Raw genomic sequence first — 55,221 nt, forward strand, 5'->3', positions numbered from 1 at the left:
CGCGCTGCGCTGCCTCGCCTTTACCGCCTATACAGAGGCCGGCAACCAGGGCACGCGCGGCATGGCGGCGGTGGTCTGGGTGGTGATGAACCGCATCGCCGTGGCCAATGATTTCGGCGACACGCCCTGCGAGGTGCTGGCCGACCCCGGCCAGTTCGAGCCGCTGTCGCGTCCGCGCTTCCGCGCCTTCGCCAAGGCCGTGCGCGCCGGCGCCATGCCGCAGTTCCCGCAGCCGCTCAGCGCCCAGGACGAGATCCTGCAGCGCACCGCGCGCCTGGTGGTCTGGCAGATGCTGGACGGCTATTTCGCCGACGACCCGACCGACGGCGCCCAGTATTTCTTCGCCCCGGCGGCGATGCGGGCGCTGGGCCGCGGCATGCCGGCCTGGGTCAACCGCTTCCGCCGCACCGCCTCGATCGGCGACCACGTCTTCTACCGGCCGAAGCGCGGCGGCTGATCGGCACCGCCCGGGGCGGCGGGGGGCTGGTCCGCCCGCCCGTCCGATCCATCTTATCTGCAGGCCGGGCCGATCGCGCCGGCCTGCCCTGAAATGGTCACGAATCTTCGCTGGTCCCGGCCCTTCGGCCGACCTAGAACGGACCTGATGGCCGCCACCGATTCCGCCTCTCCGCCGCCCTCCCTCGGCTCGGTCCTCCTGGCCGTGGCGCCGCTGCTGTTCAGCGCCGCCATCATGATCATGGGCAACGGGCTGTTCGGCACGCTGGTCGCGGTGCGTATGGACCTCGACGGCATCGATGTCGGCACTATCGGGCTGGTGCTGGCCTTCTATTCCGGCGGCTTCGCCCTCGGCACCCTGATCTGCCCGCGGATCGTGCTGCTGGTCGGCCATATCCGCACCTTCGCCGCCTTCGCCGCGATCGCCTCGGTCGTGGCGCTGCTGCACGCGCTGTGGCTCGATCCGATCGTCTGGGCGGCGCTGCGCTTCGTCACCGGCATCAGCATGGCGGTGCTGTTCACCATCATCGAGAGCTGGCTGAACGCCCGCGCGGTGAACGCCGTGCGCGGCCGGGTGATGTCCTCCTACATGGCGGTGAACTACACCGCCTTCGGCCTGTCGCAGCCCTGGCTGACGATCATGGACCCGGCCAGCTTCGCCCTGTTCTCGGTGGTGGCGATGCTGATCTCGCTGTCGCTGGTGCCGCTGTCGCTGACCCCGGTCGAGACGCCTCCGGTGATCAAGGTCAAGCGCTTCGGCCTGCGCGCCTTGATCGCGATCTCGCCGCTCGGCGTCGCCGGCTGCGTCTCGGTCGGGCTGATCAGCGCCGCCTTCTCCGGCATGGGGCCGGTCTATGCCCGCACCATCGACCCGTCGCCGGACTGGATCGCCAGCTTCATGATGACGGCGATCTTCGCCGGGTTCCTGCTGCAATACCCGGTGGGCCGGCTGTCCGACCGCTTCGACCGGCGCCAGGTGTTCCTCGGCATCACCATCGCGCTGGCCCTGATCAGCGCCGCGCTGGCGCTGTTCGGCGGCACCTCGATGACGCTGCTGCTGGTGCTGCTCGCCGCCTTCGGCGGGCTGTCCTACACCATCTATCCGCTCAGCCTCAGCCACGCGAACGACTTCATGACGCCGGAGCAGCTGGTGCCGGCCGCCGCCGGCCTGCTGCTGTGCTACGGCACCGGCGCGGTGGTCGGGCCGATCGCGGCGTCGCGGGTGATGCAGCTCCTGGGCCCCGACGGGCTGTTCGTCTGGACCGGCTCGGTCGCGGCGCTGCTGGCGCTGTTCACCGTCTACCGCATGACCCGCCGCGCGGCGAAGCCGAACCAGGAGCAGGGCAGCTTCGTCTCGGTGGCGCCGATGACGACGCCGGTGGCGGCCGAGCTCGACCCGCGCGCGCCGGACGAGACGCCGCCCACCCTGCGCGACGCCGCCTGAGGGGAACCGCCATGCCGCTCACCCGCCGCTGCCTGCTGACCATGCTTCCCGCCGTCGGCCTGGCCGCCGCTGGGATCGGCGGCGCGCGACGAGCGCAGGCGCAGGACCCGGTGTTCTTCCGGATTGGCACCGGCACCACCGGCGGCACCTATTTCCCGATCGGCGGCATCATCGCCGGTGCCATCTCCGGTCCCCCGGGCCTGCCGCCCTGCGGCAGCGCCGGCGGCAGCTGCGGCGTCTCCGGCCTGATCGCGGTGGCCCAGGCCAGCGCCGGCTCGATCGACAACATCCGGCGGATCCAGAATGGCGAGTTCGATTCCGGCCTGGCCCAGTCCGACGTCGCCTTCGCCGCTTATGCCGGCGAGGGACCGTTCGCCGGCGAGCCGCCGGTGACCAGCCTGCGCGCCATCGCCCATCTGTTCTCCGAATTCGTCCATGTCGTGGTGCCGGCGGACAGCCCGGTGCAGTCGGTGGCGGATCTCAAGGGCAGGCGCGTCTCGGTCGGCGCCGAAGGCTCCGGCACGATCTACGACATCCGCCTGATCCTGGCCGCCTACGGCCTGAAGCAGACGGATGTGACCGAGGTGTATGAGCGGCCGGAGCCCTCCGCCGACCTGCTGGCCGAAGGCGGGCTCGACGCCATGGTGATGACCGGCGGGCCGCCGCTCGGGGTGATCGCCGACCTGGCGCGGCGGCGGCCGATCCGGCTGCTGCCGATCGCGGGGCCGGAGGCCGAGGCGCTGATCGCCAAGGTACCGTTCTTCGCCCAGGAAGCGATCCCCGCCGGCCTCTATGACGGTGTCGCCGCAGAGGTGCCGGCCCTGTCGGTCGGGGCGATCTGGCTGGTGGCGGAGCGGATCGCCGAGCCCACGGTCTACGAGATCACCCGCGCCCTGTGGCAGAAATCGACCCTGGACCTGCTGGCGGCGGGCCATCCGCGCGGCAAGGAGGTCTCGATCGACGGCGCCGCGCGCGGCCTGGGCGTGCCGCTGCATCCCGGCGCCGCCCGCTATTACGCCGAGCACGCGGTGCTGAGCCTGCCGACCCAGGCGAAGCCCTGAGCCGAAGCGCGGCGGACCGGACGTCGCCGCGCATTCATCCAGTTGAAATATGCCCAGTTGAAATGGGCGGGCGGACCCCGTAGAACTTGCGGCACATCAGGAGTTGGGCACTGCCCGACGCCAACCTGCTTCCCGAGCAAGGTGGCGCCCCCGCGAGGGGGGATGTGGTCGAACCGACAACCAAACGGGTCCATCCACAATTCGGTCCTGCTCACGACACGCGGAACAGAACCGAATGCCGATCAAGATTCCGAACGACCTGCCCGCCCGGTCCGTGCTCGAAGCGGAAGGGGTCATGGTCATGCTCGAGGCGCAGGCGGTGCGGCAGGACATCCGGCCGATGCGGATCGGCCTGCTGAACCTGATGCCGAACAAGGTCAAGACCGAGACCCAGTTCGCCCGGCTGCTCGGCGCCTCGCCGCTGCAGGTCGAGCTGACGCTGGTCAAGATGACCAACCACGTCCCGCGCAACACGCCCAGCGACCACATCCTGTCCTTCTACCGCGACTGGGAGGACGTCCGGACCGAGAAGTTCGACGGCTTCATCGTCACCGGCGCGCCGGTCGAGACCATGCCGTTCGAGCAGGTGACCTACTGGGACGAGCTGCGCCGAATCTTCGACTGGACGCAGACCAACGCCCATGGCTGCTTCAACATCTGCTGGGGCGCCCAGGCGGCCGTGCATCATTTCCACGGCGTCCCGAAATATGCGCTGCCGCGAAAGATGTTCGGCGTGTACCGCCACCGCATCATCGAGCCGGCCTCGCCCTATCTGCGCGGCTTCTCGGACGATTTCACCATTCCCGTGTCGCGCTGGACCGAGACGCGGCGCGAGGACATCCCGCCCGAAAGCGGGATGAAGGTGCTGATGGAGTCGGACCAGGCCGGGCTGTGCCTGCTGGACGACCCGGCCCGCCGGTCGCTGCACATGTTCAACCATGTCGAGTACGACACCGACACGCTGGGCGACGAATATGCCCGCGACGTCGCCGCCGGCAAATCCATCGCCGTCCCGCATGACTATTTCCCGCAGAACGACCCGCGCCTGCGGCCCCAGAATCGGTGGCGCAGCCACGCCCATCTGCTGTTCGGCAACTGGATCAACCAGATCTACCAGACCACGCCCTACGAGGTCGGCGACATCGGCCGGGGCTAGCCGGGGGTTGGAGCCGGATGATTTTGGGCCGGATCAATCAGCCTATCGAACGAAGGAGCTGATTTTTTGCCTCTCCCGTTTACGGGAGAGGTCGGAGACGCGAAGCGGCTCCGGGTGAGGGGATTTTGTCGAGGCCGGGACCGGCCCTCACCCGGTCTCGCTGCGCGAGCCCGACCTCTCCCGCCAGGCGGAAGAGGCAACGCGTGAGGACGTTCGGCATCCTGTCTGACCGTGCCCGAATGCGCGGGCGTACCATCCCGCTCTAAAAGGTGAGCACCCAAGGCTCGGCCATCCCCGCCTCGACCCAGCGCCGCATCGCCGGCAGGGCCAGGACCGCGTCGGCATAGGCGCGGCAGGTGGGGTCGAGCGGCACCCGGTAGCGGTCGAATCGCAGCACGACCGGCGCGTACATGCAGTCGGCCGCGCCGAAGGCGCCGAACAGGAACGGGCCTTCGGTGCCGGCCGCCTCGCGGCACTGCCGCCAGATCGCGGCGACGCGGGCGATGTCGGCCTCGGCCGCGTCGCTGCGGGCCTGGCCTGGGTCGACCGGCGCCAGGTCCATCGGCAGCTCGTTGCGCAGGCCTGAGAAGCCGCTGTGCATCTCCGCCGCGATCGACCGCGCCAGCGCCCGCCGTGCCGGCTCGCTCGGCCACAGCGCCAGCTCCGGGAACCGCTCGGCCAGATATTCGAGGATCGCCAGGCTGTCCCAGACCGTGGTTCCGCCGTCGATCAGGGTCGGCACCTTGCCGCTCGGCGAATGGTGCAGGATCGCTTCCTTCGACCCGTCGCGGTAGAGCGGGATCAGGATCTCCTCGAAGGCGATGCCGTGATGTGCCAGGGCCAGCCACGGCCGCAGCGACCAGGAGGAGTAGCGCTTGTTGCCGATGACGAGGCGCATGGCGGTCCGATCCGGCTGAGGGGTTGGCAAGGGAAACGGGCTGGAGCATGGTGTGCCGCCCCGAGTTTCCGAACGCAAGAAGGCCTGCGCCGTGCTGCCGAATCTGGTCGATGCCGCCGAGGGAGAGACCGTCTCTCTGATCCCGCTCAGCAAGGCCGCGCTGGAGGGCTGGCGCGCCGCCGCGACGCCGGCGCAGCGGGCCTGGGCCGAGGCCAACGGCTTCGCCGCGGAATCGGGCCGCACCCTGGCGCTGCCGGGAGAGGGCGGGCGGGTCGATGCGATCCTGGTGGGAATCGATTCCGCGGCCGACCCTTGGGCCTTCGCCGGCCTGCCGACCGGGCTGCCGGTCGGCACCTACGCGCTGGATGATTCGGCCGAGCCGGCGACCGCCACCGCCGCCGCCCTCGGCTGGGCGCACGGCGGCTATCATTACGGCCGCTACAAGGGGCCGGAGCGGGTGTCGGCCAGGCTGGTCTGGCCGCGGGCCGCCGACCGCGCCGCGGTCGAGCGCACGGCCAGCGCCACCGCGCTGGTGCGCGACCTGGTCAACACCCCGGCCAACGACCTCGGCCCGGCCGAGCTGGCCGCGGCGGCCGAAGCGCTGGCCAAGGAGTTCGGCGCCCGCTTCAGCGTCATCACCGGCGACGAGCTGCTGTCCCGCAACTATCCGATGATCCACGCCGTCGGCCGCGCCTCCAGCCGGGCGCCGCGGCTGATCGACATCACCTGGGGCGACCCGTCGGCACCGAAGGTGACGCTGGTCGGCAAGGGCGTCGTCTTCGATTCGGGCGGCCTCGACCTCAAGGATGCCGGCAACATGCTGCTGATGAAGAAGGACATGGGCGGCGCCGCCCATGCCCTCGGCGTCGCCCGCATGGTGATGATGGCGCAGCTGCCGGTGCGGCTGCGCGTGCTGGTGCCGGCGGTCGAGAATGCGGTGTCCGGCGACGCCTTCCGGCCGATGGACGTCTATCGCAGCCGCAAGGGGCTGACGGTCGAGATCGGCAACACCGACGCCGAGGGGCGGCTGGTGCTGTGCGACGCGCTGGAGGAGGCGTCGTCGGAGACGCCCGAGATCATCGTCGACTTCGCCACCCTGACCGGCGCCGCCCGGGTCGCGCTCGGTACCGACGTGCCGGCGATGTTCTCGAATCACGACGCCACCGCCGACGCGTTGGCCGCGGCGTCGCGCCGGGTCGAGGACCCGCTGTGGCGCCTGCCGCTGTGGCAGCCCTACAACCGGCTGCTGAAATCCGGCATCGCCGACATCAACAACGCCCCCGACACGCGTTTCGGCGGGGCCATCACCGCGGCCCTGTTCCTCGAGCGCTTCGTGGCCCCGGGCGTGCCGTGGGTGCATATCGACCTCTACGCCTGGAACGGCGCCGACCGTCCGGGCCGGCCGAAGGGCGGCGAGGCGATGACGATGCGGGCCGTCTACGCCCTGCTGGAGGAGCGGTTTGGAGGCCGGCGCTGATTCGATCGACCGTATCGCCGTCGCCGGGGACGAAAGCGGCATGACCGTCGCGCTGACCTCGCTTCAGGCGTTGGAGCTGTGGCGCCACGCCCTGACCGCGGCGGTCCGGCGCGAGGCGCCGGACCTGTCGTCGCGGCAGATCGCGCTCTTGCTCACCATCTACCTGACCCCGGCGCCGCACACGGTGCGCGGCCTGTCCTCGACCCTGCAGATCTCCAAGCCGGCGGTGACCCGCGCGCTCGACCGGCTGGGCGAGCTCAGCCTGACCCGCCGCACCGTCGACCCGGCCGACCGGCGCAACGTGCTGATCGAGCGGACCGAGGCCGGCCAGGCCTATCTCGACGGCTTCGCCGATCTGGTGCGCCAGGCCGCCAGCATGATCGGCGCGGCGGCGTGAGCGAGATCGACCGCAACCTGGTGCCCTGGCGGCCGGACCTGGCGGCCGAGAGCCTGCGCGGCGTCCATCCGGCGGAGCGCTATGCCGCCGGCACGCTGCACCAGGCGGTCCGCGGCATCGTGCCGATGCGCGCGGCGCCCGACGCGGCGCGCGGCCAGGCGACCGAGATGCTGCATGGCGAGACCATCACGGTCTACGAGGTCAGGGACGGCTGGGCCTGGGGCCAGCTCGCGACCGACGGCTATGTCGGCTATGTCGAGGCGGCGGCCCTGTCCGACCGGATCGCGGCGCCGACCCACCGGGTCCGGGCCTTCCGCGCCTTCCTCTATCCGGGGCCGGACTTCAAGCGTCCGCCGGTCCGCGCGCTGAGCTTCCGCAGCCCGGTCGAGGTGGTGGAGACCGAGAAGGGCTATGCCCGGATCCGCGAGGCCGGTGAGCCGGGCGGCTGGCTGCCGGAGGTGGCGCTCGGGCCGCTCGACGCGGTCGAGCCCGACGCGGTGGCGACGGCGCAGCGCTTCCTCGGCGTGCCCTATCTCTGGGGCGGCCGCTCCAGCCTCGGCATCGACTGCTCCGGCCTGGTCCAGCTCGCCTGCGCCGCGGCCGGCCATGTCATCGAGCGCGACACCTACCGCCAGGTGCAGACCGCGGCGACGCTGGTCGGGACGGATGAGGGCGCCGGGCTGCGGCGCGGCGACCTGGTCTATTTCCCCGGCCATGTCGGTCTGATGGTCGACGGCGAGACCCTGATCCACGCCAATGTCCGGGCCGCCTGCGTCTCGCTCGACCCGGTGCGCGAGGTCGCGGCCCGCGTCACGACGGAGGAGGGCAGGGGGATCGTCGCGGTGCGGCGGTTCGAGCGGTAAGTCCCCGTCTGCGGCTCTCAAAGCCAAAACCCTGTTTCGTCATCCCCGCGAAGGCGGGGATCTCCTCGGTGTCGACTCGGGATGAGATTCCCGCTTTCGCGGGAATGACGACGAAAGGGAGGGGCGGCGATACGCGGTCCGCAGCCCTTGACCCTTATCCCTCTCGCTTGCCGGCACACTTCACCTGCGCGGCGCGTTCCCGGCGCCACCTCGCCGAGACATCCTCCTGCGGGATGCGCTTTTTGCTGGGATCGTCGGCCTCGCGCATACCCTGCTCGACCTCGGCGTGAAACCAAGCGTCGTGCTCTCGCATGGAGCGCAGTTGCGCTTCTGATAGGGGGCGATCCTTCACGGTCCTATTCTAATACCCCCGCGACCGGTCGACCACATCCTCCATCGGCTCGCCGCGCTCGAAGCGGGCGATCTGTTCGGCCAGGCGCAGCGTCGCATACTTGGCGTTGTTGTTGGCGGCGACGTGCGGGGTCAGCACGACCTTCGGATGGATCCAGAACGGGTGGTCGTCCGGTAGCGGCTCGGTCCGGAACACGTCCAGCACCGCGCCGGCGAGATGGCCGGAATCGAGCGCCGCGATCAGGTCGGCATCGACCAGGTGATGGCCGCGCCCGGCATTGATCACCCAGGCGCCGCGCGGCAGGGCGGCGAACAGCCGGCGGTCGAGGATGTTCTCGGTCTCCGCCGTCAGCGGGAGCAGGCAGACCAGGGTCTCGGATTGCGCCAGGAAGGCGTCGAGCTGCGCCGCGCCGGCGAAGCCCTCCACCCCCTCGGCCGCCTTGGGCGTGCGGCTCCAGCCCGCCACCTGGAAGTTCAGCGCCTTCAGTGCCCGCGCCACGGCACCGCCCAGCGTGCCGAGGCCAAGGATGCCGACGGTGACGTCGCGCGCCAGTCGCTGGTCGTGCTGCGCCCACACCCCGGCGGCCTGCTGGGCGCGGTAGGTCCGGGCCTGGCGGTGGATCGCCAGCACCTGCTCGGCCACGAACTCGACCATGCCCTCGGTCAGGCTGAGATCGACCATGCGCACCAGTGGCACGTCGGCCGGCAGGGTCGGGTCGCGCAGCATGGCGTCGATGCCGGCGCCGAGCGAATAGATCACCTTGAGGTTGGGCAGCCCCGCCAGCATTCCGGCCGGCGGCTTCCAGACGATGGCGTAGTCGATCTCGGCCGGGTCGCCGATCTCGGGCCAGACCCGCACCTCCAGCGCCGGCATCGCCGCGCGCAGCGCCGGAAGCCACTGGGCGGGGTCGTCGGTGGCCGAGGCGAAGACGGCGACGGGCATTTGGCAATTCTCCGGGTCAGCGTTCGAGGCGACCCTACGAGATACCGACCCGCCATTGCGAGCCCCGAACGGAGATCGGAGCCTTGTGATACCGAAAATATTTTGTTGAAATAAAATATAATCACATAATTTTCGTAATACCAAAGAATTTATCTCCGCTGATGACAAGCCGCGAGGGAAGTCTTATCTCATTTCAGTGGTCATTTTTGCCGGGCGCTGCTCCCCGCCGCCCGGCCCGGCAAAGGGGAAGAGGCTCATGCCCGACACCGCCCTGGCGCGGAAGGCCGACGCGATCGCGTTCGACAGGAACGCCGAGGTGTTCGCGTTGATGCGCGACTCCGCCGCCGTCCTGGCGCGGCAGGAGCCGATCCTGGCGCCGGTCGTCGAACGCATCGTGCTCGGCGCCGCCGATTTCAGCGATGCGCTCGCCCGCCTGCTGGCCACCAAGCTGGAATGCGACACCGCCTGCCACGACCGGCTGCTGGCGCTGGCGACCGAGGCGATGCGGGCCGACCCGGCGATCGCGGCCCACGCCGTGCTCGACCTCGACGCCATCAAGGACCGCGACCCGGCGGCGCGCAACCACCTGACACCGTTCCTGTTCTTCAAGGGCTTCCACGCGCTGCAATGGCACCGGGTCGGCCACTGGCTGCTCGGCCAGGGGCGCCATGCGCTCGCCAGCTTCCTGCAGAGCCGGGTGTCCGAGAGCCTCGCGGTCGACATCCACCCGGCCGCCCGGATCGGCTGGGGGCTGCTGATCGACCACGGCACCGGCGTCGTCATCGGCGAGACTGCGGTGGTCGGGAACGACGTCTCGATCCTGCACGGCGTCACCCTCGGCGGCACCGGCAAGGAAAGCGGCGACCGCCATCCCAAGGTGCGCGACGGCGTGCTGATCGGCGCCGGCGCCAAGATCCTCGGCAACATCGAGATCGGCGAGGGCGCCAAGATCGGCGCCGGCAGCGTGGTGCTGACCGCCGTGCCGCCGCACCGGACCGCGGTGGGCAACCCCGCCCGCATCGTCGGCTCGTGTTCGGAGCCGCTGCCCGCCCTCACCATGGACCACTCGATCCCGGTCCCGCCCGGCATCGACTTCGTCATCTGACGACATCGGGTTAGGCTCTCCTCCCTCCGCGCCGCGGAGAGGGGGAGGGCCGCCATGACCGACAGCTTCGATCTCGACGCCTATCTGCGCCGCATCGGCCATGACGGGCCGGTGGCGCCGGACCTCGCGACGCTGCAGGCGCTGGTCTTCCGCCACGCCTGCACCATCCCGTTCGAGAATCTCGACCCGGTCCTGGACCGCCCGCCGCTGCTCGACCCCGCCGCGCTGCAACGCAAGCTGGTGCAGGGCGGCCGCGGCGGCTACTGCTTCGAGCAGAACCTGCTGCTGCGCCAGGCGCTGCTCGCCCTCGGCTTCCGGGTGATCGCCCACACGGCGAGGGTGCTGTGGGGCCAGGCGGAGGACCATGTCAGCCCGCGCAGCCACATGCTGCTGCAGGTCGTGCTCGACGACGGGCCGCGCATCGTCGATGTCGGCTTCGGCGGCCAGACCCTGACCGGCGTGCTGCGCCTCGAGCCCGGGATCGAGCAGCCGACGCCGCACGAGCCCTTCCGGCTGGTTCCGGTCGACCGCGACCTCAAGCTGCAGGCGAAGACGGGGGAGGAGTGGCGGTCGCTGTACCGCTTCGACCTGCAGGAGCAGTGGCCGGTCGATTACGAGGCGGCCAACTGGTACCTCGCCACCCATCCGGGCTCGCATTTCGTCACCGGCCTGATCGCCGCCTGGGCACAGCCGGGGGCCCGCCACGCCCTGCGCAACGCCGACTACGCCGTGCACCGGCTGGACGGCGGCACCGAACGCCGGACCCTCGCGGATGCCGCCGAGGTGAAGTCCGTGCTGGCCGAGGTGTTCGGCCTGGCGCTGCCGGACGGCCTCGACCAGGTCTTGGCGCGGCTGCTTACGCCCCGGTGACCCAGTCGAACAGCAGCTTGACGTTCAGCACGATGATCACCGCCGAGACCAGCCAGGCCGTCCATTTCAGCCAGGCCGGGTTGGCGAAGCCGCCCATCTTGGCCCGGTCGCTGGTGAAGGCGACCAGCGGCACCACGGCGAAGGGCAACTGCAGGCTCAGCACCACCTGGCTCAGCACCAGCAACTGGGCGGTGCCGCTCTCGCCGTAAAGGGCGGTGACGATCACCGTCGGCACGATGGCGATGCCGCGGGTGATCAGCCGCCGCAGCCAAGGCTTCAGCCGGATCGAGAGGAAGCCCTCCATCACGATCTGCCCGGCCAGGGTGGCGGTGATGGTCGAGTTCTGGCCGGAGGCGAGCAGCGCCACCGCGAACAGCGTGCTGGCGATGCCGACGCCCAGCATCGGCGTCAGCAGCTGGTAGGCGTCCTGGATCTCGGCCACGTCGGTGCGGCCGGCGGTGTGGAAGGTGGCGGCGGCCAGGATCAGGATCGCGGCGTTGATGAACAGCGCGACCATCAGCGCCACGGTCGAATCGATGGTGGCGAAGCGGATCGCCTCGCGCTTGCCGGTCTCGGTCCGGTCATAGGCCCGGGTCTGCACGATCGAGGAGTGCAGATAGAGGTTATGCGGCATCACCGTCGCCCCGATGATGCCGATGGCGATGTACAGCATCTCCGGGTTGGTGACGATCTCGGGCGAGGGGATGAAGCCGCGGGCGATCTCGGCGATCGCCGGCTGGGCCAGGATCAGCTCGACCGCGAAGCAGAGGCCGATCACCAGCATCAGGCCGATGATGAAGGCCTCGAGATGCCGGAAGCCGCGGTTCTGCAGGTACAGCACCACCATGACGTCGAGCGCGGTCAGCACCACGCCCCACAGCAGCGGGATGCCGAACAGCAGCTGCAGCGCGATCGCGGTGCCGATCACCTCGGCCAGGTCGCAGGCGACGATCGCGACCTCGCACAGGAACCACAGGGCCATGGCGACGGGCTTGGGATAATGGTCGCGGCAGGCCTGGGCCAGGTCGCGCCCGGTGACGATGCCCAGCTTGGCCGACAGCGCCTGCAGCAGGATCGCCATCACGTTCGACAGCAGGATGACCGACAACAGCGTGTAGCCGAAGGCCGAGCCGCCGGCCAGGTCGGTCGCCCAGTTGCCCGGATCCATGTAGCCGACGGCGACGAGATAGCCGGGGCCCACGAAGGCGAACAGCTTGCGCAGCCAGCCTACGCCGACCGGCACCGCGATGCTGCGGTGCGCCTCGGGCAGGCTGGGGGCCGTGGGATTCGTGCGCCAGCCGGAACCGGCGGCGCTGCCTTGCTGGGCAATGTCCTGGGCCGCGATGTCGCTTCTCATCATCCGCGCTCGTTTCTCTCCGCTGCCGCGCAGCGGCCGAAGGTCGTTTGCCGATTCGATCTCCCCGTCCTGTATAATGTAGCCACGGCTACATTCTTGGCAAGCGTCATCACCTTGTCATTTTCCGGCCTGCCGGTATGATGCGCCGCAACCGCGCCGGCCTTGAGGGACCGCAGCACCGCGACCCCGATTCAGCAATGGAGCCGGAAGGCATTCGGCTCCGAAGGACAGACGAGAGATGACGGAACAGGATCGTCCTTCCGACACCGGGCTGCAGGCCGCGGGGTTCAGCCGGGTGCGCCAGGCCCGGCAGACCGAGACGGCCGAAGACTATGTCGAGATGATCGCCGAGCTGATCGACAGCCAGGGCGAGGCGCGGATCGTCGAGCTGGCGGAGCGGTTCGGCGTGGCCCATGCCACGGTGAACAAGACCATCGCCCGGCTGCAGCGCGAGGGGCTGGTCAGCGCCCGGCCCTACCGTTCGATCTTCCTGACCGATGCCGGGCGCGAGATGGCCGATTCGTGCCGCCGGCGCCACCGTATCGTGGTCGAATTCCTGAAGTCGATCGGGGTCAGCGACGAGGCGGCGGAGATCGACGCCGAGGGCATCGAGCACCATGTCAGCGCCGAGACCCTGGCCGCCTTCGAGCGCGTGGTGACGATGAAGGCCTGAGGCTGGGCCGATCAGGATTCCGGTGCGGTCGCCGACGGCGCTGTTCCGGCGGCCGCGGCCTTCACCGCATCGATGAAGGCGCGCAGGGCGGGGGCCATCTGGCGCTGCTGCGGATAGCACAGGAACAGCCCGGGAAAGGTCGCGGACCAGCGTTCCAGCATCGGCACCAGCCGGCCCGCGGCAATGTCGCCGGCCACGGTCTGCTCGACCGGGAAGGCGATGCCGATGCCCTGCAGGGCCGCGCGCCGCGCCATCTCCTTGTCGTTGACGATCAGGGGGCCGTCGACCGCGACTGAGAACCAGCCGCCATCCTCGAAGAACTCCCAGGCATAGGGCGTGGCGCGCCCCGGCCAGCGCCAGCGGATGCAGCGGTGTTGCACCAGGTCGCGCGGATGCTCCGGCCGGCCCTGGGCGGCCAGATAGCCGGGGGATGCCACCGCGACCTGGCGCATCGCCGGGCCCAGACGGAGCGCGACCATGTCCCGCTCGATCACCTCGCCGATGCGGATCGCGGCATCGAAGCCGCCGGCGACGATGTCGGTCACCTCGTCGTCGAGGGTGATGTCGAGCACGACGTCCGGGCAGGACCGGGCGAAGTCGGCCAGGATCGGCTGGATGAAGGATTCGGCGGCCGAACGGAAGGCGTGGATCCGCACCGTGCCGGCCGGGCGCTCGCGATAGCGCCGCACCTGGCCGATCGCCTGGCTCAGCTCCGATACCACGGGCCGCACCCGGTGCAGCAGGTTCTCGCCGGCATCGGTCAGCGCCACGCTGCGCGTGGTCCGGTTCAGCAGCCGCACCCCGACGCGCTCCTCGAAGCCGCGCACCATCTGGCTGAGGGCCGAGGGCGAGACGCCGAGCATCTCCGCCGCCCGGCTGAAACTGAGCAGGTCGCCGACGGCGACGAAAGCCCGCAGTTGGTTGTAGTCGCTGCCCGACAACAGGGAATCCATGGCCCAATGAACCGCTTTTAAGCCCAGCTTACAAGCGCTGTCAGGATGCCGTGCATTCTGAAGACCGGTGGCTGGGCCTATCTCGGGGGTCGCACAAGGAGACCTTTCATGAAGACCTGGTTCATCACCGGCATTTCGCGCGGCCTCGGGCTCGCGCTGGCCAGGGCGGCGCTGGCGGGCGGGGACACCGTCATCGGCACCGTCAGAAGCGGCGTGTCAGACCTGCCGGCCGGGGCGGGGACGCTTCACACCCTGACCGTCGACCTCGCCGACGGTGCCGCGGCGGAGGCGGCCGTCGAACGGGCCTTCGCCCTGGCGGGCCGCGTCGACGTGATCGTCAACAATGCGGGCTACGGCCTGCTCGGCGCCGTCGAGAAGGCCGGCGACGCCGACGTGGCCCGGCTGTTCGCCGTCGATGTGTTCGCGCCGTTCCGCATCATCCGCGCGGCCCTGCCCCATCTGCGGGCCCAGGGCTCGGGCCACATCGTCAACATCACCTCGATCGCGGGCCGGGCACCCGGCCCCGGCTCCGGCCTGTATGCGGCGGCGAAGCATGCGCTGGAAGGGCTGAGCGTGGGCCTGGCGCAGGAGGTCGCGCCCCTCGGCATCAACGTGACCGCGGTGGCGCCGGGCGCCTTCCGGACCGATTTCCTCTCCACGCATTCGATCCGCAAGAGCGAGGCGGAGGACGCGGCCTACGCGGGCAGCGTCGGACGCAGCGCGGCCGCGTTCGACTCCATGGCAGGGAAGCAGCTCGGCGATCCCGATCGGGCCGCCCGGGCCATTCTCGCGGCCGTCCGCGCGGACAATCCGCCGCTGCACCTGCTGCTGGGAAGCGATGCCCTGCAGCGCGCCCAGACCAAGCTCGACGCGCTGACTGAGGAGATGAAGCGCTGGGAAGACGTAACCCGCAGCACTGATTTCCCGGCCAAGCCGGCCTGAGATCCGCGGATGCGAGGGTGGTGGCCGTCAGGCCGCCTTCCTCGCCTCGACATATTCGGCCGACTGCATCTCCATCAGCCGGCTCTCGGTGCGGGCGAATTCCAGCGCCTGGCTGTCGCCGGCATAGAGTTGGGTGACCGGCACCTCGGCCGCGATCACCACCCGGCGGCGGGCCTCGTACAGGCTGTCGATCAGCACGATGAAGCGCTTCATCTCATGGCGCTTGGCCTCGGTGAAGCGCGGCACGCCCTCGATGATCACGGTGTGGAAGGCGTCGGCCAGGGTCAGGTAGTCGGCGGCGCCCAGCGGCCGGGCGCACAGCGCGTCGAAGTCGCACCAGGCCATGCCCTTGGCGGCGCGCGGCACCTCCAGCGTGCGGGCGCCGGGGACGGGCAGGATGACGGAGGTGCCCTCGGCGCCGTCGGTCAGGTCGGCGAACAGGTCGGCCAGCGCACGGTGCGCCATGGCGCCGAGCGGCGAGTGGTAGACCGGCCGGCCGCGCAGCCGGTCCAGCCGATAGTCCCGGCCGCCGTCCAGCTGCACCACCTCCAGCTTCTTCTTGATCATGGCGATGAAGGGCAGGAAGCGGTCGCGCTGCAGCCCGTCCTTGTACAGGTCGTCCGGCGGCCAGTTCGAGGTCGCGACCACGATGACGCCGAGCCCGAACAGCGCCTGGAACAGCCGGCCCAGGATCATGGCGTCGGCGATGTCGACGACGTGGAACTCGTCGAAGCACAGCAGCCAGGCCTCGGCGGCGATGCGGCGGGCCAGCGGCGGGATCGGGTCGGCGCTGTCGCCTTCGGCAGCGGCGCCCGACTGGCGCCATTCATGGATGCGCTGGTGCACCTCGAGCATGAAGGCGTTGAAATGCACCCGGCGCTTCCGCGGCACCGGCGTGGTCTCGAAGAACAGGTCCATCAGCATGGACTTGCCGCGCCCGACGCCGCCCCAGAAGTACAGCCCGCGCGGCGGGTCGATCGCCGGCTTCTTCTTGCCGAAGCCGAGGCGGGACAAGAGGCCGTTGCTCTCCGGCTCGGGCGGGGTGTAGCTGCGCAGCTGTCGGTGCAGCCGCTGCAGCCTTTCGACCGCCGTGGCCTGGGCGGGGTCGGCCCGCAGCACGCCCTCGGCGATCCGGCGGCGGTAGCGGGCAAGCGGCTCGTCATCTTGCGCTGCAACATCGGGCATGGCGAGCGTGCTTAACCCAAGCCCCGGCGAAATGCCAGACAAGGCGGCGCATCCCTGGGCTGTAGCGATAGCGCGTCAGGCCGCGCGCAGGTCCAGCTGGACCCGGCGCTCGATCAGGGCGAAGCCGGCGCGCTCATAGACCCGACAGGCGGCCGGGTTCAGGTCGTTGGTGGCCAGCAGCGCCGTGGCCACGCCCTCCGTCTGGAGCGCCGCCAGCAGACCGGACACTATCCGGCCGGCCAGGCCCTCGCCGCGACGGGCGGGGTCGACCAGGAAATTGCCGATCATCGCCCGGCTTCCGGCGCGGGCGAGGACACCGCCGGCGGCGACCGGGCGGCCATCCTCGACGATCGCGACGAAGGGCAACTCCAGCATCCAGGCGGAGAATACCGTCGCCGGGTAATGCGCGGCGTAGAAGCGGCGCAGCGGCTTCAGCTCGCCAGGCCCCATCCGCCGGCAGGCCGGATCAGGCTCCGGGAGGTCGGCGAGCGGCCGGGCGTAGAAGCGCAGCCCGTCCTCCAGCGCCAGCCTGTCGCGGCAGGCTGGGCGCAGGCGTTCAGTCTGGTCCAACGTCAGATGCAGCTCCAGAGGCCGCGGATCGGCGGTCAGCGACAGAAGGGCGGCGTCGCCGACGCTGCCGACCGGGGTGTAGACCGACAGCCCGTCGAAATCGATGCCCAGGACGGCGCCCTCCGGCTCCAGCCGCACCGACCGGCTGCGGTCGCCCGCGGCGGCGTCGAGAGCCGCGTCCCAGTACAGCGCGAACACCGGGTGGCCGGCCACCAGGGCGCCGACCTGCGCCCGCTCCGCGCGGGACAGGCCGGCGACCGGGCGGAAGCCGGTCACACCACCCGGATGTTCTTGAACTGCCAGGGATCCTCCGGGTCGATGTCCTCGGCGAAGAGCTGGCCGCGGCCCTGCAGCGGGTTCCAGTCGGTGAAGGCGCCGGCCAGCTCGCCGAGATAGGGTGCCGCCACCTGCAGCACCCGCTCGTGGTCCATCTCCTCGGGCTCGACCAGCCCGCGATCCGGGTTCTCGATCGCCCAGACCAGCCCGCCCAGCACCGCCGCCGTCACCTGCAGGCTGGTGGCGTTGTTGTGCGGCGCCAGCTCGCGCGCCTCGCCGATGGTCAGGCGCGAGCCGTACCAATAGGCGCCTTTGGCGTGGCCGGCCAGCATGACGCCCAGCTCGTCCATGCCCTCGGTGATCTCGTCCATCATCAGCCGCTTGTTCGGCTGCAGCTCGTAGTTGCGGCCGGCGAATTCATGCACCGACAGCACCGCGTCGTCCGACGGGTGGTAGGCGTAGTGCACGGTCGGCCGGTATTCCGGCTGGGCACCGGACCCGACTGTCAGGTAGTCGGCCAGCGAGATCGCCTCGTTGTGGGTGATCAGGAAGCCGTGGATCGGTCCGGCCAGCGGGGTCCAGGTCCGCACCCGGGTCGCGGCGCCGGGGCGGGCCAGCCAGATCGCCGCCTGCGACCCCGCGGCATGCCGGTTGCCATCGGCCGGGAAGTGGCGCTCATGGCTGCCCCAGCCCAGCTCGGCCGGCTGGCAGCCCTCGCCGACGAAGCCGTCGATCGACCAGGTGTTGACGAACTCGCCCGGCTTCTTCGGGAAACGGGCGACCTGGGTGTCGCGCTCGGCGACATGGATCACCTTGACCCCCAGCGTCTTGGCCAGGCCCGCCCAGCCGGCGCGGTCGGCCGGCACCGGCGGCTCGAAGCCGGTCGCGGACGCGATATTGAGCAGGGCGCGCTTGACGAAATGCGAGACCAGGCCGGGATTGGCGCCATGGGTCAGCACCGCCGTCGGCGCGCCGGGGTTGCGGCCCAGCGCCAGCGCCGCCTCGCGCAGCGCATAGTTCGACCGGTCGGCCGGGCCGAGATTGGGGTCGGTGTAGCCGCCCAGCCAGGGCTCGATGCAGGTGTCGATGTAGAGCGCCCCGCGCTCCCGCGCCAGCTCGATCAGCGCCACCGAGGAGACGTCGACCGAGAGGTTGACCAGGGCGTCGCCCGGGCCGAACAGGGGTTCGAGCAGTGTCCGGTAGTTGCCGCGCGTGACCGGTTCATGGATGAAGCGGACGCCGTACAGTTCCGCCTCTTTCTGGCCCCTCGTCTCTGCCGTCACGATGGTGACGCGGTCGGGGGTCAGGGTCAGGTGCCGCAGCAGCAGCGGCAGCACGCCCTGGCCGATCGAGCCGAAACCGACCATGAGGATGCGGCCGGTGAAGGGTGTGCGCGCGGGTTTTGCCATTTAGAAGGACACTCCTCGAGTGTGTTGCGTGCAGGATCGCTCCGTGAGGTGGGCAGACCGTGGGGTGACTGGGCGGTTGATAAGAAAAAAGCGCTGGGGTCACCAGCGCTTTTTTGTGACGTTTCTTGCAGCGCTACGCGGGGGTCAGCCGGCCCGTTCCAGCATCAGCTTCTTGATCTCGCCGATCGCCTTGGCGGGATTCAGCCCCTTCGGGCAGGTCTTGGTGCAGTTCATGATGGTGTGGCAGCGATAGAGGCGGAACGGGTCCTCCAGCGCGTCCAGCCGCTCGCCGGTCATCTCGTCCCGGCTGTCGGCGATCCAGCGATAGGCCTGCAGCAGCACCGCCGGGCCGAGATATTTGTCGCCGTTCCACCAGTAGCTCGGGCAGCTGGTGGTGCAGCAGAAGCACAGGATGCACTCGTACAGCCCGTCCAGCTTCTCGCGCTCCTCCGGGCTCTGCCGGCGCTCGCGGTCGGGCGGCGGCGGGCTTTCGGCCTGCAGCCAGGGCTTGATCGACGCGTATTGCGCGTAGATGTGGGTCAGCTCCGGCACCAGGTCCTTCACCACCGGCATGTGCGGCAGCGGATAGATCTTGACGTCGCCCTGGACCTCCTCGATCGGCTTGAGGCAGGCCAGGGTGTTGGTGCCGTCGATATTCATCGCGCAGGACCCGCAGATGCCCTCGCGGCAGGACCGCCGGAAGGTCAGGGTCGAGTCGATGTCGTTCTTGATGTGGATGATCGCGTCCAGGACCATCGGCCCGCAACGCGCCAGATCGATCTCGTAGGTGTCGAGCCGCGGATTCTCGTCGGTGTCCGGGTCCCAGCGGTAGATCTTGAAGGTCCGCGGCTTCTTGATCTCGCCGGAGACGCGGATGGTCTTGCCGGGCTGGACCTTGGAATTGCGGGGCAGGGTGAATTCGGCCATGTCGTCCTCAGTACACCCGCGCCTTGGGCGGGAAGCTCTGGACTTCGTTGGTCATCGGCTGGAGATGGACCGGGCGGTAGTCGATGCGGGTCTTGCCGGCCTCGTCGATCCAGACGACGCTGTGTTTCATCCAGTCGACGTCGTTGCGGTCCGGGAAGTCCTCGCGGGCATGGGCGCCGCGGCTCTCCTCGCGGTTGACGCCGGAGCGGATGGTGGTCACGGCGTTGATCATCAGGTTCTCGAGCTCCAGCGTCTCCACCAGATCCGAGTTCCAGATCAGCGACTTGTCGTCGACGCCCAGGCCCTGCTGCTTGTCCCAGGTGACGTCCATCTTCTCGCAGCCCTCGGCCATGGTCTGGCCGGTGCGGAAGACGGCGGCGTCGTTCTGCATCGTCCGCTGCATCTCGAGGCGCAGGTCGGCGGTGCGGACCTCCTGCTTGCCATGGCGCACGCGGTCCAGCCGGTTCAGTGCGAACTGGCCGGCATCGGCCGGCACCGGCTTGTGCGTCTGGCCGGGCTTGATCAGCTCGGCGCAGCGGATGGCGGCGGCGCGGCCGAACACCACGAGGTCGAGCAACGAGTTCGAGCCCAGCCGGTTGGCGCCGTGCACCGAGACGCAGGCGGCCTCGCCGATCGCCATCAGCCCCGGCACCACGCGGTTCGGGTCGGCCGCGGTCGGGTTGACCACTTCGCAATGCACGTTGGTCGGCACGCCGCCCATGTTGTAGTGCACCGTCGGCAGGACCGGGATCGGCTCCTTGGTCACGTCGACGCCGGCGAAGATCTTGGCGCTCTCGGCGATGCCGGGCAGGCGGTGGTGGATGATGTCGGCGTCGAGATGCTCGACATGCAGGTGGATGTGGTCCTTGGTCGGGCCGACGCCGCGGCCCTCGCGGATCTCGATCGTCATCGACCGGCTGACCACGTCGCGCGACGCCAGGTCCTTGGCCGAGGGGGCATAGCGCTCCATGAAGCGCTCGCCCTCGCTGTTGGTCAGGTAGCCGCCCTCGCCGCGCACGCCCTCGGTGATCAGGCAGCCGGCGCCGTAGATGCCGGTCGGGTGGAACTGCACGAACTCCATGTCCTGCAGCGGCAGGCCGGCCCGGGCGGCCATGGCGCCGCCGTCGCCGGTGCAGGTGTGGGCCGAGGTGCAGGAGAAATAGGCGCGGCCGTAGCCGCCGGTCGCCAGCACCGTCTGGTGGCCGAAGAAGCGATGGATCGTGCCGTCGTCCAGGTTCCAGGCGACGACGCCGCGGCAGGCGCCTTCCTCATCCATGATCAGGTCGATGGCGAAGTACTCGACGAAGAACTCCGCCTCGTGCTTCAGCGCCTGCTGGTACAGCGTGTGCAGCATGGCGTGGCCGGTGCGGTCGGCCGCGGCGCAGGTGCGGTAGGCGCGGCCCTTGCCGTATTCGGTGGTCATGCCGCCGAAGGCGCGCTGGTAGATCTTGCCCTCCTCCGTGCGGCTGAAGGGCATGCCGTAATGCTCGAGCTCGATGATCGCCGGGATCGCCTCGCGGCACATGTACTCGATCGCGTCCTGGTCGCCGAGCCAGTCGGAGCCCTTGACGGTGTCGTACATGTGCCAGCGCCAGTCGTCCGGCCCCATGTTGCCGAGCGCGGCGGAGACGCCGCCCTGGGCCGCGACGGTGTGGCTGCGGGTCGGGAAGACCTTGGTGATGCAGGCGGTCTTCAGCCCCTTCTCGGCCATGCCGAAGGTGGCGCGCAGGCCGGCGCCGCCGCCGCCCACCACGACCACGTCGTAGAAATGATCGATGAAGCTGTAGGACGCAGGCATGGGGTTATCCCAGGATGGCGATCTTGAGGATGGAGACGGTCATCGCCGCCCCCAGGAACAGGGCCAGGCCCTTGGTCGCCAGGTCGGCGACCAGCTTAGTGTAGTGGCCGTGGACGTAGTCCTCATAGACCTCGGTCAGGCCATTGGCGGCGTGATGCAGGCCGATGGCGATGAACAGGATGAACAGGGCGGCGTTGACCGGATGGGCCAGCCAGGCCCGGACCTCCGGCAGCGGCGACCCGAGATGCGCGATCACCGCGATCACGAACCAGATGGTCAGCGGGATCAGCGCCAGCGCCGTGACGCGCAGGCCGCGCCAATGGGCGAAGCCGGCCTTGGCGGAGCCGAGGCCGCGGGCATGGGCCAGCGGGTTGCGCAGGGAAACGGGCTTGGTCGTCATCACCACACCACCAGGCCGATGATCCAGGCCAGCACGGTCAGCACCGCGGTGGCGATCAGCACGGCATAGCCGCTCTTGTGCATGGTCGGCAGGTCGTAGCCCCAGCCGGCGTCCCAGGCCAGGTGCCGGATGCCGGCGCAGAGATGGTAGAACAGCGACGCCGTCCAGCCGAACAGCATCAGGAGGCCGAGCCAGGAGCCGAGGAACCATTGCGCCGCCTCGAAGGCCTCGGGGCCGGCGGCCGCTGCGATCACCCACCAGGCCAGCAGCAGGGTGCCGATGGACAGGGCGATGCCGGTGCCGCGATGGAAGATCGAAAGCGCGCTCGAGATCTGCGGACGGTAGATCTGCAGATGGGGCGAAAGTGGCCTCGGCCGTTTCTGAGGAACTGCCTCGGAGGCGGACATGCGGATTTACTCCGATGCGCAAATGGACATCAGGCGCGGGTCGCGATCGAGCCTGAACGGGTCGGGGAGTGACTTACGCGCCGCACTGCAGCAAGTCAACGAACAGGCCAATAGTTTCAAGCAGATGCGAGCCATTCGCAACTGGCCGGGATTGGGCCGGAACCTCTACGCGCCGCTGCGTTCGGCGATGGCACGGTGCATCGCCACCACCCGCTCCGCATCGCTGACATGCAGCGCCTCGACCAGCCGGCCGTCGACCACGGTGACGCCCTGGCCGGCCGTCAGCGCCGCGGCATGGGCGGCGATCACGCGCAGCGCGGTCTCCACCGCCTCGGTGCTCGGTGCGAAGGCGGCGTTGGCGGCGGCGAGAGTCTTCGGATGGATCAGCGACTTGCCGTCGAAGCCCAGCGCCGCGCCCTGGCGGCACGATTCGGCGAAGCCGGCCTCGTCGTCGAGATCGAGATGGACGCCGTCGATCACCGCCAGGCCGTAGGCGCGGCCGGCCAGCAGGCACAGGCCCAGCGCGGTCAGCAGCGGCTGCCGCCCGGGCTCATGCGCCGCGCGCAAATCCTTGGCCAGGTCCGAGGTGCCGAGAATCAGCCCGGCCAAGCGGCCCCCAGCTTGGCGCGACGAGGACCCGGCGATGGCGGCGGCGTTCAGCACGCCGAGCGGCGTTTCGATCATGCACCACAGCGCCAGGGCTTTTGGCGCGCCGGACTCCGTCAGGGCGGCTTCGGCCGCCTGCACAGCCTCCGGCCGTTCGACCTTGGACAGGACGACGCCGTCGGCGCCACTGCCGGCCAAGGCGGCCAGGTCGTCGGCGCCCCAGGGCGTGTCGGCGGCGTTGGCGCGGACCAGCACCTCGCGCGGCCCCCAGCCGCCGGCGCTGACCGCGGCCACGACGCGCTCGCGCGCCGCCACCTTGGCGTCCGGCGCGACCGCGTCCTCCAGGTCCAGGATCAGCCCGTCCGCGTCCAGCGTGCGCGCCTTGTCCAGCGCGCGGGGGTTCGAGCCGGGGACGTAGAGCAGCGAGCGGCGGGGGCGGATGGTCATGGCACCTCACTCCGAAACGGGTTCCGGATCGTCAGGCCGTCGATCGTCTGGCCGTCCTGCATGTCCTCGGAATAGAGAATCCGGCACTTCGCCTGGAGCGCTGCGGCGATGATCAGCGCGTCGTAGATATTCGCGCCCTGCCGCTCCGCAATCCGCAGCGCGGCCTCATGGGTCTCGACCGTGACCGGTTCCGCCGGCGCGCAGAGGGCGCGAATGGCGGACAACGCCTCGGTGATCTCGTCCCAGGACAAGCCCAGCTTGCGCCAGGCGACCGACGTGAACTCGTTCAGCACCTGCACGTTGATCATGCCGCCGGCCGCCAGCAGCGCTTCGGCGGTCGCGGCCCGCCGGTCGTCGCTGGCGATCGCGTAGAGCAGGATGTTGGTGTCGAAGAACGCTTCAGCGCTCATTCGCTTCGTCGCGATCAAAGCGGAAGCCGGGCGGCAGCGGCCGTCGCAGCCGGCGCAATCGGTCCAGCGCCTGCTGCCGGCTGCGGTCGCGCTCGACCAGGAAGGCGCGGTCGGCGGCGATGCGGATCTCGATCTCGTCGCCTTCCTTCAGCTCCAGCGCCTCGACGACGGCCGAAGGCAGCCGCACCGCGAGGCTGTTGCCCCATTTCGCCACGCGCATGGCATCACCATTGATATACGTTGTCTTCGTATATCATATAGGGCCTTCGTCGGCCATCCCGACAGCGTGAATCGCACCCGTGACCGCCGTCACATTCGATTCACGGAAGGCGGCGTAGACAGATCTTGGGCCTCGAGCCCGAGGGCAAGGTCATGATGCTTCGCACGATCATCTGGGTGTACGGCGTACTCGTTCTGATCGGCTTCTACATGGGCTCGACGCCCATCTGAGCCGACGCGATACGGACGATACAGTTCGGCCGTCCCGCCGACATTCCCCCGATACACTCAGCGTGTAGTCTCCCCTGCATCGGATGCCGCCACCGGCGGCGCGAGGGAGGGGGCTATGGTGCTGCGGACGGTGCTGTGGGGGGTTACGGCGTGATGGTCCTGCTGGGCCTCTATTCGGGCGCCGTGCCGGTCTGATCCGCCTCACGCGGATCCGGCCTTGCCGCGATCCAGATAATAGCGCAGCAGCGCAACCGAGCTGTCGTCGTCCCATTCGGCGGCGCCTTCCTGGCGGCCGACCACAGTGCCGTCGCGGTCGATCAGCAGCGTCGTCGGCAAGCCCCGGGCGCCGAACGTCGCCGGCGACCGGCCGCCCGGGTCGAGATAGGGCGCCAGCGCGCCGATCTTGTTGGCGGCGAAGAAGGGCTGCACCTTGGCCAGCCCCTCGCGGTCGATCGACAGCGCCAGCACGGTGAAGTCGGCGCCCCCCAGCTTCGCCTGCAGCCGGTCCAGCGCCGGCATCTCCTTGACGCAGGGGGCGCACCAGGTCGCCCACAGATTGACCAGCACCACCTTGCCCTTGAAGTCGACGAGACGAAGGGTGTTGCCCGCGGCGTCGGAGAAGGTAATCTCCGGTGCCGGCTCAGGCCGGTCGGCCAGGACGAAGCTGGCGACGGTGCCGCCCAAGGGCGGCCGGCCCTCCGGGGCTCGCTGCGTCCACCAGGCCGCGCCCGCCGCCAGCAGCAGCGCCAGGCCGGCCACGCCCGCGGCGATCGTTGCTCTCTTCCTCATCCGGTCCGCACCCCATGTCCGATCCGACCCAGCCTGCCACCGGCGCCACGCCAGACCAAGGCGCCAACACGATGTGGGGAGGCCGCTTCGCCGCCGGCCCGGCCGCGATCATGGAGCGGATCAACGCCTCGATCGGCTTCGACCGCAAGCTCTGGGCGCAGGACATCGCCGGGTCGCGCGCTCATGTCGCAATGCTCGCCGCGGAGGGCATCGTGTCCGCCGAGGATGCCGCCGCGATCGACCGCGGCCTGCAGCAGGTCGGGCAGGAGATCGCCGACGGCAGGTTCGAGTTCAAGACCTCGCTCGAGGACATCCACATGAATGTGGAGGCGCGTCTGGCCGAGATCATCGGCCCGGCCGCCGGGCGGCTGCACACGGCGCGCAGCCGCAACGACCAGGTGGCGACCGATTTCCGCCTCTGGGTGCGCGACGCCTTCGACCGGCTGGAGCAGGGGCTGCAGGCGCTGCAGGCGGCGCTGATCGGCCAGGCCGAGTTGCACGTCGACACCATCCTGCCCGGCTTCACCCATCTGCAGGTGGCGCAGCCGGTCACCTTCGGCCATCACCTCCTGGCCTATGTCGAGATGCTGGGCCGCGACCGCAGCCGCGTCGCCGATGCCCGCGCCCGGGCCAATGAATGCCCGCTCGGCGCCGCCGCCCTGGCCGGCACGCCCTATCCGATCGACCGGCACGCGACCGCCAAGGCGCTGGGCTTCGACCGGCCGACCGCCAATTCGCTCGACAGTGTCTCCGACCGCGACTTCGCGCTCGACTACCTCGCCGCCGCCGGCATCTGCGCCATGCACCTGTCGCGGCTGGCGGAGGAGATCGTGTTCTGGTCGACGCCGCAGTTCCGCTTCGTGCGCCTGTCCGACGGCTTCTCGACCGGGTCGTCGATCATGCCGCAGAAGCGCAACCCGGACGCGGCGGAGCTGGTGCGCGGCAAGACCGGCCGGGTGTTCGGCAGCCTCGGCGCGCTGCTGACCGTGATGAAGGGCCTGCCCCTGACCTATCAGAAGGACATGCAGGAGGATAAGGAGCCGGTGTTCGACGCCGACGACACGCTGATGCTGTGCCTGGCCGCGATGACCGGCATGGTCGAGAGCTGGACCGTCAATGCCGAGGCGATGCGCCGGGCCACCGAGGCCGGCTTCCCGACCGCGACCGACCTGGCCGACTGGCTGGTGCGGCAGCTCGGCGTGCCGTTCCGCGAGGCGCACCACATCACCGGCCATCTGGTGAAGCTGGCCGAGGACAAGGGCTGCCGCCTGTCCGACCTGCCCCTGGCCGAGATGCAGGCGGTCCATGCCGGCATCACCGACGCCGTCTACGCCGTGCTGACCGCCGAGGCCTCGGTCGCCAGCCGCAAGAGCTCTGGCGGCACTGCGCCCGACCGGGTGCGCGAGGCCGTCCAAGCCGCAAAGGAGCGTTTCCTGTGATTCTCCGCGTTATCCTCGCCGTGACCCTGGCCTTCGGCCTCGTCGCCTGCGGCAAGAAGGCGGCCTCGGTCAGCGCCCCCGACAGCAAGACTTCCGCCTATCCACGAGGCTACCCGAGCTCATGACCGCCTTCGCCTATCGCAACGGCGCCCTCTTCGCCGAGGACGTCGATCTCGCCGCCGTGGCCGCTGAGGTCGGCACGCCGGCCTATGTCTATTCGACCGCGGCGCTGGTCGCGAATTACCGCGCCTATGTCGACGCGCTGGCCGGGCTGCCGATCGCGGTCTGCTTCGCCGCCAAAGCCAATTCCAACCTCGCCGTGCTTCGCACCCTGGTGCAGCAGGGCGCCGGCATAGACGTGGTCTCGACCGGCGAGATGAAGCGGGCGCTGGCCGCCGGCTGCCCGCCCGACCGCATCGTCTTCTCCGGCGTCGGCAAGACCGCGGAGGATCTGGAGGCGGCGCTGCTGGCCGGCATCCACCAGATCAACGTCGAATCGCTGCAGGAGCTGGAGCTCTTGTCCCAGGTCGCGGTGCGGCTGCGGCGCGACGCGGTCGTCGCCTTCCGGGTGAATCCCGATGTCGACGCCAAGACCCACACCAAGATCTCGACCGGCCGCAAGGGCGACAAGTTCGGCATCGAGCTCGAGGACGCGGCCGAGGCCTATCGGCGGGCGCAGGCCCTGCCGGGCGTCCGCCCGGTCGGCATCGCCGCCCATATCGGCAGCCAGCTGCTCGACCTGTCGCCCTATCGCGATGCCTATCGCCGCCTGGCCGAGCTGGTGCGCGACCTGCGCGCCGCCGGCCATGTGGTCGAGCGGCTCGATCTCGGCGGCGGCATCGGCATCTCCTACAAGGGCGACCCGGCGCCGGCCTTGGCCGACTATGCCCGCATCGTGCGCGAGACGGTGGGCGACCTCGGCTGCCATCTGATGTGCGAGCCGGGCCGGTCGATCTGCGGCGATGCCGGCGTCCTATTGTCGCGGGTAATCTTCATCAAGCCCGGGCGGACGCGGACCTTCGTCATCCTCGACGCGGCGATGAACGACCTGATCCGCCCGGCGATGTACGAGGCCTGGCACGGCATCGTGCCGCTGCGCCAACCGGCGGAAGGCGTGGCCGAGGCTGAGTTCGACGTGGTCGGCCCGGTCTGCGAAAGCAGCGACACCTTCGCCAAGGCCCGGCCCCTGCCGCCCCTGGCCGCGGGTGACCTGGTCGCCTTCACCGGCGCCGGGGCTTACGGGGCCGTCATGGCCTCGACCTACAACACCCGGCCGCTGGTGCCGGAGGTGCTGGTCGACAAAGATCGGTTTGCCATCGTCAGAAAACGGCCCACATTTGAAGAGATGGTCGCCGGGGAGAGCCTGCCGCCCTGGCTGGCCTGACGACGGAGGCGTAGGAGGAGAGGTGGCCCGCAGCCCGACGGAGGCCCCTAGGTCGACGGAGCCGGCCGAGCCGCGCGCCAAGATCGCGCTGGCGTGGCTGGCTGCGGCCTGGGAGGCGGCGTGGCGCGCCGCCTGGCCCGTCGCCACCGTGCTCGGCGCCTTCCTCGTCCTCGCCGGCTTCGACCTGCTGCCCGACCTGCCGGGTTGGATCCACGCCCTGATCCTGGTCGCCTTCGCCGCGGCGCTGGTCGTCGCCAGCCGGCCGCTGTGGCGGCTGCGCCTGCCCGACGGGCTGGCGGCGCGGCGTCGGCTGGAGCGCGACAGCGGCATCGAGCACCGGCCGCTGACCGGGCTGCACGACACCCAGGCCACCGGCACTTCCGATCCGCTCAGCCGCGTGCTGTGGCAGCGCCACCTGGCCCAGCGCGCGGCCCAGCTGCGCCTGCTCAAGCCCCGCCTGCCGCGGCCGCGCAATGCCGAGGCCGACCGCTACGCCCTGCGCGGCCTGGTGGTGATCGGGCTGATCCTGGCCATCGTGGCCGCCGGCGACGACTGGCGCGGGCGGCTCGGCCGGGCCTTCACGCCCGGGCTGTTCGGCGCCACCGCCGCCACCGCGCCGCGGCTCGACCTGTTCGTCACACCGCCCTCCTACACCGGCAAGCCGCCGATCTACCTCACCGCCGGCCAGGTGGCCGCGCCCGGCCAGCCGGCGCCTGGGCCGGTCGAGATCCCGGTCGGCAGCGCTCTGGTCGGCCGGGTCGCCGGCGGCGACGAGGCCCCGACCCTCAGCCTCGCCGGCAGCGACACCGCCTTCACCTCGATCGAGGGCGGCAACTACGAGTTGCAGGCCAAGGTCACCGGCGGCGACCGGCTGTCGGTCAGCCAGGACGGCACGGTGCTGGGCGAATGGCCGGTCAAGGTGCTGCCCGACGCGCCGCCGACCGTCGCCTTCACCGACAAGCCGAAGCCGACCGAGCGCCAGGCGCTGCGGCTCGACGCCACCGCCGGCGACGACTACGGCATCGCCACCCTGACCGCGACCGTCACCCTGGCCCCGGGCGCGCCGGCGGTGCTGGACCAAACGCCGATGACCATCCCGCTGTCGGTGCCGGGCCGCTGGCCGCGCGAGGTCAAGACCACCTCCTACCAGGACCTGACGCCGCATCCCTGGGCCGGGCAGGCGGCCGACATCGTGCTGACCGCCACCGACGCGGCGGGGCAGAGCACAAAGTCGGCGCCGGAGCGGGTGACGCTGCCGGAGCGCGAGTTCCACCACCCGGTGGCCCGCGCCATCATCGAGCAGCGCCGGATCCTGACCCTGCAGCCGGACCAGTCGGAGACCGTGGCCGAGACGCTGGATATGCTGTCGCAGCGCCCGGACCGCTACTACGACGACCGGGTGGTGTTCCTGGCGCTGCGCACCGCTGCCCGGCGGCTGTTCTTCGCCGAGGATCCGAAGCCGCATGTCGCGCCGCTGCGCGACCTGCTGTGGGACACCGCGCTCAGGATCGAGGACGGCGACATGTCGCTGGCCGAGCGGTCGCTGCGCGAGGCGCAGCAGCGCCTGGCCGATGCGCTGGAGCGCGGCGCCGACGACCAGGAGATCAAGCAGCTGACCGACGAGTTGCGCCGGGCGATGGACCGCTACCTGCAGGCGATGGCCGAGCAGATGCAGGACAAGATGCGGCGCGGCGAGCTGAAGGAGATGATGCTGCCGCCGGACGCACAGATCATGGACCGGAAGCAGTTCCAGGACATGATCGACCGGATGCAGCAGCTGTCCGAATCCGGCGCCAAGGACCAGGCGCGGGAGCTCTTGTCCCAGATGCAGAACATGATGGAAAACCTGCGCATGGGGCAGATGAGCCAGCAGCAAGCCGAGGCCCAGCAGAAGGCCATGAACCTGCTGAAGGACCTGCAGAAGCTGACCAATGCACAACGCCAGCTGCTGGACCAGACCTTCCGCCAGCAGCAGTCGCAGGAGAGCGGCGAGGAGGGCGACCCCTCGCAGCCGCAAGACGGCACGCCGGAGCAGAACGCCCAGACCCAGGAGGCGCTGCGCCGGGCGCTGGGCGAGCTGATGCGCGAGCTCGGCGAGATGGGCGGCGACATCCCGATGCCGCTGGGCCGGGCCGAGCGGGCGATGAAGCAGTCGGGCGAGTCCCTGGCCCAGGGCGATCCCGGCGGCGCCGTGCCGTCGCAGACCGAGGCGCTGGACCAGCTGCAGCAGGGGCTGCAGGGCATGGCGCAGCAGATGATGGAGGGCATGGGCGCCCAGCCGGGGATGGTCGGGCGCGCCCAGAACGGCCAGATGTTCGAGAACCAGGATCCGCTGGGCCGGCCGATGACGAACAGCGGCGGCACCACCGACGGCGATGTCGGCCTGCCGACCAAGTTCGACACCGAACGCGCCCGCGCCATCCTCGACGAGCTGCGCCAGCGGCTGAACGACCGCTCGCGCCCGCCGCCGGAACGGGATTATATCGAAAGGCTGCTGCGCCAGTTCTGAGCGCGGCCATTTCCGCCAGGACGAGGATTCCCGTGACGGCGATCACGCTCGAGACGATCCGCGACGCGCGCGCCCGCATCGCCCCCCATGTGCTGCGCACCCCGACCCTGCCGCGCGAGCTGCTGAGCAGCCTGCTCGGCCTGCCGGTGGTGGCGAAGCTGGAGCTGCTGCAGCATGGCGGCTCGTTCAAGGCGCGCGGCGCCTTCAACGCCATGCTCACCCTGGGCGAGGCCGAGCGGGCCGCCGGGGTGGTCGCGGTCTCCGGCGGCAACCACGCGCTCGGCATCGCCTATGCCGCCCGGGTGCTGGGGCTGGACGCCACACTGATCATGCCGACCGTGACGCCGGAGAACTACGTCGCCGGCACCCGCGCCGAGGGGGCGGAGGTGGTGCTGGTCGCCGACATCGCCGCCGCCTTCGCCGAGGCCGAGCGCCAGGCCGCGGCGGGCCGCACCCTGATCCATCCGTTCGACGACCCGCGGGTGATCTCCGGCCAGGGCACGATGGGGCTGGAGCTGCTGGAGGACGCGCCCGACACCACCGATATCATCGCCTCGATCGGCGGCGGCGGCATGATCTCGGGCGTGATCACCGCGGTGAAGGCGTTGCGGCCGGAGATCCGGATCTGGGGCGTCGAAACCGAGGGCGCCGACGCCATGAGCCAGGCCCTGGCCGCCGGCAAGCCGGTGCGCCTGCCGGCCATCACCTCGATCTCCACCACGCTGGGCGCCCCCTCGGTCTCCGAGCGCACCCTGGCCATCGTCCGCGACGCGGTCGAGGAGGTGCTGGTGGTGCCGGACGCCGAGGCGGTGCGCGGCGTGCAGGTCCTGGCCGAGCAGGCCAAGGTGGTGACCGAACCCGCCGCCGGCTGCACATGGGCCGCGGCGCTGCGGCTGAAGGACCGGCTGCCGCGCGACGCCCGGGTGGCGCTGATCCTGTGCGGCGGCAACGTCTCGCTGGCCGACATCGAACGCTGGCGGGCGCGGTTCGGCATCAGCTGATCGGGCGGGTCATTCACCGGACTGCCCAGCATCCCGTCATCCCGGGCGCGGCGAAGCATGAAGTGGTGCGCTGCAGACCCGGGACCTCTTTACGGGCAGCGACGAGATCCCGTGTCTGCACTGCGGTACTTCGCACCGCAGAGCGCACGGGATGACGATCAATGCATCAGTTCGCCGATATGGGACGCTATGGCGCCGCGCCCGTCTGCGTCCCGATCTCCAGCCGGGTGGCAGTGTCGGGAAGGGTCTCGACTGTCACTGCCACCTGCACCGACTGGTCCGGCGCCAGCGATTCGGTGGTCACCACCAGCGGCGTCCGCGCCACCACGGTGCGGCTGGCGTCCAGCAGGCGCACCTCGATCGGCGGCACCGGGCGGGTCACCAGCGCCCGGTTCTCGACCCGGCCGGTGACCACCACCTGTTCGACGCCGCTGCCGGCGACGCGCCGCACCTCCAGGTTCTGCAGCACCAGCCCGCGGCCCAGCGCGCCGGTCTCGACCGGCTGCGCCACCGGCACGCCGATGGTGTCGTAGAGGCGGATCGCCGGCGGCCAGAAGCGGACGATCGAATCGCGCGCGAAATAGCCCACCCCGGCCAGGCCGCCGACCAGCAGCACCGCCAGCGCCAGGCCCACCGCCGGCCCGTCGCGCCGGCGCGGCGTGATCACCACCGGCAGGTTGGTGATGTGCCCCGCAGCCGACGGCGGCGTCGCGGCCCATGCCGCCGGGCCGATCAGCACCGGCTGCGGCTCTGGCGGCGATGCCGCCGGCAGCGGCTCGACCGCCGATTCGCGCCAAAGATGGCCGCAGCGGGCGCATTTGACGCGCCGGCCGTTCTGGCCGATCGCCGCCGGATCGACGAGGTAACGGGTCGAACAACTGGGGCAGGTGACGATCATGGCGCCTTATCGCATGCCGCCTTGCCGCTGCCTATATCATCCGAGGCGATTTTGTGAACGGCGCGAAGGCGTTGCGAAACCAGGCCGAGGGATGTCGCTCCGGGGCGGTGACGCGGCCGCATAATCTTGCCACGATCCGCCCCTTTCCTGTCCGGGCGCCGTGACCGCGGCCGCGGCGCAACAGCAGACCCGTGTATGTCGAGCAACGTTGATCCTCCTCCCAAGCCCCGGCCCTGGCGCCGCCGCCTGCGCCGGGTGCTGCTGCTGCTGGTCGTCCTGGCGGCGGCCTGGGGGCTGGGGCTGGCCTGGTTCGTGGCCCAGGCCGGGCGCGGCGGCGAGGCCGACCCCGACCACACCGACGCCATCGTCGTGCTGACCGGCGGCAGCGAGCGTCTGCGCGCCGGGCTCGACCTGCTGGCGCGCGGCGTGGCCGAACGCCTGCTGGTCAGCGGCGTGCATCGCGACGTCAGGCTGGAGGAGCTGTTCGCCCTGTCGCCGACCGATGATTCGCTGCGCTGCTGCGTCGATCTCGGCTATTCCGCGGCCGACACCATCGGCAACGCGCAGGAGGCGGCGGCCTGGATGCGGGCACATGGCTTCCGCAGCCTGCGCCTCGTCACCTCGAACTACCACATGCCGCGCAGCATGCTGGAGTTCCGGGCGGCGATGCCGGGGATCGAGATCAAGCGGCAGCCGGTCGACCCCGAAACGGTGCATCTCGACCGCTGGTGGGCCTGGCCCGGCACGGCGCGGCTGATCGTCTCCGAATACAACAAATTCCTGGTTGCGCTGGCGCGTGTCACCCTGGGCAGGATATAGGGCGTCATGACCATCCTGCGCTCAGCCCTCTTCAACTTGCTGTTCTTCGGCTGGACCACGCTGTGCTGCTTCGCCCTGCTGCCGGCGCTGTTCCTGCCGCATCGCGTGACCATGGCCTGGATCTTCGTCTGGCTGCGCGTGACCCACTGGCTGGAGAAGACGGTCCTCGGCATCGACTATCGCGTGGTCGGGCGCGAGAACCTGCCCGACGGCGCCTGCATCGTCGCCGCCAAGCACCAGTCGGCCTGGGAGACGCTGAAGCTGCATCTGCTGCTGCCCGACCCGGCAATCGTGCTGAAGTCGGAGCTGCTGAAGGTGCCGGTCTGGGGCAAGTACCTGCTGAAGACCGGGATGATCCCGGTCGACCGCGGCGCCGGCAGCCGCGCGGTCCGCGCCATGATCGAGCACGCCAAGGTCCGGGTGGCGGAAGGCCGGCCGATCGCGATCTTCCCGCAGGGCACCCGCACCGCGCCCGGCACCTGGCGGCCCTACCGTATCGGCGTCGGCGCCCTCTATGAGGGGCTGGGCGTGCCGGTGGTGCCGATGGCGCTGAACTCCGGTGTGTTCTGGGGCCGCCGTGCCTTCCGCAAGCGCCCGGGCACGATCACGGTCGAGTTCCTGCCGCCGATCCCGCCCGGCCTGCCGCGCGAGGAGATGATGCGGCGGCTGGAGGACGAACTGGAGACGGCGTCCGAGCGCCTGTCGGTCGCCGCGGGCGGGCCGCCGACGCCGCGGCCGACCAAGGTCACGGCGACGGTCTGAGAGCCGGTTGCGCCGACTTCGTCTCCTTCTGCTCATCGCCGCGGTCGGCGGCCTGTCGCTGCTGGCCACGGCGCTGGTGCTGCGCCTGCCCGGCGCCGCCGCGCTGGCCGGCAATGCCGACGTCCTCTACCTGCCGGCACTGTTCGACGACCTGCATCGCGGTCTCGACGCGCTGCGCGGCTGGCACCTGACGCCCGGGCCCTATGTCTTCCCGGACATGGCGATCTATGGCCTGGCCGATCTCGCGACCGGCGATTTCCGCCAGGCCCTGCCGCTTGCCGCGGCGCTGCAACTCGGCCTGCTGCTGCTGCTCGGCGGCGCCGTGCACCGCGCCGCGGGCGGCCGCTCCGCCGCCATGGCCGTCGCCGCCTTCGCCGCCGTGCTGGCGCTGCTCTTCGCCTTCGGCTGGGGGCTCGCCGGCGCCTATGCGCTGAACTGGCTGATCTACCCCTTTGTCGTCACCTTCCATTTCGGCGCGATCCTGATCGCGGCCGCGGTGCTGCTGCTGGTTCTGCGCCAGCTCGACCGGCCAGGCCCATGGCCGCTGATCGGCCTGGCTCTCCTGATCCTGGCCGGGGTGCTGTCGGACAGCTTCGTCCTGCCCTATGCTGCCGCCCCGGCCCTGGCGCTGCTTTGCACCCTGGCACCGCGGACCCGGCGGGCGGCTTCGGCGGCCGTGGCGGCGGTCGGCGCCGCGGCGCTCGCCGCCTTCCTGCTGCAGGGCTGGATCAATCCACTGGGCGGGATTTATCGCGACCAGCTCGACCTCGGCATCGGCTACGGCCTGTTCCGGCTCGGTAGCGTGCTCTGGCGCGCGAATCCTGCCGAGCTGGCGGTCAATTTCGGCCTCATCGTCTTCGCCCTGCTGCCGGTCGCCCGCACCGTCGCGGTGCTGCGTGGCCTGGCGGCCGGGAACCGCGAGATCGAGCCGGCGGACCGGATCGCGGTCTTCGCGGCCGCGTCCTCGTTGGCGACGCTGCTGGCGGTGGTGCTGTTCGGCATCTTCCGCGACGACTCATTCCTGCGCTACTTCCAGCCCTGGCTGTTCCTGACCGCGCTCTGGCTCGCCCATCTCGCCGCCGACCGGCTGCGGGTGCCGGCCTGGCCGGTTGGGGCGACAGTGGCGGTGCTGCTCGCGGTCGCCGCCGCGCTCTGGGCCCGGCCGGACCAGCTGGCGGCGCGGATCGAGCCGCCGCCGACGCTGGCCTGCTTCCAGGGCTCGACCGCCGGCCTGGCCGGCTACTGGTGGGCCAAGCCGCTGGTGCTGCATTCCGGCCGGCGGGTCCAGATCGCGCAGATAGCGCGCAACGGCGCGCCCTATCACTGGATCATCAATGAGGACTGGGCCCGGCGCGACTGGGCCGGCGGCACCGGCGCGCCGCCCTTCGGCTTCATCCTGATGGACGGGCTGCACGCCCGCGCGGTGATGGCCCGCTACGGCATGCCGGACCGGGTGGAGCACTGCGCCGGCATCCCGCTGTGGCGCTACGACGACCCCGACCGGCTGCGCCGCCCCCTGGCTGCGGCGACGCCGGTGACGCTGCCGGATTAGCGGGATTGGACCCTTCGCCCGGCCTCGGCTAGGCTGGTTGCCATAATCGTTAAGGGGAGGGAGCGATGGGTGCTGATGCAGGCGTGTCACCCTGGCGCTCGGCCGCCATTCTGGTCGGCCGGCTGATCTTCGCCGCTGTGTTCGTGCTGGCGGTCAGCTTCAAGATCATGGGCATGGGCGACACAGCGGGCTACATCGCCGCGGCCGGGTTCCCGATGCCGATGCTGCTGGCCTGGCTGGCCGCCATCCTCGAATGCCTGCTGGTGATCGGGTTCCTGACCGGGGCCTACTTCACCGAGACATGCCTGGTGGCGGCGGTCTATGTCGTGTTCCTGGCCTTCGCCTTCCACGGCCCGTCGCACTGGGCCGGGAACCAGGCCGAGTTCGGCTTCTTCGTCGACCACTTCACCTTCCTGGCCGGGCTGCTCTTCGCCGCGGCGCACGGGCCGGGGCGGATCCTGGCGCTGCGCCGCTCGACGGCCGGCGGAGCCTAGGCCGCCGGCCAGGCCGCCATCGCCCGGCGCACGATCTTCATCAGCGCGTCGTATCCAGCGCCATCGAGCGCCTGCACCGACAGGCCCTGGATGATGGCCCCGTAGAACCGCGCCAGCTCGTCCGGGTCGGTCCCGGGCGGCAGCTCGCCCTCGCCGAGGGCCCGGGTAAAGCGGGTGCGCAGTCTCGCCACCGAGTTGCCACGCCTCTCCGTCACCACCGCCGCCGCCGGCCGGTTTTCCGGGGCGCAGGTCAGGATCGCGGTCGAGACCATGCAGCCGGGCGGATGGGCGGGATCGCTGAAGTCGCGGGCCGACCCCTCCAGGATCAACCACACCGCTTCGCGCGCGGTCGGCGCCGCCATCGCCCAGGGGGCGGCGCGCTGCGGGTCGGCGCGGTAGCGATCCAGCACCTCGCGATACAGCCGCTCCTTCGACCCGAAGGCGCCGTACAGGCTGGGCGTGGTGATTCCCATCGCCGCGGTCAGGTCGGCGATCGACGCACCCTCATAGCCCTGGCGCCAGAACACCGGCAGCGCCCGGTCCAGCGCCGTGTCGCGGTCGAAGCCCCTGGGACGGCCGCGCGGACGCGGCGGATCTGTTTTCATAGCGATCGATCTGAAAATCTGGTTGACGAAGTTCCTGCGATCATATTTCGTAGTGATCCATCTGAAAATGGAGTCCTCCGATGACGATCGCCGCTTCCCTGTTCGACGCGCCGGCCGCCGATCCTGCCCTGTCGCCGCGAATCGATGCCGTGATCGACCGGGCGCTGGCGGAGAAGCGGATCGTCGGCACGGTGGTGCTGGCGGCGCGGGACGGCCGGCTGGTCTACAGTCGCGCCGCCGGCCTGGCCGACCGCGAGGCCGGGCGGCCGGTGCGCGAGGATACGGTGTTCCTCTATGCCTCGCTGACCAAGCCGATCGTCACCGCCGCCGCGCTGCGGCTGGTGGAGGAGGGGCGGATCGCCCTGGCCGACCCGGTGACGAAATACCTGCCCGACTTCCGGCCGAAGCTGGCCGACGGCACCGAGCCGGTGATCACCATCCACCACCTGCTGACCCACACCGCCGGCCTGATCTACGGCTTCACCGAGCCGGCGGACGGCCCCTATCACCGCGCCGGCGTCTCCGACGGGCTCGACGTGCCGGGCCGGAGCTTCGCCGACAATCTGCGCCGCATCGCCTCGGCGCCGCTGGCCTTCGCCCCGGGTTCGGCCTGGGCCTATTCGCTGGCGCTCGACGTGCTCGGCGCCGCGCTTGAGGTGGCCGCGGGCGAAAGCCTCGGGGAGATCGTGCGCCGTCGGGTCACCGAACCGCTCGGGCTCGAGGACACCGGCTTTGCCCCGCCGGACCGGTCGCGCCTCGCTGCCGCCTATGCCGATGCGGCGCTGGAGCCGGTGCGGATGGGCGAGACCTACACCATTCCCGAATCGCGGGAATTCCCCGGGCTGCGCTATTCCCCGGGCCGCATCTTCGACCCGGCCTCCTACCCGTCCGGCGGCGCCGGCATGGCGGGCACGGCCGGCGACTTCCTGGTGTTCCTCGAAGCCCTGCGCCGCGGCGGCGCGCCGATCCTCAACGCCGAGACGGTGCAGGCCATGGCCACCAGCCAGATCGCCAGGCTGGCGATGCCGCAGTCGCCGGGCACCACCTTCGGCTACGGCTTCGCGCTGGTGACCGACCCGGCGGCGGCCGGGGTGCCGATGACGGCTGGTACCTGGCGCTGGGGCGGCGTCTATGGCCATTCCTGGTTCGTCGACCCGGCCCGGCGGCTGAGCGTCGTCGGCCTCACCAACACCGCGCTCGAAGGCATGAAAGGCGAATTCGTCACCGACCTGCGCGCCGCGATCTATGCCGGGCTGGACTGACAGGATTCAGCCCTCCGGCTCCGCTTCTCTTTAGAATTGGGCTGGGATTCTTTACGGAAATATGAAGATTTCCGTCCCAATTCTAAACGTGTATGAACGGCCCCTCGGCTTTAAGGGGGGAAGAGATGACGTTCAGCATCGAACGCGCGGGCCGGCCCGTCTTCGGCAGCCGGGTCCAGGACCGGCAGGTCTCGCAGGGGACCTCCTTCCAGGCGGCGCTGCAACGGGCGGCTTCGTCCTCGCCGGCCTCCCGGCCGACCGACGAGCCGCAGACGGAGCAGCAGCTGATCGCGCGGCTTCAGCGCGACATCGTGACGGATTACCAGCCCGAGGCGGACGAGATGCAGGGCGCCATGGTCCTCGACCAGGTGAAGCCCTTCCTCGACCGGCAGCCTCCCGAGCAGCGGCAGGCGACCGTGCTGCGCCTGCTCGAGGCCTTCGAAACGCCGGAGGGGCACATCCCCGGCGAGGAGGCGGCCACCTATTACGATATCCGCCAGAGATACGGCTGGGTGCGGGACGGCATCGCATCCGCCGCCACCCTGTCCGGGCTGGCCACCACTCCCGCCGAAGCGCAGCGGCGCGAGGGCGAGGAAGCCTTCGCGTCGAAGCTCTACGACCGCGGCAACGAACTGGAGTACCACCCGGACCAGGCGCAGGACAGCCAGGGGGCGATGGCGGCCGACATCCGGACCTTCCTCGACGAGACGACGCGCGGCGCTGACAGCGAATACGCCTCGGAGATGAAGTGGACTGTGCTCAATCGGCTCTACGAGCGGGACTGGGTCGATGCCGGACCGGTGATGGGGGCGATCGAGCAGGTCGCGGCGCAGGATTTCGGCAAGGAGCTGCTGCCCACCATGCATCGCGGCGCGGGCACGCACGCAGCGGTCGAGGCCATCCGCAACCGGGCCGGCATCATGGGCGGCGATCCCGAGCGGGAGGCGCTCGGCATCGCCAACCCGCAATTCTACAGCCTGGCGATCGGCGCCAGGCACGCATCCGCGGCGACACAGCTGGAGCTGGCGGACACCCTGGCCGACGAGCGCGTCCCCTTCTCGGACGTCACCCAGTTCGTCACCATGCCGCTCCAGGACGAGAGAAACTCCCTTCAGGAGAACGGGCTGGAGATGTTCCGGCGCCTCGAATGGCTGACACGGGACATGGAGGGGCCGCTCGCCGCGCAGGTCGTCGGCAAGACGCTGGACGAGATGCAGAGCACGGGCGGCCTGCCCGACAAGATCGACTTCAACGATTGGAAGGGCGACGGCGAATCCTGGGAGGGCAGTGCCCTGGCGAACCTCAATGCCGTCGCGGATCGGATCAAGGGGACGACGGCAGGCGACGCCGTGCTCGATCGGATGCGCGGCTACGGCATGATTCGCGACTGAGTCTCCGCTTCCGATCCATGCCGGGCCGGCATGCCCGGGTCCTGGGGCAGCCACTGTGTTTGGTTGACCGGACTTGACCGCACCCCCATCCTTTGGGGGTATGCCGTTCTGCGGGAGGTCCGTCGTGGCCGAGCCGGGCGATATCGCGACCCAGATCTGGGACATGAAGTACCGGCTGAAGCAGCCGGACGGCACCCCGGTTGATTCGACGGTCGAGGACAGCTGGCGCCGGGTCGCGACCGCCGTGGCCGCCGCCGAATCGGACCCCGGGCTGTGGACCGAACGCTTCCTCGGCATCCTGCGCGACCATCGCTACCTGCCGGCCGGCCGCATCCTGGCCGGCGCCGGCACCGGGCGCGACGTCACCCTGTTCAACTGTTTCGTCATGGGCACGGTGCCGGACAGCATGTCCGGCATCTTCGCCCATCTGCGCGAGGCGGCGCTGACGCTGCAGCAGGGCGGCGGCATCGGCTATGACTTCTCCACCATCCGGCCGAAGGGCGCGCCGGTCGCCGGCGTCGGCGCCGATGCCTCGGGCCCGCTGTCGTTCATGGATGTGTGGGACGCGATGTGCCGCACCATCATGTCCGCCGGCTCCCGCCGCGGCGCGATGATGGCGACCTTGCGCTGCGACCACCCGGACGTGGTCGACTTCATCGAGGCCAAGCGCACCCCCGGCCGGCTGCGCATGTTCAACCTCTCGGTCCTGGTCACCGACCCGTTCATGCAGGCGGTGGCCGACGACGCGCCCTGGGACCTGGTGTTCGGCGGCCGCGTCTTCCGCACCCTGCCGGCGCGCGAGCTGTGGGACCGGATCATGCGCTCGACCTATGATTCGGCCGAGCCTGGCGTGATCTTCATCGACCGCATCAATGCCCGCAATAATCTCCAATATTGTGAGCAGATTCAAAGCACTAACCCGTGTGGCGAACAGCCGCTGCCGCCCTACGGTGCCTGCCTGCTCGGCTCGGTCAACCTGGCGAAGCTGGTGGTCGATCCGTTCACGCCCGACGCCCGCTTCGACCATGCGGCGCTGGCGGAGATCGTGCCGGTCGCGATCCGGCTGATGGACAATGTCGTCGATGTCTCGCGCTTCCCGCTGCAGGAGCAGCAGGCCGAGGCCTGGGCCAAGCGGCGCATCGGCCTCGGCGTCACCGGCCTAGCCGATGCCTTCCTGATGCTCGGGGTGCGCTACGGCTCGCCCGAATCGGCGGCGCTGACCGAGGAGTGGCTGGAGGCGATCAAGCGGCACTCGTATCGCGCCTCGGCCGGGATCGCGGCGGAGAAGGGGCCCTTCCCGCTGTTCGACCGCGACGCGTTCCTGGCCGCGCCGGGCGTCGCCGAGCTGCCGCAGGAGGTCTGCGACCTGATCGCCCGGCACGGCATCCGCAACGCGCTCCTCACCTCGATCGCGCCGACCGGCACCATCTCGCTCTTCGCCGGCAACGTCGCCTCCGGGATCGAGCCGGTCTTCGCCTGGACCCACACCCGCAACGTGCTGCTGCCCGACGGCAGCCGCCGGGCGGAGACGGTGGAGAACCACGCCTATCGCCTGTTCCGCGAGATCCACGGTGCCGAGGCGCCGCTGCCGGACTATTTCGTCGACGCCCAGACCCTGCAGCCGTCCGACCATCTGGCGATCCAGGCGGCGGCGCAGAAGCACATCGACAGCTCGATCAGCAAGACCATCAACTGCCCCGAGGACCTGTCCTTCGACGCCTTCAAGGACGTCTACGCCCAGGCCTATGCGCTGGGCTGCAAGGGCTGCACCACCTACCGGCCGAACCCGATCACCGGCGCGGTGCTGGAGGCGAAACCGGCGGAGAAGCGGGCGGCCGACGCCCCCGGCCTCAGCGTGCCCGCGGCGCGGCCGGAGGTGCTGCCGGGCGAGACCTACAAGCTGCGCTGGCCGGACAGCGACCACGCCATCTACGTCACCCTCAACGACACGGTGATCGACGGCCAGCGCCGGCCCTTCGAGATCTTCATCAACTCGAAGAACATGGAGCACTACGCCTGGACCGTGGCGCTGACCCGGATGATCAGCGCCGTGTTCCGCCGCGGCGGCGACGTCGCCTTCGTGGTCGAGGAGCTGAAGGCCGTGTTCGACCCGCGCGGCGGCCAGTGGATGGGCGGCCGCTACGTGCCGTCGCTCTTGGCCGCGATCGGCGAGACCATCGAGCGGCACATGGTGGCGACCGGCTTCCTGGCGAAGCCGGAGGGCATCGTGCCGGAGGTGGCGGTCGAGGTCACGGCCGAGCCTGTGGGCCATCCGGTGCGGCCGCCGGGCCGGTCCTGCCCGAAATGCGGCCACCCGACCCTGATCCGGCAGGAAGGCTGCGACACCTGCCTGAACTGCGGCTATTCGCGCTGCGGCTAAGCCGCTGGCTCTGCCGCCTCGGCCACCTTCTTCGCCAGCGCGAACAAGGCGCCGTCGCGGATGCCGAGCTCGCGCAGATGCTCGACCGTGTTCAGCAGATAGTCGCGGTTCGGTCCGCTGCTGCCGATGCCGGTGCGGATCATCGCCAGCGTCTCCTCCGGCCCGAGCGTGCCGCGGTATTGGTGGTGGCGGCGATCGGCCAGAAAGCAGCAGGCCGTGACCGGGCCGAAGGGCAAGCGGATCTCTTTGAGACTGGGGCGGTAGACGCCGGTCACCATCTCGCGCTCCCAGAGATAGGCGACCACAGCCTGCACATGCTCCGGCGCCACCTTGAACGCCATGCCGCGGCAGGAGCCGCCGCGGTCGAGGCCCAGCACCAGCCCCGGCCGCTCCGGCGTGCCGCGGTAGCGGTGCGACAGCACGCAGAAACGGCGGTGATAGCCGTGCAGCACCGCCGGCTGCCGCTCGAGATGCGGGAAGCCCGGATTCCACATCAGCGAACCGTAGCCGAACACCCAGAGCGGCTCGCCCGGCATCAGCGGCAGGTTCGGCGTCTTCCAATCGTGATGACCATCGGCCATATCACAGATGTACCCTTTCGCAGCTGCGAAGGGGAGGGGCGTCGTGTCGCGTTTCGCCGGTTCGGCTTGACTCCGCGGCCCGGTCGCGGCCACGTGCCCTCCTCGCCACCATCCGGGACCGCCATGCGTCGCCGCCGCCGTATCGTCGCCGTTCCCACCACCCTCGTCGTCCTGCTCGCCGCCGGCTGGACCGGCGGCTGGTACTGGGCCGCGGGGAAGGTCGAAGCCCAGGTGCAGGCCTTCGCCGCCAACCCGCCGCCCGGGGTCACGGTCGATCCCGGCACGGTCAGCGTCGAGGGCTTCCCGCTGGCCTTCACCGTCGAATCGCAGGCGCCTAGCCTGCGCCGGATCGACGGGTTGACCTGGAACGCCGCCGGGGTGGTCGCCACCGCCAAGCCCTGGACCCTGCCCGAAGTCGGCTTCACCATCGCGCCGCCGCAGCGCATCACCCTGCCGGGCAGCCCGGCCCTCACCGTCGAGGTCAAAGGATCGGGCAGCGGCAGCGCCCGCATCGGCAGCGACGGCAAGCCGAACCGGGTGCTGCTGACCCTGTCCCAGGTCGAGCTCGCCGGCGGGCTGCTGCAGGCGCCGCTGCCGATCGCCCGGATCAACGGCTCGGTCGACCGCGCGCCGGAGGAAGCCGGGGCCGGCGCCGCCGCCTCGCTCGACATCGAGGGGCTGGAGACGCCGGATCTCGGCCTCGGGGCCATGGGCCGGCGGGTCGACATGGTGGCGGCGCGGTTGACCGTGCTGGGCCCGCTGCCGAAGGCCGCGACCGCGCCGGAGCTGACCGCCTGGCGCGCCGCCGGCGGCAAGCTTAGGGTCGACCAGCTGGCGCTGCGCTGGGGGCCGCTGGTGATCGACGCCGACGGCACCCTCGACCTCGACGACAAGCTGCAGCCGCAGGGCACGCTGACGGCGAAGATCCGCGGCTACGGCCCGGTGATCGAGGACCTGCAGAAGGCCGGCGTGGTGAAGGACCGTGACGCCGGCTTCGCCAAGGTCGGGCTCGACCTGATGGCCGGCCAGCCGGCGGCGGACGGCACCCGCACCGTCACCGCTCCGATCGCGATCGAGAAGGGCCGCGTCTCCTTCGGCCCGCTGCAGGTGGCGAAGCTGCCGGAGATCCGCTGGAAGGACTAGACGGCGGGGCCGGTCAGTCCTCGTCCTTGGTCAGGCGCGCCGCTTTCTCCGGCTCCATCTCCTCCTGATGGGCATCGACGACGCCACGGCGGATGGCTCGGGTGCGGGTGAACCAGGATTGCAGCGTGTCGCCCTCGCCGCGGCGGATGGCGCGCTGCAGCCGCACCAGGTCCTCGGTGAATTGCTGCAGCACCTCCAGCACCGCGTCCTTGTTGGTCAGGAACACGTCGCGCCACATCACCGGGTCGGAGCCGGCGATGCGGGTGAAGTCGCGGAAGCCGCCGGCCGAGAAGCGGATCACTTCGGCCTGGGTCGCCTCTTCCATGTCCGAGGCGGTGCCGACGATGGTGTAGGCGATCAGATGCGGGATGTGCGAGGTGATGGCCAGCACCCGGTCATGGTGCTCGGCGGTCATGCGCTCGACCATCATGCCCATGCCGCGCCACAGCGCCTCGACCTTGGCCACCGCCTGCGGGTCGACGCCCGGCTCCGGCGTCAGCACGCACCAGCGGTCGATGAACAGCTCGGCGAAGCCGGCGGACGGGCCGGAATGCTCGGTGCCGGCGATCGGATGGCCGGGCACCAGATGCACGCCGGCCGGCAGATAGGGGGCGATGGTCTTCGCCACCATGCCCTTGACCGAGCCGACATCGGTGATCACGGCGCCCGGCGCCAGGGCCGGGGCGATGGCCTTGGCCAGCTGCTCATAGGCGCCCATCGGGGCGCAGATCATCACCGCGTCGGCGCCGGCCACGGCGGCCGCCGGGTCAGCCTCGACCCGGTCGAGGAAGCCGAGAGCCATCGCCTCGTCGCGGGTCTCCTGGCGGCGGGCATGGCCGACGATCTCGCCCGCCAGCCCGTGCCTGCGGGCGGCGCGCGCGACGGAGGAGCCGATCAGGCCGATGCCCAGCAGGGCCAGGCGCCGGAAGACCGGTGCCGCGGGTTCGGTCGCCGGCGCGCTCATCGGCCGCGCAGATGCTCGGCCAGCGCCGCGACAACCGCCCGCATCTCCTCCGCGGTGCCGATGGTGATGCGCAGGCAGCTGGGCAGGCCGTAGCCGCCCATCTGGCGCACCAGGATGCCGGTGTCCTTCAGATGCAGCCGGGCCGCCTCGGCGTCGCGGTCGCCGAAATCGACCAGCAGGAAGTTGCCGGCCGAGGGCAGCGGCGACAGGCCCAGCTTCTCCAGCTCCGCCGCGGTCCAGCGCCGCCATTCGGCGTTGTGGGCGCGGCTCCGCTCGATGAAGGCCTCGTCGGCCAGCGCCGCCACGCCCGCCGCCTGGGCCGCGGCGCTGACGTTGAACGGCCCGCGGGCGCGATGCAGGATGTCGGTGATGCCGGCCGAGGCATAGGCCCAGCCCAGCCGCAGCGCGCCCAGGCCGTAGATCTTCGAGAAGGTGCGCAGCATCACGACGTTGCCGGCCCGGTCGACCAGGTCGGCACCGGCGCTGTACTCCGGGTCGTCGATGTACTCGGCATAGGCGGCGTCCAGCGCCAGGATCACGTCCGGCGGCAGGGCGGCGTGCAGCCGCTCGACCTCGGCCCTGGGCAGCAGGTAGCCGGTCGGGTTGTTCGGATTGGCCAGGAACAGGATGCGGGTGCGCGGCGTCACCCGGGCCAGCAGCGCGTCGACATCGGTCCTGAGATCCGCCTCGGGCGCGGTGACCGGCGTGGCGCCGACCGCCTTGGCCGCGATCGGATACATCAGGAAGCCGTGCCGGCTGTACAGCACCTCGTCGCCCGGCCCGGCATAGCTCTTGGCCAGGAGCGCGATCAGCTCGTCCGACCCGGCGCCGGCGACGATGCGGTCGGCATCCAGGCCGAAGCGGGCGGCCAGGGCTGCGCGCAGGGCGCTGCAGCCGCCGTCCGGATAGCGGTGGATCTCGCCGCCCAGCTCGCGATAGGCCGCGGTCGCCTTCGGGCTCGGGCCGAAGGCGCCCTCGTTCGAGGCCAGCCGGATCGGCCGGCCCAGCTGCGGATGCGGCACGGCCTTGGCCTCGCCGCCGATATAGGGGTCGATGTCGAGCAGGCCCGGGCGGGGGCGCGGGGCTTGGATCGCCGTCATGGGATGTCTCAGCTCCGGCGGCCGATGGCGAGCGGCGTGGCGAAGCCGCCGATCAGGCGAATGCGGGGGGCCAGCTCGTCCAGGCGCTCGCCAAGGGCGCCGAGCCGTCCGTCGCCGGCGGCGACGAAATCGGCGACATCGACCAGATGGATGATGGAATCGTCGGGGCTGCGGGCCGGCCGGGTCCAGAACGCCACCGGCGGCAGGCCGACGGCCTCGAGACTCTGCTTCAGCCGGCTGCGGCTGATGTCGCCGGTGACCTCGACCGCGACCAAAGCGTGGTCGTCGCCGGTCGGTTCGGGATCGATCTGGGCGACGGCCAGGGCCATCGGCTCGTCGCGGTGCCGCTCGGTGACGATGAAGGGCAGGCTGCCGACGATCCGCGGCGTGCGCGGGTCGTCCGACACCAGCACCTGCCACCAGGGATCGCTGTCGGACTCGACCGGCCACGGCACCACGGCCACCGCGGCGCTGCCGTCATGGACCGCGCGGATCGCCTGGATCGGCCCGGTCACCGGAGTCATCGGGGTGTGGCTGCCGTAATGGTCGCGCGCCAGGTCCCACAGCTCGTTCTGGGTCGCCGGCGCGTGCACGGCCACGGCGAAGGGGGCCTGCATCCGGGTGCAGCCGGCGATCAGCTCGCGCCAGATTCGGGTCAGCTCCGGCAGCGGGAAACCGCCGCTGTGGCGGTCCGCCAGCCGGCGCAGGATCGTGGCCTCGCGGCCCGGACGCATCGCCAGCGGGTCGCCGTTCTTGGCGGCGGCGATGTCCTGCACCACCCCGGCCCGCTGCATGATCATGTCATGCAGCGCTTCGTCGATCTCGTCGATCCGGTGGCGCAACGAGTCGAGCGTCTGGGGGGTGTCTGGCATCGTCGGAAGCGGGCTGGAACCTGCCGGGTCGAGGGCGATCAGATGTAGAACGGGCAGGGGGCGAAAGCAAAGGAAACATCTGGGGTTTTACGCATCGCGGACATGGACTTTCGCATACCCCGGAGCGATCCGCCGGCTCCCGGGCTGCCGCTGTCCCGTCCCGATGCCGGCGCCCGCCTAGCCCGGCTGTTCCTCGCTGTCGCGCCGCACCCCCAGGGCCGGCTGCGCCGCCCCGACCGGGACCAGCACCGGCCGGCGGGCGCGGAGCTTCTTGCCGCGCGACAGCTGGTAGATCTGCTTCGACGCCTCGACCATCACCGTGCCGGCGACGCGCTGGAACCAGCGGGCGCCGACCTCCTCCCACACCGGGGCGGTGGACAACAGGAAGCGCGACCGGGTCGGCGGCAGCCACAGGGCGCGGGCCATCCGCTCCGGCACGAACTGATGCTGGCGCAGCACCTGGTTCAGCTGGCTGGATGAATAGGGCTTGCCGTGGCCGAACGGGGTGCGGTCGGACCGCGCCCACAGGCTGCGCCGGTTCGGCACCACCACCAGCAGCCGGCCGCTGCCGTTCAGCACGCGCCAGATCTCGCGCATCAGCTCGCCCAGCTGCTCGGTGGCCTCCAGCCCGTGCACCAGCAGCACCCGATCGACCGACATGTCGGGCAGCGGCAGCTCGGTCTCCTCGCTCAGCGCCACCAGGCCGCGGCCGTCCGGCGGCCAATGGGCCACGCCCTGCTCGGCCGGCATGCAGGCGATCACCCGCTCGGCCTCGCCCAGGAACGGCCGCAGGAACGGCGTGGCGTAGCCCAGGCCGAGGATGATCTGGCCCTGTGTGTCCGGCCACAGCAGGCGGATCTGCCGGCGCACCATGCGGCGCACCACCAGGCCCAGGCTGGTCTCGTAGAATTCGCGCAGATCGATGACGTCGCTGTACATCCGTCGGTCGTCCCAAGGGCTGGCCCACGTTAGGATAACGCATCGACGGCAGGTTTGAGCCCTCGCCGCGTCGGCTGCCACAATAGGATATTTCAGGAGTCGCCTGATGGCCCGCAAGACCGAGCTTCGCGGAATCGACCCGGAGCGCCTGAAACAGGCCGCCCGCGAGGCCGCGGATCTCTATCTCGACCATCCGAACGTCACCTCGGTGGGCATCGGCCGGAAGCTCGAAGGCGGCAAGCCGACCGGCGCGCTGTGCATCCAGTTCACCGTCGGCCGCAAGGTCGCGCCCCAGGGGCTGGTGGAGGAGGGCATTCCGCCGCTGCCGAAGAGCATCGTGGTCGACGGCGTCACGATCCCGACCGATGTGATCGAGCGGCGCTACAAGCCGTCCTGGCAGCTGGTGCCGCAGGTGATCAAGGACCAGCGCAAGCTGCGGCACGACCCGCTCTTGCCCGGGATCAGCGTCAGCCATCCCGCGGGCACGGCCGGCACGCTCGGCTGCATCGTCTACGACCGGCAGGAGGGGCGGCCGCACATCCTGTCGAACTGGCATGTGCTGCATGGCGAGCAGGGGCGCCTGGGCGACACCATCGTCCAGCCCGGGCCGTTCGACGACAACCGGGTCGAAAGCAACGGCTGCGGCGTGCTGGTGCGCAGCCATCTCGGCCTCGCCGGCGACTGCGCCATCGCCCGGGTCGAGGGCCGCGGCGTCGATCCGGAGATCCTCGACCTCGGCGTCCGGGTCGCCCGGCTCGGCCGGCCGGAGCTCGGCGACCGGGTGGTGAAATCCGGCCGCACCACCGGCCTCACCTGGGGCATCGTCACCCGGATCGAGACCACGGTGAAGCTGTCCTACGGCGACCAGATCGGATTCAAGCGCATCGGCGGCTTCGAGATCGGCCCCGACCCGGACCGCCCGGCGGCGGAGAACGAGATCAGCAAGGGCGGCGATTCCGGCTCGGTCTGGCTCGGTCTCGACGGCAAGGGCAACCCGGCCGACGTCATGCTGGGCCTGCATTTCGGCGGCGAGGCCGACGGCGCCGACGCTGGCGAGGGCGACTTCGCCCTGGCCTGCACCGCCGACGCCGTGTTCAAGAAGCTGGAGATCGAGCCGACCCCGCCGGAGCTGGCGCAGGCCGCGCCGGCCGCCACCGGCGGTGGCTACGACCCGCAGTTCCTCAGCGGCAAGGCCGTGCCGCTGCCGGCGATGTCGCGGGCGCAGGAGACCGATGCGGCCAAGGCCGGCGGCTCCGCCATCATCCGCCACACCCATTTCTCGCTGGCGCTCAGCAAGTCGCGCCGCCTGGCCCGCTGGGTGGCCTGGAACGTCGATGGCGGCCAGATCCGGCTGCTCAGTCGCAGCGGGCTGAAGTTCACGGTCGACCCGCTGGTCGACGCGAAATGGCAGACCGGCGACGCCCTCTACGCTTCCAACCGCCTCGACCGCGGCCATATCGCCCGGCGTCAGGACCTGGTCTGGGGCCCGCCGGAAGAGGCGGCGCGGGCCAACCGCGACTCCTTCTACTTCACCAACATCGCGCCGCAGCACGAGGCCTACAACCAGTCCGGGCTGAACGGCCTCTGGGGCCTGCTCGAGAACGCGATCCTGGAGGAGGTGGAGGTCGAGCAGCTCCGCGTCTCGGTGCTGGGCGGCCCGGTGTTCCGCGACGACGACCCGGTCTATCGCGGCACCGCCATCCCGCGCGACTTCTGGAAGATCGTCGCCTATGTCGAGGCCGGGGCGCTGAAGGCCAAGGCCTTCCTGCTGACCCAGGAGGACCTCCTGAACCGGATCGAGGCGCTGGGGCTGGAGCCGTTCCGGCTGTACCAGCTGCCGATCGCGGAGCTGGAAAGCCGCACCGGCCTGGATTTCGGCGACCTCAAGGCCGCCGACGACCGGGCCGAGCCCGCCCGCCCACGGCGCGGCCGCCGCGGCGTGGCCGAATCCCTGCCGCGGGTGACGCTGATCGAGACCCTGGCGGATATCGAGCTCTGACTGGCGCCGATGCGGGTAACCGTCCGATCATCCTGTCTCTCCGCCGCGGCGGGGTCGCGGAAGCGGGCGGGAGCGGCTATGCTGCCCCGACCCGTTTCGACACTTGGTCCAGGAGGACGCATGGCCTCGCTTCGCGTCACGCTGATCCCCGTCCTGAAGGACAACTACGCCTATCTGCTGGAGGACGACTCGACCGGCATGGTCGGTGTCGTCGACCCCGGCGAGGCCGACCCGGTGGCGGCGAAGCTGGAGGCCAAGGGCGGCCGGCTGGACTGGATCCTGAACACCCACCATCACGGCGACCATGTCGGCGGCAACCACGAGCTGGCGAAGCGCTACGGCGCCTCGATCGTCGGCCCGGCGGTGGAATCGGGCCGCATCCCCGATCTCGACCGTGGCGTGGCCGAGGGCGACCACGTCATGGTCGGTGCCGCGCGGGGATCGGTGCTCGACGTCCCCGGCCACACCGCCGGCCACATCGCCTTCTGGTTCGAGGATGCCGGCGTGCTGTTCTGCGGCGACACGCTGTTCGCCCTCGGCTGCGGCCGCCTGCTCGAGGGCACGCCCGCGCAGATGTGGTCCAGCCTGCTGAAGCTGCGGGCGCTGCCGGACACCACCCGGATCTATTGCGGCCATGAATACACCCAGTCGAACGCCCGGTTCGCGTTGACCGTCGACGGCGCCAACCCGGTGCTGCAGGCCTATGCCGAGGATGTCGACGACGCCCGCGAGAGCGGCGCCGCCACCATCCCGGCCCAGCTCGGCCGCGAGAAGCTGGCCAACCCCTTCCTGCGGGCCGACAAGCCGGACCTGCAGGCCGCCATCGGCATGGCCGGCGCCGACCCGGTCGCCGTCTTCGCCGAGATCCGCGGCCGCAAGGACCGGTTCTGACCATTTCCCTGACCCAGGACGATCATGAAGCTTCTCTACAGCCCGTTCTCGCCCTTCGCCCGCAAGGTCCGCATCGTCGCCCACGAGACCGGCCTGCAGGACCGGATCGAGGTGGTGCCGGCCAGCACCGAGGACCCGGCCAGCGGCCTGTCGGCGCGCAACCCGCTGAACAAGATCCCGGTGCTGGAGACCGAGTTCGGCCCGCTCTACGACAGCCCGGTGATCTGCGAGTATCTCGACACGCTGCATGACGGGGCGAAGCTGGTTCCGGCCGCGGGGCCTGCGCGCTGGCGCGCCCTGCGCTGGGAAGCCCTGGCCGACGGGCTGATGGATGCCGCGCTGCTGATCCGCTACGAGATCACGCTGCGCCCGGCCGAGAAGCAGCACGAGGCCTGGGTCGAGCGCCAGAAGGCCAAGATCCGCAAGTCGCTCGACCAGATGGAGGCCGATGCGGCGGAGCTCGACGGGCCGGTGACCATCGGCGCGATCGGCGCCGCCAGCGCGCTGGGCTATCTCGACCTGCGCTTCGCCGACTGGGGCTGGCGCGAGACCCATCCGCGCCTCGCTGCCTGGCATGCGGCCTTCGCCGAGCGCCCGTCCTATATCGCGACGATCGCCCAGGCATGAGCGCGATGACGCCGGAGGCGATCGTCGCGAAGCTCGGCATGCAGCCCCACCCGGAGGGCGGGCATTATGTCGAGCTGTGGCGGGATCCGCCGCCGGAAGGCGGCCGTGGCCGGGCCTCGCTGATCCATTTCCTGCTGCGGGCCGGCGAGGTGTCGCATTGGCACGCCGTCGACGCGCCGGAGATCTGGATTTGGCAGGCGGGCGCGCCGCTGGAGCTGTCGATCGCGGAAACCGGCCAGGCCGGCGAGGTGCTGCGCCTCGGCCCCGACCTCATGGCCGGCGACCGCTTCCAGGGCGTGGTGCCGGAGGGGCATTGGCAGGCGGCGCGCAGCCTCGGCGACTGGACTTTGGTCAGCTGCGTCGTCGCCCCGGCCTTCCGCTTCGAAGGCTTCACTTTGGCCCCGCCGGACTGGCGGCCGGAGCTGGGGTAGGGGCGGAGAAGGACACGGGAAAAGTCCGTCATTGCGAGGAGGCGAAGCCGACGAAGCAATCCATCGTCCCGCATGAGCTGACGCATGGATTGCTTCGCTGCGCTCGCAATGACGGTGTCGGGAATTTCGAGGTTCCCGTTGCCCGCCTCTGCTAAGACATCCGCATCGCTGCGGCCCGCGGATCATCCATGACCAGCCTTGCCCTCGGCGCCGATCGGATCGGGGTCGGCATCGCCTGCGCCGTCGCCGGCTTCGCCTGCTTCTCGGCCGGCGACGCCGTGTCGAAATGGCTGATCGGCAGCCGCGGCATCTCGGCCTTCGAGCTGTTCTTCTTCTTCGGCCTGTTCGCGCTGCCGGTGGCTGTCGCACATGCCCTGCGGTCGGGCGGCTGGGACCGGCTGCGGCCGCGCCTGCCCGGCGCGACGCTCCTGCGCAGCGCCCTGATCACCGCCTCGGCCATCTCCGCCGCCTGGGCCTTCGGCCGGCTGCCGCTGGCCGATGTCTACGCCCTCCTGTTCGCCACGCCGATCCTGGTCACCGCGCTCTCGGTGCCGGTCCTGGGCGAGGCGGTGGGGCGGCACCGCTGGGCGGCGGTGATCGTCGGCTTCCTCGGCATCCTGGTGATGCTGCGCCCGGGGCTGGCGGCGTTCGACCCCGGCCACGCCGCGGCTCTGGCCTCGCCGCTGTTCTTCTCGGTCGCGCTGATCGTGTCGCGAAGGATCGGCCGGCGCGAAAGCGACGCGGCCCAGCTGGCGACCCTGTTCCTGGCCATGGTGCTGGGCGGCGGCGCCGTCCTGCCCTTCGTCTGGGTGGCGCCCGACGCGCTCGGGCTGCTCGGCCTCGCCGCCGGCGGGGTGCTCAGCGCCGCCGGGCACATCCTCCTGATCCGGGCGCTGCACTCGGCGCCGCCCAGCGCGGTGACGCCGTTCCAGTACAGCCAGATGATCTGGGGCGTGCTGTACGGGCTGGTGCTGTTCGGCGACACCATCGACGCCGTCACCATGGCCGGCGCCGCGGTCGTCATCGGCAGCGGCCTCTATATCCTGTGGCGCGAGACCCGCCGCCGCTCCGGCGTCATGCTCGACCTCTGCTAGGCGGCCGCGGCGCGCCGGGCCCACAGGTCGCGCCCGGCCAGGATCGCGCCGCCGACGATCAGGGCGCAGGCGGCGCCGACCGACAGGGTCAGGGCGCCCTGGCCGAAGGCGATCAGCAGCAGGGTCGACAGCAGCGGCGCGGCATAGGCGAAGGCGCCCAGGGCGCGGATGTCGCCGCGCTTCACCCCATGGTCCCAGACGAAGAAGGCCAGGCCGACCGACCCCAGGCCCAGCCCTGCCACCGCCGCCCAGCCGGTGGCGTCCGGCACCACCGTCTGCTCCAGCGCCAGGTGGCACAGCAGGGACAAGAGGGCGGTGCCGCCGCAGAACCAGCCGACCGTCTCGGTGGGCACCGCGCCGATCCGCCGGCTTAGCACCGAATAGCCGGCCCAGATCATCGCCGACAGCATGGCAGCGCCGTAGCCCGGGGCGAAGCGCGGGTCGAAGGCCACCCCGCGCCCCCCGATCAGCACGACGACGCCGAGCAGCCCCAGCGCCGCCCCGGCGACATGCCACCAGCGCAGCCGCTCGCCCGGCAGCAGGGCGGAGAACAGCACGATCAGCAGCGGCCAGGCGTAGTTGATCAGGTTGGCCTCGACCGGCGGCGCCAGGCGCAGCGCCATGAAGAAGACGAGGTGATAGCCGAACAGCCCGCCGATGCCGAGCAGCCACACCGCCAGCCGCTGCCGGGCGGCGGCCAGCGGCGAGCGGCCCTGCAGCGCCATCCAGCCGAGCCCGATCAGGAAGGCGACGGCGAAGGCCATGCCGGTCAGCTGGAACGGCGGGATGGCGCTGGCCCAGGTGGCCAGCAGGGCCAGCGTCGCCCACATCAGCACGGCGGTGCCGCCGATCAGCGTGGCCCGCCGGACGGCTGCGAGGTCGGAGGACATGGGTGTTTCGGTCTTGGCTCACATTGTCATGCCCGGGGCTTGACCCGGGCATCCAGAGACTGTCGACAGCTTCTGGATCGCCGGGTCAAGCCCGGCGATGACAGGTTGGGATGGGTGGAACCTTATTGCTGGAGGCCGGGGTACGCCCACAGCCCGGACGTCCGCATCAGGTCGCGATACACCACCAGCCGTTCGTCGGGGCTGACCTTCGCCGCCTCCTCCAGCGACGGAGCGTCCAGCGCGATCGCCGGCACCACGGCGAGGTCCAGCCCGTACTGGGCCAGCGCCTCCTCGACCACCACCCGCGCCCGGCGCATATGGCTGGCGCTGGTCACCAGGATGACCGCGTCGCCGCCATGGCGTTTGATCAGCGAGGCCGCGTTCAGGCCGTTGCCGACCGTGTCCTTGGCCTTGTCCTCGCCGATGATGCGGTCGCGGTCGACGCCCTTCTCGACCAGCCAGCGGGTCATCAGGTCGGCCTCGGTCACCCCGGCCTGGGGCTGGCCGCCGGTGACGATCAGCCGGGCCGTCGGGTTGGTGTTGGCGGCGCGCAGGGCGACGTCCAGCCGGTCCAGCAGCGTCTGCTGCATCGTGCCGTCCTTGGCCAGGGCATAGCCCAGCACCAGGATCACCGGCTTGCCCGGCAGCGCCGGCACGGTGGCGGTCGGCGGGTCGGCCAAGATCGCCTCGGTGCGGGCGAAGCGCGCGCGGTACCGCTCGGCCAGCGGGCGGTCCAGGCCGGCCAGGGCGATGTCGGCCAGCGCCGCGGCATCGGCGTCGCCGCGCACCCGGGCCAGCGCCGCCAGCCAGGCATAGGCGTCGGTGGCGCGCGGATCGTGCCGGGTGATCTCCTGCAAGGTCGCCTCGGCCTCCGGGATCTTCTTCTGGATGATCTGGGTCGAGGCGACGGCATAGCGGAAATCCAGCCGCTCCGGCGCCAGCGACGAGGCCTCGGTGAAGGCCTGCTCGACCACGTCGTAGCGGCCGTGCAGGGTGATGCCCTTGAACACCTCCGCCTCGGCCTTCTTTACGTCGCCGCCGGACCAGTAGTACTGCATGCCGGTCTCGACCAGGGTGCGGATCCGGCTTTCGGTGGCGTCGTCATAGGCCAGCGCCGGCGCCGTCAGCGCGCCCAGCAGGGCCAGCCCGCAGGCGATGCGACGGATGATGCGTGTCTGTGTCATGAAGCCCTCCCTCGGCCGGTTCATACGCTAGATTCGCGGGCTGGAGAATCGCCCATGACCGATGACAGTGTTCGTATCCGACCGTGGCGGCCGGAGGACCGGGCCCTCGGCCTGGATCTCTTCGACAGCAACGTGCCGCGCTTCTTCGCGGCACGGGAGCGGCAGGATTTCATCGACTTCGTCGACGACCTGCCCGGTCCCTATTTCGTGCTGCAGGATGCGGCGGGCCAGGCTCTGGGCTGCGGCGGCTATGCGGCGGCCGAGGGCGACGAAGCGGTGGCGGTGCTGTGCTGGGGCATGGTGCGCGCCGACCGGCACCGCGCCGGGCTGGGCACGGTGCTGCTGACCGGACGGCTCGACCGCATCGCCCCCGACCCGGCCTACCGGTCGGTGGCGATCGAGACGACGCAGCACAGCCGCGGCTTCTTCGCCCGCCACGGCTTCGTCCAGACGCGGCAGGTGCCGGACGGCTTCGCCCCCGGCATGGACCTGGTGGAGATGACGCTGGACCTGGACGGGTACCGACGGTCGCGGCGCTAGGGCTTCAGCAGGAACACCACATACCCCCGAAACCAGGGGCTGGCGGTCAGGCTGTCCGGCGCTTCCCATTCGCCGTCCTGCACCAGCCCGATCTTGAAGGGCAGGGTCAGCCGGGCGATGCGCGGCAGGTAGGACCGGTAGCTCGGGATGGTGCGGCGGCCCTGATAGGTCTGCACTACCACCTCGTCGACCACGCCCTGCAGCTGGTTGATCGCCTCCGGATCGGCGTTGCTGCCCCAGTCCATCAGGCCTGTGATGCTCAACCGGTACTCGGCGGGCAGCTGCGTGCGGAGGTCGCGCAGGAAGGTCGCGTAGTCCTGCAGGTGGCGGGTGCGGGCGTCGAAATCGATCTGGATGCCGACCACCGGATTGCCGGCCTGCTTCCAGCGCCGGGCCTGGGCCAGGATGGTGGGCAGGATCTGCGGCGGCCAGCGCAGCGTGTGGGCGCGATAGGCCAGCCAGACCTCGCCCTGGCGCAGCCGTGGCACGGCGATGCCCTGGGCGATCATCCGGGCGGGGCCGGGGCCGCCGCGCGGCGGGGGATCGATCTGCCCCTGCAGGATGTACAGCGTCCGGGCCTGGGCCAGCACCGGCGGCGGCGCCACCCCCGCCCACAGCCAGAAGGCATCGTGCTCGGCGGCATCGACGGTGGCGCCGGCGGGCAGCGGCGCCAGCAATAGCGCCGCGGCCAGGGCCCAGCGCGCCAGGCGCCCCATCGTCACCAATAGTATTTCAGGTTCTTCGCCCAGACCGTGTTGCCGTAGCGCGACTTCAGCGTCTGGAACCACTGCTTGCGCTGGTTCTGCGGGATCTCCTGCGGGCCGCAGCCATTGCTCTGGCTCGGCGCGAA

At 70.7% G+C, this 55,221-nt stretch carries 57 protein-coding genes and 1 riboswitch (1 of these 58 only partly in view); of the genes, 30 read left to right on the forward strand and 27 right to left on the reverse strand.

Features of this window, described 5'->3' with window-relative positions:
- From FFK22_RS22085 to metA, 4 genes are all read left to right on the forward strand, one after another.
- Positions 1-457: cell wall hydrolase (locus FFK22_RS22085; RefSeq protein WP_143956858.1), on the forward strand; the 457-nt coding region annotated here is incomplete at its 5' end.
- A 147-nt stretch (positions 458-604) separates the two neighbouring features.
- The gene (locus FFK22_RS22090) at positions 605-1,900 is read left to right on the forward strand and encodes an MFS transporter (RefSeq protein ID WP_186002583.1); all 1,296 of its coding nucleotides are present in this window, start codon (positions 605-607) and stop codon (positions 1,898-1,900) included.
- 11 nt (positions 1,901-1,911) lie between these two features.
- Complete coding sequence (locus FFK22_RS22095; RefSeq protein WP_221938768.1) at positions 1,912-2,961, forward strand: TAXI family TRAP transporter solute-binding subunit; 1,050 nt, start codon at positions 1,912-1,914, stop codon at positions 2,959-2,961.
- A gap of 88 nt (positions 2,962-3,049) precedes the next feature.
- A riboswitch (SAM-I-IV-variant riboswitch) is annotated at positions 3,050-3,155 on the forward strand.
- 41 nt (positions 3,156-3,196) lie between these two features.
- Complete coding sequence (gene metA, locus FFK22_RS22100) at positions 3,197-4,117, forward strand: homoserine O-succinyltransferase (protein WP_138889200.1); 921 nt, start codon at positions 3,197-3,199, stop codon at positions 4,115-4,117.
- A 262-nt stretch (positions 4,118-4,379) separates the two neighbouring features.
- On the opposite strand, the gene FFK22_RS22105 is transcribed toward metA, so the two are convergent.
- Positions 4,380-5,015, reverse strand: coding sequence for a glutathione S-transferase family protein (locus tag FFK22_RS22105; protein ID WP_138889199.1), 636 nt, complete (start codon positions 5,013-5,015; stop codon positions 4,380-4,382).
- A 52-nt stretch (positions 5,016-5,067) separates the two neighbouring features.
- Here FFK22_RS22105 and FFK22_RS22110 point away from each other — a divergent pair, with 52 nt between their 5' ends.
- From FFK22_RS22110 to FFK22_RS22120, 3 genes are read left to right on the forward strand one after another with little or no spacing between them, the layout of a single operon-like run.
- A complete protein-coding gene (locus tag FFK22_RS22110) occupies positions 5,068-6,492 on the forward strand; it encodes a M17 family metallopeptidase (protein ID WP_221938769.1) in 1,425 nt (474 codons plus the stop codon).
- Positions 6,493-6,532: 40 nt separating this feature from the next.
- Complete coding sequence (locus FFK22_RS22115) at positions 6,533-6,889, forward strand: MarR family transcriptional regulator (protein ID WP_138889233.1); 357 nt, start codon at positions 6,533-6,535, stop codon at positions 6,887-6,889.
- Positions 6,886-7,752, forward strand: coding sequence for a C40 family peptidase (locus tag FFK22_RS22120; protein ID WP_138889198.1), 867 nt, complete (start codon positions 6,886-6,888; stop codon positions 7,750-7,752). Before FFK22_RS22115 ends, FFK22_RS22120 begins: the two co-directional genes overlap by 4 nt.
- 154 nt (positions 7,753-7,906) lie before the next feature.
- Here the strand turns inward: FFK22_RS22120 and FFK22_RS22125 are convergent, their stop codons facing one another.
- Together FFK22_RS22125 and FFK22_RS22130 are read right to left on the reverse strand one after the other, a co-directional pair.
- Entirely contained in the window at positions 7,907-8,104 is a 198-nt protein-coding gene (locus tag FFK22_RS22125; RefSeq protein WP_138889197.1) for a hypothetical protein, read from the reverse strand.
- A 9-nt stretch (positions 8,105-8,113) separates the two neighbouring features.
- On the reverse strand, positions 8,114-9,046 hold the full coding sequence (locus tag FFK22_RS22130; RefSeq protein ID WP_138889196.1) for a glyoxylate/hydroxypyruvate reductase A: 933 nt from the start codon (positions 9,044-9,046) through the stop codon (positions 8,114-8,116).
- 256 nt (positions 9,047-9,302) lie between these two features.
- On the opposite strand from FFK22_RS22130, the gene cysE reads away from it, so the two are divergent.
- Both cysE and FFK22_RS22140 read left to right on the forward strand, forming a co-directional pair.
- The gene (gene cysE, locus FFK22_RS22135; RefSeq protein ID WP_138889195.1) at positions 9,303-10,151 is read left to right on the forward strand and encodes a serine O-acetyltransferase; all 849 of its coding nucleotides are present in this window, start codon (positions 9,303-9,305) and stop codon (positions 10,149-10,151) included.
- Positions 10,152-10,205: 54 nt separating this feature from the next.
- Positions 10,206-11,021 (forward strand): arylamine N-acetyltransferase, encoded by an 816-nt coding sequence (locus FFK22_RS22140; protein WP_138889194.1) that lies wholly within the window; start codon positions 10,206-10,208, stop codon positions 11,019-11,021.
- On the opposite strand, the gene FFK22_RS22145 is transcribed toward FFK22_RS22140, so the two are convergent.
- The gene (locus FFK22_RS22145) at positions 11,008-12,381 is read right to left on the reverse strand and encodes an Nramp family divalent metal transporter (RefSeq protein ID WP_306770151.1); all 1,374 of its coding nucleotides are present in this window, start codon (positions 12,379-12,381) and stop codon (positions 11,008-11,010) included. The two genes, FFK22_RS22140 and FFK22_RS22145, sit on opposite strands and share 14 nt — an antisense overlap.
- 235 nt (positions 12,382-12,616) lie before the next feature.
- Between FFK22_RS22145 and mntR the strand changes: the two genes are divergently transcribed.
- Positions 12,617-13,051 carry a manganese-binding transcriptional regulator MntR gene (gene mntR / locus FFK22_RS22150; RefSeq protein ID WP_138889192.1) on the forward strand — a complete coding sequence of 145 codons (435 nt, stop codon included), beginning with the start codon at positions 12,617-12,619 and terminating at the stop codon, positions 13,049-13,051.
- 11 nt (positions 13,052-13,062) lie between these two features.
- Here mntR and FFK22_RS22155 read toward each other — a convergent pair whose 3' ends face one another.
- A complete protein-coding gene (locus FFK22_RS22155) occupies positions 13,063-14,004 on the reverse strand; it encodes a LysR family transcriptional regulator (RefSeq protein ID WP_138889191.1) in 942 nt (313 codons plus the stop codon).
- Between the two features lie 108 nt (positions 14,005-14,112).
- Between FFK22_RS22155 and FFK22_RS22160 the strand changes: the two genes are divergently transcribed.
- Positions 14,113-14,946, forward strand: a complete 834-nt coding sequence (locus FFK22_RS22160; protein WP_138889190.1) for an SDR family NAD(P)-dependent oxidoreductase — start codon at positions 14,113-14,115, stop codon at positions 14,944-14,946.
- 27 nt (positions 14,947-14,973) lie between these two features.
- Here the strand turns inward: FFK22_RS22160 and zapE are convergent, their stop codons facing one another.
- From zapE to FFK22_RS22215, 11 genes are all read right to left on the reverse strand, one after another.
- Complete coding sequence (gene zapE / locus FFK22_RS22165; RefSeq protein ID WP_138889189.1) at positions 14,974-16,131, reverse strand: cell division protein ZapE; 1,158 nt, start codon at positions 16,129-16,131, stop codon at positions 14,974-14,976.
- Positions 16,132-16,206: 75 nt separating this feature from the next.
- Positions 16,207-16,977 (reverse strand): GNAT family N-acetyltransferase, encoded by a 771-nt coding sequence (locus tag FFK22_RS22170; RefSeq protein WP_138889188.1) that lies wholly within the window; start codon positions 16,975-16,977, stop codon positions 16,207-16,209.
- A complete protein-coding gene (locus FFK22_RS22175) occupies positions 16,974-18,386 on the reverse strand; it encodes a homospermidine synthase (protein WP_138889187.1) in 1,413 nt (470 codons plus the stop codon). Before FFK22_RS22175 ends, FFK22_RS22170 begins: the two co-directional genes overlap by 4 nt.
- A gap of 144 nt (positions 18,387-18,530) precedes the next feature.
- Positions 18,531-19,313, reverse strand: a complete 783-nt coding sequence (locus FFK22_RS22180) for a succinate dehydrogenase iron-sulfur subunit (RefSeq protein WP_138889186.1) — start codon at positions 19,311-19,313, stop codon at positions 18,531-18,533.
- Positions 19,314-19,320: 7 nt separating this feature from the next.
- A complete protein-coding gene (gene sdhA / locus FFK22_RS22185) occupies positions 19,321-21,111 on the reverse strand; it encodes a succinate dehydrogenase flavoprotein subunit (RefSeq protein ID WP_138889185.1) in 1,791 nt (596 codons plus the stop codon).
- 4 nt (positions 21,112-21,115) lie between these two features.
- Complete coding sequence (gene sdhD, locus FFK22_RS22190; RefSeq protein ID WP_138889184.1) at positions 21,116-21,511, reverse strand: succinate dehydrogenase, hydrophobic membrane anchor protein; 396 nt, start codon at positions 21,509-21,511, stop codon at positions 21,116-21,118.
- Positions 21,511-21,918: a succinate dehydrogenase, cytochrome b556 subunit gene (gene sdhC, locus FFK22_RS22195; protein WP_138889183.1), complete on the reverse strand. Its 408-nt coding sequence runs from the start codon at positions 21,916-21,918 to the stop codon at positions 21,511-21,513. The genes sdhD and sdhC overlap by 1 nt, the downstream gene beginning before the upstream one ends.
- Before the next feature lie 165 nt (positions 21,919-22,083).
- On the reverse strand, positions 22,084-22,971 hold the full coding sequence (locus tag FFK22_RS22200) for a CoA ester lyase (RefSeq protein ID WP_138889182.1): 888 nt from the start codon (positions 22,969-22,971) through the stop codon (positions 22,084-22,086).
- Positions 22,968-23,399, reverse strand: coding sequence for a PIN domain-containing protein (locus tag FFK22_RS22205; RefSeq protein ID WP_221938770.1), 432 nt, complete (start codon positions 23,397-23,399; stop codon positions 22,968-22,970). Before FFK22_RS22205 ends, FFK22_RS22200 begins: the two co-directional genes overlap by 4 nt.
- Complete coding sequence (locus FFK22_RS22210) at positions 23,371-23,601, reverse strand: AbrB/MazE/SpoVT family DNA-binding domain-containing protein (RefSeq protein WP_138889181.1); 231 nt, start codon at positions 23,599-23,601, stop codon at positions 23,371-23,373. The genes FFK22_RS22205 and FFK22_RS22210 overlap by 29 nt, the downstream gene beginning before the upstream one ends.
- A gap of 431 nt (positions 23,602-24,032) precedes the next feature.
- Positions 24,033-24,620 carry a TlpA disulfide reductase family protein gene (locus FFK22_RS22215; protein WP_138889180.1) on the reverse strand — a complete coding sequence of 196 codons (588 nt, stop codon included), beginning with the start codon at positions 24,618-24,620 and terminating at the stop codon, positions 24,033-24,035.
- 14 nt (positions 24,621-24,634) lie between these two features.
- Here FFK22_RS22215 and argH point away from each other — a divergent pair, with 14 nt between their 5' ends.
- The 5 genes from argH to FFK22_RS22235 are packed head-to-tail and all read left to right on the forward strand — an operon-like array spanning position 24,635 to position 30,953.
- Positions 24,635-26,059, forward strand: coding sequence for an argininosuccinate lyase (gene argH / locus FFK22_RS22220; RefSeq protein WP_138889179.1), 1,425 nt, complete (start codon positions 24,635-24,637; stop codon positions 26,057-26,059).
- Positions 26,056-26,184 (forward strand): hypothetical protein, encoded by a 129-nt coding sequence (locus tag FFK22_RS44500; protein WP_306770152.1) that lies wholly within the window; start codon positions 26,056-26,058, stop codon positions 26,182-26,184. Before argH ends, FFK22_RS44500 begins: the two co-directional genes overlap by 4 nt.
- Positions 26,181-27,443, forward strand: a complete 1,263-nt coding sequence (gene lysA, locus FFK22_RS22225; RefSeq protein ID WP_138889178.1) for a diaminopimelate decarboxylase — start codon at positions 26,181-26,183, stop codon at positions 27,441-27,443. Before FFK22_RS44500 ends, lysA begins: the two co-directional genes overlap by 4 nt.
- A gap of 22 nt (positions 27,444-27,465) precedes the next feature.
- A complete protein-coding gene (locus FFK22_RS22230; RefSeq protein WP_186002584.1) occupies positions 27,466-29,952 on the forward strand; it encodes a TIGR02302 family protein in 2,487 nt (828 codons plus the stop codon).
- 32 nt (positions 29,953-29,984) lie between these two features.
- A complete protein-coding gene (locus FFK22_RS22235) occupies positions 29,985-30,953 on the forward strand; it encodes a threonine/serine dehydratase (RefSeq protein WP_221938771.1) in 969 nt (322 codons plus the stop codon).
- Between the two features lie 187 nt (positions 30,954-31,140).
- Here FFK22_RS22235 and FFK22_RS43925 read toward each other — a convergent pair whose 3' ends face one another.
- A complete protein-coding gene (locus tag FFK22_RS43925) occupies positions 31,141-31,851 on the reverse strand; it encodes a DUF3426 domain-containing protein (RefSeq protein ID WP_221938776.1) in 711 nt (236 codons plus the stop codon).
- A gap of 195 nt (positions 31,852-32,046) precedes the next feature.
- Here FFK22_RS43925 and FFK22_RS22245 point away from each other — a divergent pair, with 195 nt between their 5' ends.
- The 4 genes from FFK22_RS22245 to FFK22_RS22260 all read left to right on the forward strand — a co-directional run bounded on the left by FFK22_RS22245 (position 32,047) and on the right by FFK22_RS22260 (position 35,478).
- Positions 32,047-32,670 (forward strand): YdcF family protein, encoded by a 624-nt coding sequence (locus FFK22_RS22245; RefSeq protein ID WP_138889176.1) that lies wholly within the window; start codon positions 32,047-32,049, stop codon positions 32,668-32,670.
- Between the two features lie 6 nt (positions 32,671-32,676).
- The gene (locus FFK22_RS22250; protein WP_138889175.1) at positions 32,677-33,432 is read left to right on the forward strand and encodes a 1-acyl-sn-glycerol-3-phosphate acyltransferase; all 756 of its coding nucleotides are present in this window, start codon (positions 32,677-32,679) and stop codon (positions 33,430-33,432) included.
- A 7-nt stretch (positions 33,433-33,439) separates the two neighbouring features.
- Positions 33,440-34,984 carry a hypothetical protein gene (locus FFK22_RS22255; RefSeq protein WP_138889174.1) on the forward strand — a complete coding sequence of 515 codons (1,545 nt, stop codon included), beginning with the start codon at positions 33,440-33,442 and terminating at the stop codon, positions 34,982-34,984.
- Positions 34,985-35,049: 65 nt separating this feature from the next.
- Positions 35,050-35,478, forward strand: coding sequence for a DoxX family protein (locus tag FFK22_RS22260; RefSeq protein WP_138889173.1), 429 nt, complete (start codon positions 35,050-35,052; stop codon positions 35,476-35,478).
- Here FFK22_RS22260 and FFK22_RS22265 read toward each other — a convergent pair.
- A complete protein-coding gene (locus FFK22_RS22265) occupies positions 35,475-36,083 on the reverse strand; it encodes a TetR/AcrR family transcriptional regulator (RefSeq protein ID WP_138889172.1) in 609 nt (202 codons plus the stop codon). The genes FFK22_RS22260 and FFK22_RS22265 overlap by 4 nt on opposite strands.
- 80 nt (positions 36,084-36,163) lie before the next feature.
- Here FFK22_RS22265 and FFK22_RS22270 point away from each other — a divergent pair, with 80 nt between their 5' ends.
- From FFK22_RS22270 to FFK22_RS22280, 3 genes are all read left to right on the forward strand, one after another.
- Positions 36,164-37,345, forward strand: a complete 1,182-nt coding sequence (locus tag FFK22_RS22270; RefSeq protein ID WP_138889171.1) for a serine hydrolase — start codon at positions 36,164-36,166, stop codon at positions 37,343-37,345.
- A 125-nt stretch (positions 37,346-37,470) separates the two neighbouring features.
- On the forward strand, positions 37,471-38,736 hold the full coding sequence (locus FFK22_RS22275; protein WP_138889170.1) for a hypothetical protein: 1,266 nt from the start codon (positions 37,471-37,473) through the stop codon (positions 38,734-38,736).
- Between the two features lie 124 nt (positions 38,737-38,860).
- The gene (locus tag FFK22_RS22280; protein ID WP_221938772.1) at positions 38,861-41,116 is read left to right on the forward strand and encodes an adenosylcobalamin-dependent ribonucleoside-diphosphate reductase; all 2,256 of its coding nucleotides are present in this window, start codon (positions 38,861-38,863) and stop codon (positions 41,114-41,116) included.
- Here the strand turns inward: FFK22_RS22280 and FFK22_RS22285 are convergent.
- Complete coding sequence (locus FFK22_RS22285; protein WP_186002585.1) at positions 41,113-41,697, reverse strand: gamma-glutamylcyclotransferase; 585 nt, start codon at positions 41,695-41,697, stop codon at positions 41,113-41,115. The two genes, FFK22_RS22280 and FFK22_RS22285, sit on opposite strands and share 4 nt — an antisense overlap.
- 123 nt (positions 41,698-41,820) lie before the next feature.
- On the opposite strand from FFK22_RS22285, the gene FFK22_RS22290 reads away from it, so the two are divergent.
- The gene (locus FFK22_RS22290) at positions 41,821-42,840 is read left to right on the forward strand and encodes a DUF2125 domain-containing protein (protein ID WP_186002586.1); all 1,020 of its coding nucleotides are present in this window, start codon (positions 41,821-41,823) and stop codon (positions 42,838-42,840) included.
- A gap of 13 nt (positions 42,841-42,853) precedes the next feature.
- Here FFK22_RS22290 and FFK22_RS22295 read toward each other — a convergent pair whose 3' ends face one another.
- The 4 genes from FFK22_RS22295 to FFK22_RS22310 form a co-directional block, all read right to left on the reverse strand.
- Positions 42,854-43,804 (reverse strand): prephenate/arogenate dehydrogenase family protein, encoded by a 951-nt coding sequence (locus tag FFK22_RS22295; RefSeq protein WP_138889167.1) that lies wholly within the window; start codon positions 43,802-43,804, stop codon positions 42,854-42,856.
- A complete protein-coding gene (gene hisC, locus FFK22_RS22300) occupies positions 43,801-44,904 on the reverse strand; it encodes a histidinol-phosphate transaminase (RefSeq protein WP_186002587.1) in 1,104 nt (367 codons plus the stop codon). The genes FFK22_RS22295 and hisC overlap by 4 nt, the downstream gene beginning before the upstream one ends.
- Before the next feature lie 8 nt (positions 44,905-44,912).
- Positions 44,913-45,776, reverse strand: coding sequence for a chorismate mutase (locus FFK22_RS22305; protein ID WP_138889166.1), 864 nt, complete (start codon positions 45,774-45,776; stop codon positions 44,913-44,915).
- Positions 45,777-45,953: 177 nt separating this feature from the next.
- On the reverse strand, positions 45,954-46,715 hold the full coding sequence (locus FFK22_RS22310; protein WP_138889165.1) for a methyltransferase domain-containing protein: 762 nt from the start codon (positions 46,713-46,715) through the stop codon (positions 45,954-45,956).
- A gap of 106 nt (positions 46,716-46,821) precedes the next feature.
- Here FFK22_RS22310 and FFK22_RS44505 point away from each other — a divergent pair, with 106 nt between their 5' ends.
- The 5 genes from FFK22_RS44505 to FFK22_RS22335 all read left to right on the forward strand — a co-directional run bounded on the left by FFK22_RS44505 (position 46,822) and on the right by FFK22_RS22335 (position 51,757).
- On the forward strand, positions 46,822-48,714 hold the full coding sequence (locus FFK22_RS44505) for a DNA/RNA non-specific endonuclease (protein ID WP_138889164.1): 1,893 nt from the start codon (positions 46,822-46,824) through the stop codon (positions 48,712-48,714).
- Between the two features lie 120 nt (positions 48,715-48,834).
- Entirely contained in the window at positions 48,835-49,605 is a 771-nt protein-coding gene (gloB, locus tag FFK22_RS22320; protein WP_138889163.1) for a hydroxyacylglutathione hydrolase, read from the forward strand.
- Positions 49,606-49,629: 24 nt separating this feature from the next.
- A complete protein-coding gene (locus FFK22_RS22325; protein WP_138889162.1) occupies positions 49,630-50,232 on the forward strand; it encodes a glutathione S-transferase in 603 nt (200 codons plus the stop codon).
- A complete protein-coding gene (locus FFK22_RS22330; protein WP_138889161.1) occupies positions 50,229-50,663 on the forward strand; it encodes a cupin domain-containing protein in 435 nt (144 codons plus the stop codon). The genes FFK22_RS22325 and FFK22_RS22330 overlap by 4 nt, the downstream gene beginning before the upstream one ends.
- A gap of 188 nt (positions 50,664-50,851) precedes the next feature.
- Positions 50,852-51,757 carry a DMT family transporter gene (locus FFK22_RS22335; protein WP_138889160.1) on the forward strand — a complete coding sequence of 302 codons (906 nt, stop codon included), beginning with the start codon at positions 50,852-50,854 and terminating at the stop codon, positions 51,755-51,757.
- Here the strand turns inward: FFK22_RS22335 and FFK22_RS22340 are convergent.
- A complete protein-coding gene (locus tag FFK22_RS22340; protein ID WP_138889159.1) occupies positions 51,754-52,647 on the reverse strand; it encodes a DMT family transporter in 894 nt (297 codons plus the stop codon). The genes FFK22_RS22335 and FFK22_RS22340 overlap by 4 nt on opposite strands.
- A gap of 122 nt (positions 52,648-52,769) precedes the next feature.
- Positions 52,770-53,831, reverse strand: coding sequence for an ElyC/SanA/YdcF family protein (locus FFK22_RS22345; protein ID WP_221938773.1), 1,062 nt, complete (start codon positions 53,829-53,831; stop codon positions 52,770-52,772).
- A gap of 54 nt (positions 53,832-53,885) precedes the next feature.
- Between FFK22_RS22345 and FFK22_RS22350 the strand changes: the two genes are divergently transcribed.
- Positions 53,886-54,371 (forward strand): GNAT family N-acetyltransferase, encoded by a 486-nt coding sequence (locus FFK22_RS22350; RefSeq protein ID WP_138889158.1) that lies wholly within the window; start codon positions 53,886-53,888, stop codon positions 54,369-54,371.
- On the opposite strand, the gene FFK22_RS22355 is transcribed toward FFK22_RS22350, so the two are convergent.
- Complete coding sequence (locus FFK22_RS22355) at positions 54,368-55,087, reverse strand: DUF3142 domain-containing protein (RefSeq protein WP_138889226.1); 720 nt, start codon at positions 55,085-55,087, stop codon at positions 54,368-54,370. The two genes, FFK22_RS22350 and FFK22_RS22355, sit on opposite strands and share 4 nt — an antisense overlap.
- A 2-nt stretch (positions 55,088-55,089) precedes the next feature.
- Positions 55,090-55,221: the end of a hypothetical protein gene (locus FFK22_RS22360; protein WP_221938775.1), read on the reverse strand. The gene runs 2,103 nt beyond the window's last position; the window shows 132 of its 2,235 coding nt (coding positions 2,104-2,235); the start codon falls outside the window, past its right edge; its stop codon occupies positions 55,090-55,092.

Origin of the sequence: Mycobacterium sp. KBS0706 (assembly GCF_005938675.2) — a bacterium.
Taxonomy (GTDB): domain Bacteria; phylum Pseudomonadota; class Alphaproteobacteria; order DSM-16000; family Inquilinaceae; genus Inquilinus.

Coding starts and splice junctions, on each gene's coding strand:
- sdhC (WP_138889183.1), bottom strand. CDS start 21,918: ATGTCCGCCTCCGAGGCAGTTCCTCAGAAACGGCCGAGGCCACTTTCG.
- lysA (WP_138889178.1), top strand. CDS start 26,181: ATGACCGCCTTCGCCTATCGCAACGGCGCCCTCTTCGCCGAGGACGTC.
- FFK22_RS22355 (WP_138889226.1), bottom strand. CDS start 55,087: ATGGGGCGCCTGGCGCGCTGGGCCCTGGCCGCGGCGCTATTGCTGGCG.
- sdhA (WP_138889185.1), bottom strand. CDS start 21,111: ATGCCTGCGTCCTACAGCTTCATCGATCATTTCTACGACGTGGTCGTG.
- FFK22_RS22335 (WP_138889160.1), top strand. CDS start 50,852: ATGACCAGCCTTGCCCTCGGCGCCGATCGGATCGGGGTCGGCATCGCC.
- FFK22_RS22305 (WP_138889166.1), bottom strand. CDS start 45,776: ATGCCAGACACCCCCCAGACGCTCGACTCGTTGCGCCACCGGATCGAC.
- hisC (WP_186002587.1), bottom strand. CDS start 44,904: ATGACGGCGATCCAAGCCCCGCGCCCCCGCCCGGGCCTGCTCGACATC.
- FFK22_RS22350 (WP_138889158.1), top strand. CDS start 53,886: ATGACCGATGACAGTGTTCGTATCCGACCGTGGCGGCCGGAGGACCGG.
- argH (WP_138889179.1), top strand. CDS start 24,635: ATGTCCGATCCGACCCAGCCTGCCACCGGCGCCACGCCAGACCAAGGC.
- FFK22_RS22345 (WP_221938773.1), bottom strand. CDS start 53,831: ATGACACAGACACGCATCATCCGTCGCATCGCCTGCGGGCTGGCCCTG.
- FFK22_RS22330 (WP_138889161.1), top strand. CDS start 50,229: ATGAGCGCGATGACGCCGGAGGCGATCGTCGCGAAGCTCGGCATGCAG.
- FFK22_RS22340 (WP_138889159.1), bottom strand. CDS start 52,647: ATGTCCTCCGACCTCGCAGCCGTCCGGCGGGCCACGCTGATCGGCGGC.
- gloB (WP_138889163.1), top strand. CDS start 48,835: ATGGCCTCGCTTCGCGTCACGCTGATCCCCGTCCTGAAGGACAACTAC.
- FFK22_RS22160 (WP_138889190.1), top strand. CDS start 14,113: ATGAAGACCTGGTTCATCACCGGCATTTCGCGCGGCCTCGGGCTCGCG.
- cysE (WP_138889195.1), top strand. CDS start 9,303: ATGCCCGACACCGCCCTGGCGCGGAAGGCCGACGCGATCGCGTTCGAC.
- FFK22_RS22095 (WP_221938768.1), top strand. CDS start 1,912: ATGCCGCTCACCCGCCGCTGCCTGCTGACCATGCTTCCCGCCGTCGGC.
- FFK22_RS22310 (WP_138889165.1), bottom strand. CDS start 46,715: ATGTACAGCGACGTCATCGATCTGCGCGAATTCTACGAGACCAGCCTG.
- FFK22_RS22090 (WP_186002583.1), top strand. CDS start 605: ATGGCCGCCACCGATTCCGCCTCTCCGCCGCCCTCCCTCGGCTCGGTC.
- FFK22_RS22180 (WP_138889186.1), bottom strand. CDS start 19,313: ATGGCCGAATTCACCCTGCCCCGCAATTCCAAGGTCCAGCCCGGCAAG.
- zapE (WP_138889189.1), bottom strand. CDS start 16,131: ATGCCCGATGTTGCAGCGCAAGATGACGAGCCGCTTGCCCGCTACCGC.
- FFK22_RS22210 (WP_138889181.1), bottom strand. CDS start 23,601: ATGCGCGTGGCGAAATGGGGCAACAGCCTCGCGGTGCGGCTGCCTTCG.
- FFK22_RS22130 (WP_138889196.1), bottom strand. CDS start 9,046: ATGCCCGTCGCCGTCTTCGCCTCGGCCACCGACGACCCCGCCCAGTGG.
- FFK22_RS22325 (WP_138889162.1), top strand. CDS start 49,630: ATGAAGCTTCTCTACAGCCCGTTCTCGCCCTTCGCCCGCAAGGTCCGC.
- FFK22_RS22295 (WP_138889167.1), bottom strand. CDS start 43,804: ATGAGCGCGCCGGCGACCGAACCCGCGGCACCGGTCTTCCGGCGCCTG.
- FFK22_RS22245 (WP_138889176.1), top strand. CDS start 32,047: ATGTCGAGCAACGTTGATCCTCCTCCCAAGCCCCGGCCCTGGCGCCGC.
- FFK22_RS22200 (WP_138889182.1), bottom strand. CDS start 22,971: ATGACCATCCGCCCCCGCCGCTCGCTGCTCTACGTCCCCGGCTCGAAC.
- FFK22_RS43925 (WP_221938776.1), bottom strand. CDS start 31,851: ATGATCGTCACCTGCCCCAGTTGTTCGACCCGTTACCTCGTCGATCCG.
- mntR (WP_138889192.1), top strand. CDS start 12,617: ATGACGGAACAGGATCGTCCTTCCGACACCGGGCTGCAGGCCGCGGGG.
- FFK22_RS22265 (WP_138889172.1), bottom strand. CDS start 36,083: ATGAAAACAGATCCGCCGCGTCCGCGCGGCCGTCCCAGGGGCTTCGAC.
- FFK22_RS22175 (WP_138889187.1), bottom strand. CDS start 18,386: ATGGCAAAACCCGCGCGCACACCCTTCACCGGCCGCATCCTCATGGTC.
- FFK22_RS22270 (WP_138889171.1), top strand. CDS start 36,164: ATGACGATCGCCGCTTCCCTGTTCGACGCGCCGGCCGCCGATCCTGCC.
- FFK22_RS44505 (WP_138889164.1), top strand. CDS start 46,822: ATGGCCCGCAAGACCGAGCTTCGCGGAATCGACCCGGAGCGCCTGAAA.
- FFK22_RS22260 (WP_138889173.1), top strand. CDS start 35,050: ATGGGTGCTGATGCAGGCGTGTCACCCTGGCGCTCGGCCGCCATTCTG.
- FFK22_RS22140 (WP_138889194.1), top strand. CDS start 10,206: ATGACCGACAGCTTCGATCTCGACGCCTATCTGCGCCGCATCGGCCAT.
- sdhD (WP_138889184.1), bottom strand. CDS start 21,511: ATGACGACCAAGCCCGTTTCCCTGCGCAACCCGCTGGCCCATGCCCGC.
- FFK22_RS22115 (WP_138889233.1), top strand. CDS start 6,533: ATGACCGTCGCGCTGACCTCGCTTCAGGCGTTGGAGCTGTGGCGCCAC.
- FFK22_RS22105 (WP_138889199.1), bottom strand. CDS start 5,015: ATGCGCCTCGTCATCGGCAACAAGCGCTACTCCTCCTGGTCGCTGCGG.
- FFK22_RS22215 (WP_138889180.1), bottom strand. CDS start 24,620: ATGAGGAAGAGAGCAACGATCGCCGCGGGCGTGGCCGGCCTGGCGCTG.
- FFK22_RS22275 (WP_138889170.1), top strand. CDS start 37,471: ATGACGTTCAGCATCGAACGCGCGGGCCGGCCCGTCTTCGGCAGCCGG.
- FFK22_RS22285 (WP_186002585.1), bottom strand. CDS start 41,697: ATGGCCGATGGTCATCACGATTGGAAGACGCCGAACCTGCCGCTGATG.
- metA (WP_138889200.1), top strand. CDS start 3,197: ATGCCGATCAAGATTCCGAACGACCTGCCCGCCCGGTCCGTGCTCGAA.
- FFK22_RS22290 (WP_186002586.1), top strand. CDS start 41,821: ATGCGTCGCCGCCGCCGTATCGTCGCCGTTCCCACCACCCTCGTCGTC.
- FFK22_RS22155 (WP_138889191.1), bottom strand. CDS start 14,004: ATGGATTCCCTGTTGTCGGGCAGCGACTACAACCAACTGCGGGCTTTC.
- FFK22_RS22145 (WP_306770151.1), bottom strand. CDS start 12,381: ATGATGAGAAGCGACATCGCGGCCCAGGACATTGCCCAGCAAGGCAGC.
- FFK22_RS22250 (WP_138889175.1), top strand. CDS start 32,677: ATGACCATCCTGCGCTCAGCCCTCTTCAACTTGCTGTTCTTCGGCTGG.